Origin of the sequence: Streptomyces sp. NPDC093018, from assembly GCF_040684035.1 — a bacterium.
Lineage (GTDB): Bacteria > Actinomycetota > Actinomycetes > Streptomycetales > Streptomycetaceae > Streptomyces > Streptomyces murinus.
The window spans coordinates 57,672-115,342 of record NZ_JBFBFF010000009.1; the positions used below are offsets into that span (position 1 = coordinate 57,672).

The window sequence follows — 57,671 nt, forward strand, 5'->3', positions numbered from 1 at the left end:
CGGCGTCCTCCAACTGCCGGTGCGCTGGTGAGGGGTGGCCCGGTGACGCGGATCGAGATCGAGATGGACCTCTGCTGCGGCGCGGGAGCCTGCGTCCTCGCCGCCCCGGCCGTCTTCGACCAGAACGACGACGACGGCACGGTGATCGTCCTCGACGCCACTCCCCCGGCCGACCAGCGGGAGGCGGCACAGGAGGCTGCGGCGCGGTGCCCGACGTCGGCGATCAGGGTCGTATGATCACTTGCCGATGACCACGTGACCGATGCCACTTGGTCGATGACCACGTGACCGATGCCCGCGTGGCCGGCGGTTCCGCTCGGTGGCAGCTGTCCCCTCCCCCGCGCCAACGGTGTCTGTCCCCGGCTCGCGCTCTGCCGCAACCGGTCCGGCTCGCAATGGATTTGACGATCCGCGCCCGTTGCCGGTAGTCGTCGATGCGGACAGCACCGAGGCATCGGTTACGGCGTGGGGCGCCGGCTGCCATATGGGGGAGGGCATCATGCATGCTTGGGGCTGGATACTTCTGCTCGCTCTGGTCGCCGCGGCCGCGGTCGGCAGGCAGCTCTACCGGTATCCGGGCGGCTGGAAGTTCGCCTTCGCCTCGGAGTACGGCGCCGCGCGTCGTGATCTCGACCGTGCACGCAGTGCCGTGAGCGGCCTGGAGCGTACCGCGCGCAAGGAGCTGGCCGGTGCGCGCGGTGCTGTCGACACCGCCGCCACCGCCCATCGGCGCCGGGTGCGCGACGCCGAGGAGCACATCGCCCGCCTGAGCGATCCCGGCCGCGGGGTCTACCGCGCCGAACTCGGCACTCTGTCCCTCTACGAACACGTCCTCGCCGTCTCGACCGACGACTTCAGCGGAGATCTGCCCCTGCACGAGATCGCCGTCCGCTCCGACCACACGAGGACGGCCGGCCACCTCTACCTGGTCGGTCCGGACGGACGCCAGCATCTGGTGACCTATGCGACGGCCGACATCGCGGAGGAGCATGTCCGCAAGTTCGTCGTCGACGTCCACAACGCCATCGCCGCGGCCAAGTCGTTCCAACGGGACCGGCCCGCCCGGCTCCGGCAGGCGAAGGCCGATCTGCACCAGGTCACGAACGACACCTCCGAGCAGGAGAACGCCCGGCTGTATCTCGAAGAGGTCACCGCCCGGCAGGACAGCGACCCCCGCATCCCCGCGGCACGCAAGGACCTCGCCGCCGCCCACGACCGCTGGCAGGAACTCACCGGACACCGCCCCTACTGACCGACCGGCACGGACTCCCCGTCCGCCAGTGGCCTGCGACCGCGGACGCGTACATACCCGCGTGGGCGGCAGAGCCAGGCACGGGCCTGGAGCGCGGTCAGCTCCTCGGCCCGCGCCCGGCGTGGACCGGGGAGAGGCGGTATCCGTCCTGGTGGAGGACCACATGCCCGGCGGTGGGCGGCGCGAAATGGGTGCCCAGGACGAGGGTGTCCGTGTCCGCGAGGGAGGCGAGCAGTGTCCGGCGCGAGGCCTCGGACCGCCGTGGGTCGATGTCGACGCAGGCGCCGATGGCGGGATGGGCGAACTGGACGGGGTGGTGGATGCAGTCCCCGGTGATCAGAGCCGTCCGGCCTTGGCTGGTCAGCTCGACGGCCACATGTCCGGGGGTGTGTCCAGGAGTGGGCAGCAGACGCAGGCCAGGGATGATGCCGGCGCCCTCGGCGGGGACGTCGACGAGGTCGAGCAGCCCTGCCTCCTCCACCGGGATGACGGAGTCCCGGAACATCTGCGCGCGTGCCTCCTCCATGTCGTACCCCGCCCAGAACTCCCGCTCGGTGCGTGCGGTCAGGTATCGGGCGTTGGGGAAGGTCGGAACCCAGCGGCCGTCCGTCTTCCGTGTGTTCCAGCCGACGTGGTCGGCGTGCAGGTGAGTGAGGATCACCAGGTCGACCGAGTCCGGGGGGAATCCGGCGGCGGTGAGATCGCGCAGGTAGTCGGTGTCCAGGTCGTGCCAGGCGGGATTGGCCCGTTCCTTGCCGTTGCCGATGCCGGTGTCGACCAGGATGCGCCGGCCGCCGAGGGTGAACGCGAAGCTGTGGCTGTCCAGGCGCAGGATGCCCTCGGCGTCGGCGAAGTGGGGGCGCAGCCAGTCCTGCGCGGCGACGAGGTCCGGGGTGGCGTCGGGCAGCAGCCAGGGTCCGGTCGCGGGCGGCAGGAGGATCTCGTCGATGCGGTGGACGGTGACGTCGCCCAGGGTCCAGGAAGGGCCGGAGGCCGGGGTGGGGATGGGGATGGGGGCGGGCTCAGTACTCATGGTCCTTCTGTCTTCTTGGGACGACTGCGGCACGGCGCGTCGGGGACTAGAAGCCGACTAAAAGCTATGGATTTGCTTTAAGGAACGGTAGCCCCTACGGTGAGCTAACGCAAACGGTTAGCTTTTAGGACTGAGGGGTGCTCTGGGCCACTGCAGCCCGAGGACCCCGGAAACGGAAAACCCATGGCCGACACAGAACTCACCCCGCCCGAAGCGGCCCGCTGGGCCGCCCGTGCCGGGCTTCCGCTGCCCGCCGACCGCCACGCCGCGGTCGCGGCCACCGCCAACCACATCCACTCCGTGGTCGCGCTCCTGCGAGAGCTGGACTTCGGCGAGACCGCGCCCGCCGCCGCCTACCGAGCGGGACAGGAGGCGCACGATGCGACCGTATGAACTGCCCCTGGCCGCGGCCGCCGAAGCGATCCGGGCCCGGCAGCTGTCCCCCGTCGAGCTGGCGGACTCGGTCCTGGAGCGCATCGCGCACAGGGAGCCGCAGCTTCATGCCTACGTCACCGTCGCCGCCGAGGGCGCCCGCAAGGCCGCCCGTGAAGCGGAACGCGACATCGTGGCCGGCCGCCGTCGCGGCCCGTTGCACGGCATCCCCATGGGCGTCAAAGATCTGATCGACGTAGCGGGTACGGCCACGAGCGCCGGTTCCCGGGTCCGCGCCGATCACCGCGCGCGGGGCGACAGCACGGTCGCCGCGCGCCTGGCGGCGGCCGGTGCGGTCCTGCTGGGCAAGACGCAGACGCACGAGTTCGCCTACGGCCTGATCACCCCGGAGACCCACAACGCCTGGGACACCGGGCGGGTCGCCGGTGGCTCCAGCGGCGGTTCCGCCGTCGCCGTCGCCGCGGGCATGGCCACCTTCGCCCTGGGCACCGACACCGGCGGATCCATCAGGGTGCCCTCCGCGCTGAACGGGGTGGTCGGTCTCAAGCCGACCTACGGCCTTCTCCCGCGGCACGGCGTCACGTCCCTGTCCTGGTCGCTGGACCACGTCGGCCCGATCACCCGTACCGTCGAGGACGCGGCCCTGGTCCTGACCGCGCTGGCCGGGCACGACCCCCGGGACCCCGCCTCGCTGCCCGCACCCGCCGTGGACCACCGGCCGGACGCGGGTACGGATCTGACGGGGCTGCGGGTCGGCGTGCCGCGCAACTACTACTTCGACCACGTCGACCCCGAGATCGAAGGTGCGGTCCGGCACGCCGTCGACCAGCTCCAGGCGCTCGGCGCACGCCTCGTAGACGTCGAGATCCCCATGACCCGCTACATCCAGGCCACCCAGTGGGGTCTGATGGTGCCCGAGGCCACCGCCTATCACGAGGCCACCCTGCGCACGGTCCCCGAGCTCTACCAGTCCGATGTCCGCATCCTTCTCGAGGCGGGTGAGCTGATGACCGCCGGGGACTATCTGCGCGCTCAGCGCTCCCGCACCCTCATGCGGCAGGAGTGGGCCCGCGTGTTGCGTGAGGTCGACCTCATCGCCGCCCCCACCGTCCCGATGACCGCCGTCAGAGCCGGTCAGGAGACCGTCACCTGGGCCGACGGCACCGTCGAGAGTGTCTCCGACGCCTACGTACGTCTGTCGTCCCCGGCCAACATCACCGGGGTACCGTCCCTGTCCGTACCGGTCGGCCACGACACGGCGGGGCTGCCGATCGGTATGCAACTGCTCGGGCGGCCACTCGAAGAGAGTGTGCTGCTGCGGGTCGGCCACGCCTACGAGCAGACCCGGCCCGCCCGTGACCTCGCGCGGGTCGCGTGACCGGAGGACGTGGCCGCGCGGGAGTGCGGGCGGGCGTGCGGGCGGGCGTGCGTGCGGGCGTGCGGGCGTGCGGCCCGCTAGAGCAATGATTTCGCTTTAAGCTAGGTGTCATGAGCAGGCAGATGGTTCGCCCCGGGGGACGCAGCGCCCGGGTCCAGGCATCGGTGCATACGGCCGTGCGTGAACTCGCCTCGGAGGTGGGCCGCGACGCCCTGACGGTACCGATGATCGCCCAGCGTGCGGGCGTGACGCCATCGACGGTCTACCGCCGCTGGGGCGATCTCCAGGAGCTGCTGTCCGACGTGGCGGTCGAACGACTGCGGCCCGAGACCACGCCAGGCGACCACGGCACCCTGTCCTGCGACCTCACGGCCTGGGCCGAGCAGTTCCTCGACGAGATGGCCTCCCCCGCCGGCCGCGCCTACATCCGCGACGCCCTCCTCGGCGACCCGGACGGCGGCAACGCGGGCCGGTGCTCCGCCTACGCCGCGGAACAGATCGACGTCGTCCTCACCCGCGCGTCCGAACGCGGGGAGACGGTGCCCGGGGTCGAGACGGTCATCGACCATGTCGTCGCCCCGCTGATGTACCGCATCCTCTTCCGTCCGGACGGACTCGACGCCGCCTACGCGCGTCGGCTCGTGACAGCGGTCCTCGACCCGGCCGGCCGATGACCGCCGGGCGACCGGCGTCGACGCCCCCTAGGCCGACATCGCCCGGATGCCTTTGCTGACGGTGGCCGTCACCGCGGCGACGACGACCAGGGCCGGGAAGACCAGCATGGCCGGACCGGGGCTCCAGCGGGCCAGTAGCGCACCGGCCAGGACGGGGGCGAGGGCGGCGGCCGAGCCGGCGGCGAGCAGGACGCCGCTGACCACGCGGCCCTGTAAGTGGTCGGGGGTGACGGCGGCCTGGTGACCGAAGAGGGTGGCGTTCGCGGTGGGGCCGAGGAAGACGGCGGCGGCCAGCGGCACCGCGGCCAGGACGGAGCCGGACAGCAGTGTGCTGACGGCCATCAGCGCGGCGGTCGCCCAGCACAGCAGCGTGATCAGGACGGGCAGCCGCAGACGCCGCTGGAGCGCTGGGGCGGCGAAGGCCCCGAGGAGGCCGCCGAGCGCGAAGATCGCACCGGCGACACCCACCAGGGCCGGTGCGACGCCCGCCCGGCGCAGGGCGAGGGTCATCGCGAAGATCATGCCGGTGAAGGCCATGTTCAGCGGAGCCGCGATCACCAGCAGCGCGCGCAGGAACGGATGCCCCAGCAAGAAGCGCAGCCCCTCCGCGGTGGACGCGCCGACGGGCGCGGCCACCTCTTTGCGGGGCTGCTGCAGCGGCCGCCTGATCCAGCACACGGCCGCCAGGGACACCACGAAACTCAGCGCGTTGCCGAGGAAGGGCAGGAACCGGCCGAGCCCGAACAGCAGGCCGCCCAGCGGTGGTCCGGCCAGCGACACGCCGTAGGTCCGTGCCTCGTTGCGGGCGACGGCGGAGGCGAGCTGGTCCGGGCGGACCAGGCTGCGTATCGAGGCGTGCTCGACGGTGCTGAAGACGGCGGTGGCGGCGGCTCCGGCGACCACCACCGCGAGGATCACCGGCAGTTGGGCGGCACCCGTCAGGACCGCCCAGCCGAGCAGGGCGTACACGGCGATCCGCAGCGCGTCGCAGACGATCATCAGCCGGCGCCGGTCGAACCGGTCGGCGAGGACACCGGCCGGCAGCCGGCACACCAGGGTGGTGACGAGCCCGGCCGTGCCGACGACCCCGGCCCGCGTCGGGGACCCGGTCTGCTGCAGCACCAGCAGCGGCAGGGCCAGATCCACCATGGCGCCGCCCAGGTCGGACAGGGACTGCCCGGTCCACAGCAGGTTGAAGTCGCGGTTGCGCCACAGACCCGGCGGCGGGCCGGTGTCCGCGGCCCCGGCGGCCTCCTCGGCGAGCGGCGGCCGGCTCATCCGGCTTCCCCGGCACTCGCCGCCCCGGCCAGTCCCTCACCGCCCGGCGCCCCGGCCAAACCCTCACCGCCCGGCACTCCGGCCAAACCCTCGCCGCGCGCCGCCCCGGCCAAGCCCTCGCCGCGCGCCGCCCCAGTCAGGCCCTCGCTCCTCACCACCCCGGCCAAACCCTGGCCGGTCGCCGCCCCGGCCAGGTCCTCGCCATCCGCCACCCCAGCCGAGACCGCGACCCCCGGCACGCCAGTCAGGCCCTCACCGCCCGGCGCCCCAGCCAAACTCCGGCCGGTCGCCACCCCAGCCAAACCCTCCCCCCTCGCCACCCCAGCCAAGTCCTCGCCACCCGCCACCCCAGCCAAGTCCTCGCCACCCGCCACCCCAGCCAAGTCCTCGCCACCCGCCACCCCAGCCAAGTCCTCGCCATCCGCCACCCCAGCCGAGACCGCGGCCCCCGGCACTCCGGTCAGGCCCTCACCGCCCGGTGCTGCGGCGGGCGCTGGGGCGGCCGGTGGGTCGGTGGCGGGCGTCGGGGTCTGCGCGGTGGCCTCGGCGGCCGTACGCGACGCCCCTTCCGGCCCGCCCGCCGCCGTGGGGATGACCAGCAGCTTCGTCACCGAGCCGTCGTCGCCGACGACATCGCGCAGATGGCGGAAGCCCAGGCGGCGGCACATGGCCAGGCTGGCGGTGTTCTCGGCGCCGACCATGCCGTACGCCTCGGTGAGGCCAAGGTTTTCGGCGGCGTGCCGGAGCAGGCCGCGGACCGCCTCGCCGCCCAGTCCCTGCCCCCAGTAGCCGGGGGCGAGGGCGGTGACGAGTTCATGGCCCTCGACGTTGCCGGTCGGCTTCACCTCGGCGTGGCCGATGTAGCGGCCCGCCAGCCACAGGCCCCAGACGTCGAACCGCCCCTGGGGGTAGATGTCGGTGAGGATGGCGCGGAACACCTCGCGGATCTGCGGTTCGGGCACGAGGTCCTGGCCCATCCAGCGGCACACCTCCTCGTCGCGCAGCAACTCGACGAAGACGTCCTCGTGTTCTGGCCGATAGGGGAGGAACTGCAGGCGTTCGGTGCGCAGTTCGGGGGTCATGACGGGCTCCTCGGGAGTGTTGCGGTGGGGTGAGGGCCGAGGGCGGTGGGGCGCCGGTGCGGCGGTTCCGTGCGTGGGGGGGGGAGTGTGGGGTGCGGTGCGCCGCCGGGCCGACACACGGGCGGCCCGGCGGGTGGTGCGGGTACGGCAGGTCAGGCGCCCGTGTTCGCCATGCGCTCGCGCAGGCTCTTGGGCCGCATGTCGGTCCACACCTCGTCGACATAGGCGGAGCACTCGGCCTCGGTGCCCTCCTTGCCGACGGGCTGCCAGCCGGCGGGCACCTCGATGTCGACGGGCCAGAGGGAGTACTGCTCCTCGTCGTTGCGCAGCACCTGGTAGCGGGTGTTCTCGTCCATGTCGTTCTCCTTGGGGTTCGGTTCGGGTGGGAAGGCCGGAAGCGGTGTGCGGGTGGGGGCGCGGGGTGCGCGCGGCCCGCGCCGGGCGGTGCGCCGGGGCGGTGCCTCGTGGGGGAACGCCGTCATCGGCCTCCCCTGGCGTGCCGGGCGAGTTGGCGCAGGGCCTCGGCGAAGTCCTCCGCGACCCGGCGCACGCTCGCCGTGTCGTGGACGGCGGGCCGGTGGTGCCAGGTGAAGGCGAGCCGGCCGTGCTGGACGGCACCCACCACCTCCACCAGGTGCGAGCCGGGGTCCCGGGGGTCGTGGTCCTGCCCGAACGAGCCGTGTTCGGCGCGGACCAGGCCGCCGTCACCGGTCTCGGGGCGGGCGTCCCACTGGCCGAGGTAGTTGAACACCACCTGGCTGTGGGCGTGTTCGCCGAGGCGTTCGCGGACCTCGGGCGTCCCGAAGGTGCGCAGCGCGCCGAAGCCGATCCCGTTGCCGGGCACCGCGCGCAGCTGGCGTCGTACGGACTTCACCAGGGACCGCCAGTCGCGGTCGGGGCCGAGGTCGCCGGGTTCGGACACCTGGAGGGCGACCGGGTAGACGGTGGTGAACCAGCCGACGGTGCGGGACAGGTCGACGCCGTCGAGCAGGTCCTCGCGGCCGTGCCCCTCCAGGTCGAGGCGGACGCGGTCGTGTCCGGTCCAGCGGGCCAGCGCGAGGGCGAGGGCGGCGAGCAGCACGTCGTTGACGCGGGTGCGGTAGGCGGTGGGCGCGGAGCGGAGCAGGGCGGTGGTGTCCTCCTCGTCGAGTGCCACGCTCACGGTGGCGGCCGGGCCCGCGTCGGCCGCGGGTGCGGGGTCGGCTGCGGGTGCGGAGCGTACGGCCTCTTCCCAGTGGGGCAGTTCGTGGTCGAGGCCGCCCTCGGCGACGTACCCGGACAGCCGGGTGGACCAGTCCCGGAAGCTGGTGCCGCGCTCCCCCAGGGTGATGGGGTCGCCCGCGTGGGCCTGCCGGTAGGCGGTCTCCAGGTCGTCGCGCAGGACGCGCCAGGAGACGGCGTCCACCACGAGGTGGTGGGCGACCAGCAGCAGGAACACGGGGCGGTCCGGGTCGCCGGTGAACAGGGCCGCGCGCAGCTGCGGGCCGTGGGCCAGATCGAAGCCGGCGTGCAGTTCGTCGGCGGTCTTCGCCATGGCCGCGTCGGCGTCCTCGGCGGACAGTCCGCTCAGGTCGTGCCGGACGAGGATGTCCTGCCCGGGGGCGGGTGGCGGGTTGAACTGCCGCCAGCCGCCGTGTTCGTCCCGGGTGAATCGCATGCGCAGGGCATCGTGGTGGTCGAGCAGGGCGTCGAGCGCGGCGCCCAGTGCCTTCGGGTCGGGGAGGCCGTCGAGTTCGAGGAGCGCCGACTGGTTGAAGTGGTGGTGGGCCGCGCGGGGCTTGGTGAGGAACCACTCCTGGATCGGGGTGAGCGGCACCTCGCCGGTGACCGGTCCGTCGTCGGACGGCCGGGGCGCGGTGCGGACCACGGCGGCGAGTTCGGCGACGGTCTGGTGGGTGAACAGATCGCGGGTGGCGACGTGCAGTCCGTCGCGGCGCAGCCGGGAGACGACCTGCATGCTGAGGATGGAGTCGCCGCCGAGCGCGAAGAAGTTGTCGTCGGCGCCGACCTCCTCGATGCCGAGGACGTCGGCCCAGATGCGGGCGACCCGGCGTTCGGTGTCGGTGCGGGGCGCGGTGCGCGGTCCGTCGGCCTGCGCGGGCCCGGGGGCGGGCAGGGCGTGCCGGTCGGTCTTGCCGTTCGGGGTGAGCGGCAGCCGGTCGAGCGGGACGAACGCCGACGGCACCATGTGCGGCGGCAGCAGCCCGGCGAGGTGCAGCCGCAGCTCGCTGACGGACAGCGCGGCACCGGAGTGCTCGGGGGTGGAGTGCTCGGGGGTGGAGTGCTCGGGGGTGGACGCTGGTGTCGGTACGACGTAGGCGACGAGCCGGTCCGGCGCGCCGGGCGTCTCCCCCGGGCGTACGACCACCACGGCGTCCCGCACCAGGGCGCTGGTGCGCAGCGCGCTCTCGATCTCGCCGGGCTCGATGCGGAACCCGCGCAGCTTGACCTGGTCGTCGGCGCGTCCGGCGAACCTGAGCCGCCCGTCGGCGGTCCAGCGGACCAGGTCCCCGGTGCGGTACATCCGCTCCCCCGGGCCGCCGAACGGATCGGCCACGAACCGCTGGGCGGTGAGTCCCGGCCGCCCCAGGTAGCCGCGGGCGAGGCCGGGCCCGGCGATGTACAGCTCGCCGGTCACGCCGGGCGGTACGGGGCGCAGGGCGGCGTCGAGCACCTGGACGCGGGTGCCGGCGGCGGGGCGGCCGATGGGCGGCGCGCCGGTGCCGGGGGCGAGCGGTCCGGTCCAGGTGGCGACGACGGTCGCCTCGGTGGGCCCGTACGAGTTGATCATGCGGCGGCCCGGGGCCCAGGCGGCGACGAGGTCGGCGGGGCAGGCTTCCGCGCCGACGATGAGGGTGCGCAGATGGGGCAGGGCGGCGGCGGTCTCCGGCGGTACGGTGGCGAGGGCGGCCGGTGGGATCAGCGTGTGGCTGACGCGTCGTACGGCGAGCACCTCGGCCAGCCGCTCCCCGACCAGCGGTCCTTCCTCGCCGGTCACCAGCGCGGCCCCGCTGAGCAGGGACACGCACAGCTCCAGTACGGAGGCGTCGAAGCTGGGCGAGGCGAACTGGAGCACCCGGTCGCCGGGTCCCGCCTCGTAGCGTTCGGCGGCCGCGGCGGCGAAGGAGGCCAGGCCCCGGTGGGTGACGACGACGCCCTTGGGGGTGCCGGTGGAGCCGGAGGTGTAGATGACGTAGGCGGGGTGGGCGGGGGTCAGGGGGCGGGCGCGGTCGGCGTCCGTGGGTGCCGACTCCGGTCCTTCGGCCGCCCATATCCCGGCGGGGTCGTCGAGGACCAGGTGGGCGCCCGCGTCCCGGATCATGAACTCCCTTCGCTGCGCGGGGTAGTTCGGGTCCACGGGCAGGAAGGCGCCGCCGGCCTTGGCGACGGCGAGCTGGGCCACGACGGTCGCCGCCGAGCGGGGCAGCGCCAGGGCCACCACGCGCTCCGGTCCGACACCGTCCCGGATCAGCCGGTGGGCCAGCCGGTTGGCCGTCCGGTCCACCTCGGCGTAGCTCAGTTCGCGGTCGCCGTCCACCAGCGCGACCGCGTCCGGGGTGCGGGCCGCCTGCTGTTCGAACAGGTCCGGCAGGGTGCGCTCGGGCACCGGCGGGAAGTCGCCCCGGCCCTGGTCGAGCAGCGCCTTCAGCTCGCCGTCGGAGGACAGCGGCAGGGCGCCCAGTGGGCGGTCCGGGTCGGTGGCGACGGCGTGCAGCAGGGTGCCGAGCTGGCCGGCCATCCGCTCGGCCGTGGCCGGGTCGAACAGGTCGGTGTTGTAGGTGAGCAGGCCGTGCAGCTCCCCGGTGCCGGTCTCGGCGAACTCCAGGGTGAGGTCGAACGCGGCCTGGTCCGAGTCGGGTTCGACGTCGGTGACGTCCAGTCCCGGCAGATCGAGGCCGGCGGCCGGGGTGTTCTGGAGGACGACCATGACCTGGAAGAGCGGGCTGCGGCTGGTGTCCCGGATGGGCTGCACCTCGTCGACGACCCGTTCGAAGGGCACGTCCTGGTGGGCGAAGGCGTCCAGGACGGTCCCCCGTACGGCGGTGAGGAACCCGGAGAACGGCGCTCCCGCCTCGGCCCGGGAGCGCAGCACCAGGGTGTTCACGAAGAACCCGACGAGGGGCTGGGTCTCGGGCCGGTCACGGCCGGAGGTGACGGTGCCGACGGCGATGTCCTCGGCACCGGAGAGCCGGGCAAGGTACGCCTGGGCGGCGGCGACGAGCGTGGTGAACAGGGTGGTCCCGTGGTCGCGGGCGAGCCGGGTCAGACCGCGTACGGTCCGGGCGGGCACCACCAGCCGGGCGGTGGCGCCCGCGCTGGTGCGCACCGGCGGCCGGGGCCGGTCGGTGGGCAGCTCCAGGGGGGCGGTGTCGGCCAGGTGCTCCTTCCAGTACGCGAGGTGCTCGTCGGTGCCGGAGTCCCCGGTGGTGCGCTGCCAGTGCGCGTAGTCGGCGTACTGCACCGGCAGCGGCGGCAACGGCGCCTGTGCGACGCCGAGTTCGGCCCGGTAGAAGTGGGCGAGGTCGCCGAGCAGGACGGAGGTGGACCAGCCGTCGGTGACGATGTGGTGCAGGGCGAGGGTGAGCACCTGGTCGTCGTCGGCGAGCCGGACCAGGCCGGCCCGCAGCAGCGGGCCCTCGCGCAGGTCGAACGGCCGGGCGCGTTCGGCGGCGAGCAGACGGCGCAGCCCGGGTTCCCGCTCGGCCGGGGCGAGCCCGGTCAGGTCGTGCACGGGCAGCGGGACCTCTTGCGGCGGGTGCACGCGCTGGATGCCGTGCCCGTCGACGCTGTCGAAGGTGGTGCGCAGCGACTCGTGCCGGGCGATCACGGCGGTGAGGGCCGCGCGGAGCGCGCCGGTGTCCGGGGTGCCGTGCAGCCGCAGGGCGAGCGCGGTGACGTACTCGGCGCCCGCGGGTTCGAACTCGTGCAGGAACCACAGGCGTTGCTGGGCGTGGGACATCGGTGCGACGGCGTCCCGGGCGACCGGGACGATGGCCGGGCGGCCGGAGCCCTGCCGGTCGCCGAGCAGCCGGGCCAGCGCCGCCGGGGTGGGGTGGGTGAACACCGCGCGGGGTGTGACGTCGGTGTCGAAGACCTCCGCGAGGCGGGAGGCGAGCCGGATGCTGAGGATCGAGTCGCCGCCCAGCTGGAAGAAGTCGTCCTCGACGCCGGGCGGTTCGCTGCCCAGCACCTCGCCGAAGACGTCCGCGGTGCGCCGTTCGGCCTCGGTGCGGGGCGCCACCCGTGCGCGCCCGGGCTGGGTGTCGGGCGCGGGCAGGGCGGCCCGGTCGACCTTGCCGTTGCGGCTCAGCGGGAGGGCGGCGAGCGGGACGAAGGCGGCGGGCACGAGGTAGTCGGGCAGGGTGCGGGCGGCGAAGGCCCGCAGTTCCTCGATGTCGTCGGCGGCCGGTCCGACGACGTACGCCACGAGCCGCTTGGCGCCCGGCCGGTCCTCGCGCGCCAGCACGGTGATGTCGGTGATGTCCGGGTGGGCGGCGAGCGCGGTCTCGGCCTCGCCGGGCTCCACCCGGAAGCCGCGGATCTTGACCTGGTCGTCGGCGCGGCCGAGGAACTCGACGGTGCCGTCCGGCCGCCTGCGGGCCAGGTCGCCGGTGCGGTACATCCGCTCGCCGGGCGCCCCGAACGGATCGGCGAGGAAGCGGGCGGCGGTGTCGCCGGGGCGGCCGAGGTAGCCGCGGGCCACGCCTTCCCCGGCGAGGTACAGCTCGCCCGCGCAGCCAGGCGGCACGGGCCGCAGCCGGGCGTCGAGGACGTGCACGCGCATGTCGTCGAGCGGGCGGCCGATGGGCAGGGTGTCGGGCACCGTCCGCGGGTCAGTCAGCGCGAAGGACGTCGCGAAGGTCGTCGTCTCGGTGGGGCCGTAGCCGTCCACGACGGTCAGGCCGGGGCAGGCGGTGAGGACCCGGCGCACGGCCGGGGCGGGCACCACGTCACCGCCGGTCCACACCTGCCGCAGACCGCGGAAGCAGTCGGGGGCGTCCTGGGCGAGCAGCCGGAACAGTCCGGCGGTCAGCCACAGCGCGGTCAGCCCGCCGCCGTCGGCGTACCGGCGCAGCAGGGCGGCGTCCACGCTTCCGTCCGGTGCCACGATCACGCGGCCGCCGTTGAGGAGCGGTGCCCACACCTCGAAGGTGGCGGCGTCGAAGGCCACCGGCGAGTGCAGCAGCACCCGGTCGCACACGCCGTCCGCGAACCGGCCGTCGGTGGCCAGCGCGGCGACGTCCCGGTGCCGTACCGCGACCGCCTTGGGCAGGCCGGTGGAGCCGGAGGTGAACATCACGTAGGCCAGCCGGTCGGGGTCGGCGGCCGGGAGGTGCGGTGCGGGGCTGCCGGTCCGGGCGGCGGTCACGTCGGCGGCGGTGAGCCGGACCGTCGCGCCGGCCCCGGCGAGCAGGGCGCGGCGGCGTTCCTCGGGGGCCCGGGTGTCGACGGGCAGGTAGGCGCCGCCGGCCATGAGCACCGCGAGCTGGGCGACGACGAGTTCGGCGGAGCGGTCCAGGAGCAGCGCCACCCGGTCCTCGGCCGCGAGCCCGTCGGACAGCAGCCGTCCGGCCAGCGCGGCGGCCCGGTCGTGCAGCTCTCCGAAGGTCAGCTCCCGGTCGCCGTCCTGGACCGCGATCGCGTCGGGGGTGCGGTGGGCCTGTTCGGCGAACAGGTCGACCGGGCTGCGCGGGGCGGCCCGCCGGGCGGTGGTGTTCCAGGCGGCGAGCAGTGCGCGGTCCGCCGGGACGAGCAGGTCGAGCCCGTCCAGGTCGGTGTCGAAGCCGTCGGCGAGGGCGGTCAGCAGCGCGGCCAGGCGGTCCGCGGCGCGCTCGGCGGTGGCGGCGTCGAACAGGGCGGGGTCGTAGGCGAGGTCGAAGCCGAGCCGTCCGGCGAGGTGGGCGCGCAGGCACCAGGGGAAGGTGGTGGCGTCGTCGGCGCGCACCTCCTCGACCCGCACACCGGTACGGGCCGTGGCCGACTCGTCCACCGGGTAGTTCTCGAAGACCACCATGCTGTCGAACAGGGGCTCGCCGGGCGGGACTTCGCTCATGGCCTGGATGCGGGGCAGGGCGAGGAAGTCGAAGCGGCGGGCGTCGCTCTGCCGTTCCTGGAGGCCGCGCAGCCACGGCAGGACCGGCCCGGCGGGAATCCGGACGCGGGTCGGCACGGTGTTGATGAACATGCCGATCATGCCTTCGACGCCGGGCAGTTCGGCCGGGCGGCCGGAGACGGTGGTGCCGAACACCACGTCGTCCTGGCCGCTGGAGCGGGCCAGCAGCAGGGCCCAGGCGCCCTCCAGGACGGTGTTGACGGTGAGTCCGGCGCGTGCGGCGCTCTCCCGCAGCCTGCGCGAGACGTCCGCGTCCAGCTCATGGTGGACGGCGGCGGCCGACCGGGCGCGGTGGGCCTCGGCAGGCGTGCGGTCGTACGGCAGCGGGGTGCGGGCGGTGAAGCCGGACAGTGTCTCGGACCAGTGCCGTTCGGCGGCCGTCTCGTCCTGGGCGGCGAGCCAGTGCAGGAAGTCCGCGAACGGCCGTCGTGCGGGGGGCGCCGGGTCCGGGCCGCCGGTGAGGGCGGCGTAGCGTTCGCACACCTCGGTGAGCAGCTGCCCGGTGCTCCAGCCGTCGAGGACGATGTGGTGGGTGGACCACACCAGAAGGACCTCGTCGCCGGGCAGGGCCGCGAGGGTGAGCCGGGTGAGCGGTGCGGTGGTGAGGTCCATGCCGGCCGCGCGGTCCTCGGCGAGCAGCCGCTCGGTGGCCGCCGCGCGCTGTGCGGGGGTCAGGGCGCGCCAGTCGAGCCGGGTGACGGGCAGTTCGACGCGCCGGTGGACCAGCTGCACCGGGTGGGGCAGGCCGTGCCAGTGCACGGAGCCGCGCAGGGCCGGGGTGCGGTCCGTGATCTGCTGCCAGGCGGTGGCGAAGGCCCCCGGGTCGGCCACCCCGCCCAGTCGTACGGCCGTACGGTCGAAGTAGGCGTGCTCGGTGTCCACGAGGCCGTGGAAGAGCATGCCGGACTGGAGCGGGGTGAGCGGCAGGACGTCCTCGATGCCGCGGCCTGTGCCGACGAGCCGGTCCAGCTGGTCCTGGGCGAGTCCGGCGAGCGGGAAGTCACAGGGCGTGCGGCCGCCCGCGGTGGGCAGGGCGCAGTGGGCCACGATGTCCCGCAGGGCGGCGAGGGTCTCCTCGGCGAGGCGGCGGACGGTGTCCTCGTCGTGGACGGCCGCCGGGTAGGTCCAGCCCAGCTCCAGGCGACCGTCCTGGACGACGCCGGTGATGTCCAGCACGTAGGGGCGGGGTTCGTCCGGGTCGGTGTCCCGGCCTGCCGGGGGCAGGGAGCCGCGGACCAGGCCGTCGCTGTCGGCGTTGCCGGTGTCCCACTGGCCGTGGTAGTTGAAGCCGATCTGCGGGGCCGGGGCGCCGGTCAGCGGGCTGCCGGGGACGAGGTGGCGCAACGCGCCGTGGCTGAGGCCGTGCAGCGGCACCGCGCGCAGCTGCTCCTTGACCGAGCGCAGGGTGTCGTGCCATCCGGCGTCCGGGTCGGCGGTGAGGGCGAGCGGGTACTCGGCGGTGAACCAGCCGACGGTCCGCGACAGGTCGACGTCCTCGAACAGGTCCTCCCGGCCGTGTCCCTCCACGCCCAGCAGGACGGTGTCGCGCCCGCACCAGCGGGCCAGGGTGCGGCCGAGGGCGCTGAGCAGGACGTCGTTGACCTGGGTGCGGTAGGTGTCCGGGACCTTGCGCAGCAGGGCGTCGGTGGTCGCGGCGTCCAGGGTGACCGTGAGGGTGGCGGCGCTGCCGTGGGTGTTGGGTCCCGGGCGGCCCGGGGGCAGTGCGGCGGGGGCGTCGGCGGTGCGTGTCCAGTACGGCAGGTCGGTGTCCAGGGCGCCGGAGCGGGTGTGGTCCGCGAGCCGGGTGGCCCAGTGGGTGAACGACGTGCCGGTGGCGGGGAGTTCGACGGGCTGACCGGCCGCCGCCGCCCGGTGGGCGGTCTCCAGGTCGGTGAGCAGGATGCGCCAGGAGACGCCGTCGATCACCAGGTGGTGTGCGGTGATGACGAGTTGGGGTGCCTGTGCCGGGCCCCGGTCGAAGAACAGTGCGCGCACGACGCGGCCTTCGGTGGGGTCGAGTGCGGATTGTGCCTCGTCGGTGCGCCGTTGGAGCTCGGCCTCCAGCTCGGCGTCGGGCGTCCCGGCCATGTCGTGGTGGCTGAAGACGCCGTCGGGTGCCTGGGGCAGGGCCTCCTGGTACCAGCCGTCGGCATTGCGGCGGAACCGGGTGCGCAGCGCCGCGTGGTGGCGCACCAGGGCGTCGACGGCCTCGCGCACGGTCGACTCACCGGTTCCTGGGGCGAGTTCGAGGCGCTGGGTCATGGTGAAGCGGAGCGGGTGGCCCGGGTCGCGGCCGTCCAGGTACCAGTGCTGGATCGGGGTGAGCGGTGCCTCGCCGGTCTGTTCGGCGACGCTGGCGCGGGGCGCCGACTCCTCGGTGCGCAGGGCGAGTTCGGCGACGGTCTGGTGGCGGAAGACGTCCTTGGTGGTGAGGGCGAGTCCGGCCTGCCGGGCGCGGGCGACGATCTGGATGCTGAGGATGGAGTCGCCGCCGAGCGCGAAGAAGTTGTCGCGGGCACCGACCCGTTCGACGCCGAGCACCTGCGCCCAGATCGCGGCCAGGCCTTCCTCCGTGCCGGGCCGGGGGGCGACGTAGGGGGTGGTGCCCTCGGGCTGTGCGGGCGGGGCGGGCAGGGCGCGCCGGTCGGTCTTGCCGCTGGTGGTGCGCGGGATGCGGGCCAGCGGGACGAACGCGGTGGGCACCATGTGGTCGGGCAGGGTACGGCGCAGCGCGAGGCGCAGATCGTCGGCGGACGGGACGCGCTCGCCTGCCGGCACCACGTAGCCGACGAGCATCAGGCGCCCGGCGTGTTCGCGTGCGGTGACGGCGGCGTCGGTGACGTCCGGGTGGCCGAGGAGTGCGGCCTCCACCTCGCCGGGCTCGATGCGGAACCCGCGGATCTTGACCTGCTCGTCCACCCGGCCGAGGAACTCCAGCAGCCCCTCCCGGTCCCAGCGGGCCCGGTCCCCGGTGCGGTACATCCGCTCGCCCGGCGCCCCGAACGGGTCGGCGACGAAGCGGGCGGCGGTGAGGCCGGGCCGGTTCAGGTAGCCGCGGGCCACCTGGGCGCCGGAGAGGTACAGCTCGCCGGGCACCCCGGGCGGCACCGGGCGCAGGGCGCCGTCGAGCACGTAGGCGCGCAGGTTGCCGCCGGGGCGGCCGATGACGGGCCGGTCGGGGCGGTCGGCGACACGGCCGTAGACGGCGTCGACGGTGCACTCGGTGGGCCCGTACATGTTGTACACGGCGATCCCCGACGCATGCTCCACCCGCGCGAGTTCACGCCAGTCGGCCGGGGTGACGGCCTCGCCGCCGACGAGCAGCAGGCCCGGGTGGTGGCGGCCGGGGGCCAGCAGCCCGGCGGCGGTCAGCTCCCGCAGGAAGGACGGGGTGACGTTCACCAGGTCGAGGCGGCGGTCGGCGACCTGGGCGCAGAACGCCTCGGGGTCCAGGCGTACGTCCTCGTCGATCAGGTGCACCTCGTGGCCGAGGACGAGCAGCAGCGGCCCTTCCCAGGAGGTGTCGAAGGAGAAGGAGGCGCTGAGCGCGGCCCGCAGCCGTCGGCCGTCGGCGGTGTGCGGGGCGAGCAGGCCCCGCTCGTGGTCGTGGCACAGGTTGACGAGCTGCCGGTGTTCGACGGCGACGCCCTTGGGCCGGCCGGTGGAGCCGGAGGTGTAGACGAGGTAGGCGGTGTGTCCGGGCAGCAGCGGCCGGACGCGGTCGGCGTCGGTCGGGTCGTGGGCGGGCAGCCGGTCCCAGGGCACCTCGGCGAGGTCGGCGAGCAGGGTCTGCGGGCGGGCGTCGGAGAGCAGGAAGTCGGCTCGCTCCTGCGGGAGTTCGGGGTCGAGGCTGAGCAGGGTGGCGCCCGCCTTGGCGACCGCGAGCAGCGCGATCACCTGCTCGGAGGTGCGCGGGAGGCGTACGGCGACGACGTCCTCGGGGCCGGCGCCCTGCGCGATGAGGTGGTGGGCGAGCCGGTTGGCGCGCTCGTTGAGCGTGGCGAAGTCGAGCGTGGTGTCGCGGGCGACCAGGGCGGTGAGGTGCGGGGTGCGGGCGGCGCGGGCCTCGAACAGGGCGGGGAAGGTGGTGTCCGGCGCGGGCAGCCGGGCGCCCTCGCCGTGGCGGAGCACCTGCCGCCGTTCGGCGTCGGTCATCAGCGGCAGCGCGCCGACCGCCCGCTCCGGGGCCTCGGTCGCGGCGTCCAGCAGGACGTGCAGCCGTCCGGCCAGGCGCTGGACGGTGTCGCGGTCGAAGAGCCCGGTGTTGTACTCCAGATGGCCGGTCAGGCCGCCGTCGGTCTCGACGAAGTCGAAGGCCAGGTCGAAGGTGGCGGTGCGGACCGGCGGGGTGACCGGCTCCGCGGTCAGGCCGGGCAGCCGGGGCGGCTCGGAGTCCAGGTTGTGCAGGGCGACCATGACCTGGAACAGCGGGGTGCGGCTGGTGTCCCGCTCGGGCTGGACGGCGTCCACCACCCGCTCGAAGGGCACCTCCTGGTGGGCGAACGCGTCCAGGACGGTTCCGCGGACCTCGGACAGCAGCTCGCGGAAGGGCAGTTCGGGACGGATCCGGGAGCGCAGCACCAGGGTGTTGACGAACATGCCGACCACGTCGTGCAGTTCGGGCCGGTCGCGTCCCGCGGTCACGGTGCCGACGGTGATGTCCTCCTGTCCGGCCCAGCGCGCCAGCAGGATCTGGCAGGCCGTCACCAGCGTCATGTAGAGGGTGGCGTCGGCCTCCCGGCCGCGTTCGCGCAGCCGCTCGGTCAGGGCGGCCGGGAGGGTGAAGGTCACCAGGTCGCCGTCGCGGCCGCGGACCGCGGGGCGCGGCCGGTCGGTGGGCAGTTCCAGCGGGGTGACACCGTCCAAGGCGGCGCGCCAGTGGGCGAGTTCGGTCTCGGCCCGGTCGGCGCGGGCCCGCTGCCAGGCGGCGTGGTCGGCGTAGCGGACGGGCAGCGCGGGGAGTTCGGGGCGACGGTCCGCGAGGGCCGCAGCGTACAGCTCGCTCAGGTCCCGGCCGAGCACGCCCATGGACCAGCCGTCGGTGACGATGTGGTGCACGGCCAGGACGAGAACGTGGTCGTGGTCGTCGGCGGCGAGGCGGGCCAGCCGGGCGCGCAGCAGCGGTCCGGTGGTCAGGTCGAAGGGGGTGGCGGCCGCCTGCTCCAGGAAGCCGTCCAGGTCCGTGGCGTCCGGGAGTTCGGTCACCGGCAGGTCGACGGGGTGCGCCGGGTGGACGATCTGCCGTGCCTGCCCGTCGTGTTCGGCGAACGTGGTGCGCAGGGACTCGTGCCGGGCGACCAGGCCGTCCAGGGCGGCGCCGAGGGCGCCGGTGTCGAGCGGGCCGCGCAGCCGCAGCGCGGACAGAGTGGTGTACTCGGTGCTGCCGGGCTCGAACCGGTCGAGGAACCACAGGCGTTGCTGCGCGTACGACAGGGGTGCCGGGGCGTCCGCGGGGAGGGCCGGGATTGCGTCGGCGGTGTGCGCGGGCCCCGCCGGTTCACCGAGCGCGATCGCGAGGGCGGACAGCGTGGGGTGAGTGAACAGCAGCCGGGGTGAGACGTCGGTGCCGAAGGCGGCGCGCAGCCGGGAGGTGACCCGCACGGCGAGGATGGAGTCGCCGCCGAGCGCGAAGAAGTCGTCGTCGGCGCCGACCTCGTCGGTGTCCAGGACGTCCGTCCAGGCGGCGGCGACCAGCCGTTCGGCGTGGGTGCGCAGGGAGGTACGCGCGCGGTCCGCGGCGAAACCGTCCGGGCCGGGGGCGGGCAGGGCGCGCCGGTCGAGCTTGCCGTTCACGGTGAGCGGCAGCGCGGCCATCGGCACATAGGCCGCGGGCACCATGTGCGCGGGCAGCAACCCCTCAAGGTGGGCCCGCAGTTCGACGGCGGGCGGCGGTGGCGTGATGCGGTCGCCGGTGCCGGTGCCGACGACGTGGGCGACCAGGCGGCGGGTCCCGGCGGCGTCCTCGTACACGCCGACGGCGGCGGCGCCGACGCCCGGGTGGGTGTGCAGGGCGGCCTCGATCTCGCCGGGTTCGATGCGGTAGCCGCGGATCTTCACCTGCTGGTCGGCGCGGCCCAGGTATTCGAGGGAGCCGTCGGCACGCCTGCGGGCGCGATCCCCGGTGCGGTACATGCGGGTGCCGGGCCGTCCGAACGGGTCGGCGAGGAACCGGGTCGCGGTGAGGCCGGGCCGGTTCAGATAGCCGCGCGCCAGGCCCTCACCGGCGACGAACAGCTCGCCGACGGCGCCGGGGGGCACGGGCCGCAGCAGTTCGTCCAGCACATGGACCCGCAGGTCCGGGATGCCGGTGCCGATGGGGCTCGCGGCACCGGTGCGGGCCGTGAAGCGGTCCAGCGGGGCGTAGGTGACGTGCACGGTGGTCTCGGTGATGCCGTACATGTTCACCAGGCGCGGCGCGGTGTCCGGGTGGCGCAGATACCAGTCGGCGAGCCGGTCCACGTCCAGCGCCTCCCCGCCGAAGATCACCGTACGCAGGGCCAACCGGGCACTGACGTCCGGGAGTTCGGCGTCCGCCCGGACCAGCGGGTAGAACGCGGAGGGGGTCTGGTTGAGGACGGTGACCCGTTCGTCGGCGAGCAGCCGCAGGAAGTCCTCCGGGGAGCGTGCGGTGTCCTCGGGGACGATCACCAGCCGGCCGCCGTGCAGCAGCGGGCCCCACAGCTCCCAGACGGAGAAGTCGAAGGCGTAGGAGTGGAACAGCGTCCACACGTCGTCGGCGCCGAAGCCGAACCAGTGCCGGGTGCGGGTGAACAGGCGGACCACGTTGGTGTGCGGGACGACCACGCCCTTGGGCAGGCCGGTGGAGCCGGAGGTGTAGATGGCGTAGGCGGGGCCCTCGGGCAGCGCGCGGCGGGCCGGTCCCGCGGCCGGACGGCGGGCCAGGTCGGCGCGGACCTCGGGGTCGTCCAGGAGCAGCAGCGGTACGACAGGGTCGGCCTCGGCCCCGCTGGTGGTGACCAGGGCCACCGGGGCGGCGTCGGCGAGCAGGTGCCGTATCCGCTCGGCGGGCAGCCGGGGGTCGATGGGCAGATACGCGGCGCCGGTCTTCAGCACGGCGAGGACGGCCACGACGAGATCGGTGGAGCGGGGCAGCGCCAGGGCCACGAACGTCTCGGGTCCGGCGCCGAGTTCGGCGAGCCGGTGCGCGAGCTGTCCGGAGCGGGCGTCGAGGGTGGCGTAGTCGAGCCGGTCGGCGCCGCAGCTGACGGCCTCGGCGCCGGGGGTGCGGGCGGCCTGGGCGGTGAAGAGGCCGTCCAGGGTGTCGGCGGGCCGGCCCTCCTCGGTGCCGTTCCACTGCGCCGGGAGGCGCCGCCGTTCCTCGGCGGTGATCCAGGCGAGGTCGCGCACCGGCCGCTCCGGGTCGTCGGCCAGCTCGGTGAGCAGCAGGCACAGCCGGTCGGCGAGGTCCCGTACGGTCGCGGGTTCGAACAGCTGGGGGTCGTAGGCGAGGTCGAAGCCGAACCGGTCGCCCTGGAAGGCGCGCAGTACGAGCGCGTAGTTGGTGGCGTCGCGGGCGGAGACGTCCGCCAGGCGTATCCCGGTTTCGGCCGAACGGGCCTCGTCGAAGGGGTAGTTCTCGAAGGCCACCATGCTGTCGAACAGCGGGCTCCCGGACGGCACGTCGCTCAGCGCGGTCAGCTCGGCGAGGGACACCGCCGCGAACCGCCGTGCGTCGGCCTGTGCTTCCTGGAGTTCCCTGAGCCAGGCGGTGGCGGTACGGCGGCCGTCCACGCGGACCCGGGTGGGCAGGGTGTTGATGAACATGCCGACCATCGACTCGACGCCGGGCAGGTCGTCGGGGCGCCCGGAGACGGTGGTGCCGAACAGCACGTCCGGTTCGGCGCCGTAGCGGGACAGCAGCAGCGCCCAGGCGCCCTGCACCACGGTGCCGAGGGTGAGCCCGGCGGCGCGGGCGGCGCGGGCCAAGCGCGCGGAGACCTCGTCGGACAGGGCGGCCGTGTGCAGGCTCGCGGAGCGGGTCTCGTGCCCCGGGCGCCGGACCCGGTCGGCGGGCAGCGGGGTGGGCGTGGCGAACCCGGCGAGGACGTCCCGCCAGTGCGCGCGGGCCGCCGCGCCGTCCTGCCCGGCCAGCCAGCGCACATAGTCGCCGAACGGCCGGCGGGCCGTGGGCCGGGGCGCGGTGCCGGTGGTCAGCGCCGTGTATTCGGCGAACACCTCGGTGAGGACCTGGGCCAGGCTCCAGCCGTCCAGGATGAGGTGGTGGGAGGTCCACAGCAGGTGCAGCCGGTCCCCGGGCAGCCGGACGAGGGTGAGCCGCATCAGCGGGGCTGCGGTGAGGTCCAGTCCGCGCGCGAGGTCGTCGGCGCGCAGCCGGTCCCAGCGCGTGTCCCGCTCCGCCGGGTCCAGTTCCCGCCAGTCCATGTGCTCGACGGGCACGGTGACCTGGCGGTGCACGACCTGGAGCGGGACCGGCACGCCTTCCCACACCACGGAGGTGCGCAGGGCGGGGGTGCGGTCGGTGATGTGCTGCCAGGCCAGGGCGAGCGCATCGGGGTCGGTGACGCCTTCGAGGAGCAGCGCGGCCTGGTCGACGTACACGTCGTCGGGTCCGCCGACCAGCCGGTGGAAGAGCATGCCTTCCTGGAGCGGGGTGAGCGGCAGCAGGTCCTCGGTGTCGCGGCCGTCGCCGGCGACGCGGTCCACCGCGGCCTGGTCGAGGCGGGCCAGCGGGAAGTCGGAGGGGGTACGGCCGCCCGCGCCGGGGCGCGCGCAGTGCTCGGTGAGGGCGCCGAGCGCCCGCACCATGCCGTCGGCCAACCGCCGTACGGTGTCGGCCCGGTGCACCTGGTCGCTGTAGTGCCAGGTGATCTCCAGCTCGCCGTCGGCGACCAGGGCGGACACATCGAGGAGGTGGTCGAGCGGCTCGCCGGGGCCGGTGTCCCGTCCGGGTACGTCGGCGACGGGTGCGAAGTCGCCGCCGCCGGGCGCCTCCCACTGGCCGTGATAGGTGAAGCACACCTGGGGCAGCGTGAGTTCACCGAGGGCGCGGGCCTCCGGGCGGGGCGAGCCGAGGTGGGCCAGCGCCTGGTAGCTCAGGCCGCGTCGGGGTACCGCCCGCAGCCGCTCCTTGACGGCCTTGAGGGTGCTCCCCCAGTCGTCCGGTGCGGCCGGGGTCAGGGTGACCGGGTACTGGGTGGTGAACCAGCCGACCGTGCGGGACAGGTCGGTACCCTCGGCCAGGTCCTCCTCCCGGCCGTGGCCCTCCAGCGCGACGGTCACGCGGTCGGTGCCCGTCCAGTCGGCCAAGACCCGGCCGAGCGCGCTCAGCAGGACGTCGTTGACCTGGGTGCGGTACGCCGTCGGCACGCGCCGCAGCAGCGCCTCGGTGGTGGCGCGGTCCACCCGGGTGCGGACGGTGCGCACGGATCCGGCGAGCGGGGTGCCGGGCAGGTCGACGGGGAGCGGGGTGCGGGGCTGGGCCACCTCCCGCGTCCAGTAGGGCAGGTCGTCGTCCAGGTCGCCGGCCCGTACCAGGTCGGACAGGTCGCGCGCCCAGTCGGCGAACGCGGTGTGCTCGGGCTCGGGCCGGAACTCCTCCCCTGCCGCCGCCTGCCGGTAGGCCTCCGCCAGGCCGGTGAGCAGCACCCGCCAGGAGACGCTGTCGACCGCCAGGTGGTGTGCGGTGAGGAAGAGTTGCGGGCGCTCACCGCCGGTGAGCAGGGCCGCGCGCAGCAGTGTCCCGGTGGCCGGGTCGAGGGCCGCGCGGGCCGCCTCGGCGGCCTCGGCGGGCGGGGTCCCGGGGGCGTGGCGGGTCAGCGGCGGGCCGTCCGGGGCGGCGCCGGGGTGCTGGAGCCAGGTGTCGCCGGAGCGGACGAAGCGGGTGCGCAGGGCCGGGTGCCTGGCCACCAGGGCGGTCAGCGCCTGTTCCAGGGCCCGTTCGTCGAGGTCGTGCGGCAGGTCGAGCAGCATCGACATGCTGAAGTGCCGCAGCGGGCCGTGCGTGGTGAAGAACCACTCCTGGACCGGGGTGAGCGGGGCGGGCCCCTCCTGCTTCGGACGGCGGGGTGCCGGCACGGCGGCGGTGCGCAGGCTCGCGGCGGCGGCCAGGTCGGCGACGGTCTGGTGCCGGAAGACGTCCTGCGAGCCGATCCGCAGCCCGGCGGCGCGGGCCCGGGAGACGGCCTGGATGCTCAGGATCGAGTCGCCGCCCAGCTCGAAGAAGTTGTCCGTGACGCCGACCCGGTCCACCCCGAGCACCTCGGCCCAGACGGCCGCCAGGGTCTCCTCCTCAGGGGTGCGGGGGGCGACGAACTCCCGTTCCGCCTCCGGGGTTTGTGGGACGGGCAGGGCGCGGCGGTCCAGCTTGCCGCTGGTGGTCAGCGGCAGTGCGTCCAGGGCGGTGAATGAGGACGGCACCCAGGCGTCGGGCAGCACGCGGCGCAGGGCGGCCCGCAGTTCGGCGGAAGCGGGCCGGGGCGCGCCGGGCGCGGGCACGACGTAGGCCGCGAGGCGGGTGTGGCCGTGGGCGTCGGGTACGGCGACGACCGCGGCGGCGGTGATGCCGTCCAGCGCGAGCAGCGCGGCCTCGATCTCGCCGGGCTCGATGCGGTGGCCGCGCACCTTGACCTGGTCGTCGGCGCGCCCGAGGTAGTCGAGTCGGCCGTCGGCGGTCCAGCGGGCCAGGTCGCCGGTGCGGTACATGCGGGTCCCGGCCGGGCCGTACGGGTCGGGCAGGAACCGGGTGGCGGTCAGACCGGGGCGGCCGGTGTAGCCGCGGGCCAGCTGGCCGCCCGCGAGGTACAGCTCGCCGCCGACCCCGGGCGGCACCGGCTGGAGCCGGTCGTCCAGCACATAGGCGCGCACACCGGGCAGCGGGCGGCCCACCAGCGGGCGGTCCCCGCCGTCGATGCGGCAGGACAGCGCGTCCACGGTGCACTCGGTGGGGCCGTAGAAGTTGTGGGCGGTCACGTCCGGGTGGGCGGCCAGCTCCCGCCAGAGCGCGGGTCCGACCGCCTCGCCGCCGAGCATCAGGACCCGGGGGTGGTGCCGGGGGTCGGTGAGCAGCCCGGCGGGCAGCAGCTGGCGCAGATAGGAGGGGGTGACGTCGAGGAAGTCGACGCGGTGCTCGACGACGTACTCGACCAGGGCGGCCGGGTCCATCCGGGTCACCTCGTCGACCAGGTGCAGCGGGTGGCCGTCGGCCAGCAGCAGCACGCCCTCCAGGGAGGTGTCGAAGGAGAACGAGGCGGTGAGCGCGATGCGCAGCGGGCCGCCGCCCGCCTCGGCGACGAAGCCCGCCCGGTGCGCGGCGAGCAGGTGCGCCGCCGAGCGGTGGGACACGGCGACGCCCTTGGGGCGGCCGGTGGAGCCGGAGGTGTGGATGACGTATGCGGTGTGCTCCGCGTCCAGCGGGGCGCGCCGGTCGGCGTCGGTCGGGTCGGTGTCCGGGGCGGTCACGGGTACGGCGCGCAGGGCGTCCTCGTCCAGCACCAGGGCCGGACGGGCGTCGTCCAGCAGGTACCGGACGCGTTCCGCGGGCAGGGCCGTGTCGAGCGGGAGGTAGCCGGCGCCGGACTTCCAGACTGCGAGGATCGCGGTGATCATGTCGGCGGTGCGCGGCAGCCGCAGCGCGACCAGCTGCTCCGGCCCCGCGCCGCGGGCGATGAGGTGGTGGGCGAGCCGGTTGGCGCGGGCGTTGAGGGTGCCGTAGTCCAGCCGTTCGCCGCCCGCGACGAGGGCGAGGGCGTCCGGGGTGCGGGCGGCACGGCGCTCGAACAGCTCCGTGTGCAGGGCGTCGGGCTCGGAATGGTGCGTGCCGGGGTCGCCGAAGGCGAGGACCTGGCGTGTCTCCGCCTCGGACAGCAGCGGCAGGGTGCCCAGCGGGCGGTCCGGGGCGTCGGCGGCGCCCTCCAGCAGGCGCAGCAGCTGTCCCGCCAGCCGTTCGGCCGTGGCCGCGTCGAACAGGTCGGCGCGGTACTCCAGCAGCCCGGTCAGGCGCTCGCCGTCCGGCACGAACTCCACGCTCAGGTCGAAGGTGGCCGCCTGCCGGGGCACCTCGACCTGGCTGGTGGCGAGGCCGTGCGGGGCGGTCGCGGCGGGCGGGTCGGGGTGCAGCAGCACGAGCACGTCGAACAGCGGGTTGCGGCCGGCCTCGCGGGGTGCGCCGACCGCCTCCACGACCCGTTCGAACGGCGTGTCGCCGTGCGCGAAGGCGTCGTTGACGGTGTCGGCGGTCCGCGCCAGCAGCTCGCGGAAGGAGCCGGACCGGTCCACCGCGGTGCGCAGCACGACGGTGTTCACGAAGAAGCCGACGGTGCGTTCCAGCTCGGTGCGGGAGCGGCCGGGGGTCAGGGAGCCGACGGTGATGTCGTCCTGTCCCGACCAGCGGGCCAGCAGGGCCTGTGTCGCCGCGACCAGGGCGGTGTGCAGGGTGCTGTGCTGCTCCCGCGCGAGGGTGCGCAGCCGGGTGGTGAGCCCGGCAGGGACGGTGAAGCTGTGGACGGCTCCGGTGCCCGCCTCCTCGCCGCGGCGCGGCCGGTCCAGGGGCAGCTCCGGTGCCACCGCGCCGGTCAACCGCTCCTTCCAGTGCGCGAGTTGGCGATCGAGCGGGGCGCCGGAGAGCTGTTCGCGCTGCCACACCGCGAAGTCCGGGTACTGCGTGGCCACCGGCGGCAGTTGTGGCGCGGCACCCCGGGCGAGGGCGTCGTAGGCGGTGCACAGCTCGTCCAGGACGACGCCCATGGACCAGCCGTCGGTAATGATGTGATGGGCCGTCAGCAGCAGGACGTGCGAGACGGCGGACTCGCGCAGCAGCAGGGCGCGCAGCAGCGGACCGTGCCGCAGGTCGAAGGGGCGGGCGTACTCCGCTCTCAGGTCCGCGTCCAGGTCGGTGGTGTCGCGGACCGGCAGCGGCACCGGGCCCGCCGGGTCGACGCGCTGCGCCGGGCGGCCGTCGGTCTCCTCGAAGGTGGTGCGCAGGGCCTCGTGCCGGGCCACGACGGCGGCCAGGGCACCGCCCAGCGCCTCCTGGTCCAGCGGGCCGGTGAAGCGGACCGCGACCGCGCTGTTGTAGCGGGGGTCGCCGGGGCGCAGCCGGTCCAGGAACCACAGGCGCTGCTGGGCGAAGGACAGCGGCAGCGGGCGGTCCCGGTCGGCGCGCGGGATGCCCTGCCGGGCGGCCGGGGCGGTGCCGCCGGCGCGGCCGGCGAGCCGTCGGCGCAGCGCCTCGCGCATCTGCTCGGGCAGTGCCTCGGCACGGTCCCGCCGGGAGGGCCGGGCGGGGCCGGAGGGGTTCGAAGGGGTCGAAGACGTCATGGTCGTCGGTTCCTCACCGTTCGTGGTCGTTGCCGCCGAGCGCGGCGTCTTCGTCGTCGGGGCCGGTGCCTTGACCGTCGGGGCCGTCGGGGCCGGTGCCGTGGTCGTCCTCGGCGTCGCCGTACGCGGCGTCCTCGAATTCGCTCAGGATCTGCTCCTCCACCAGGAGCGCCAGGGCGGCGACGGTGCGGGAGACCAGGACGTCGCGGGGGGTCAGTGTGATGGCGAACGCGTCGTTGGCGCGGGAGGCGATGAGCAGGGCGCGCATGGAGTCGCCGCCGAGCAGGTAGTAGTCGTCCTCGGCGCCGACGGACGTCCCCAGGGTCTCCTCCCAGATGTCCGCCAGTGCCTCCTCGGTGGGGGTGCGCGGTGCCACGTACTCGGGCCGGTCCCGCTCCTCGGCCGGTGCCGGTGCGGGCAGGGCCGCCCGGTCGGTCTTGCCGTTCTCGGTGAGCGGGAAGCGGTCGAGCGCCACGAACGCCGACGGGATCATGTGGCCCGGCAGGAACCGGGCGGCCAGGGACCGCAGTTCGGTCGCGGCGGGGGGTTCGGCGCCGGGGGCGGTGAGCAGGTGGGCGACCAGGCGCGGCAGTCCGGGTTCGTCCTCGCGTACGGTCACCACCGCGTCCAGCACGTCCGGGTGGCGTACGAGGGTCGCCTCGACCTCGCCCGCCTCGATGCGGTGGCCGCGCAACGTGAGCTGGTGGTCGGTGCGCCCCAGGTAGTGCAGTTCGCCCCCGCTGTCGCGGCGCACCAGGTCGCCGGTGCGGTACATGCGGGTGCCGGGCGGCCCGAACGGATCGGCGCGGAACCGGGCGGCGGTCAGTCCCGGGCGGCCGAGGTAGCCGCGGGCCAACGCCGGTCCGGACAGCCAGAGTTCACCCGGGACCCCGGCGGGGACCGGCCGCAGCCGAGTGTCGAGGACGTAGGCGCCGGTGGCGGGCAGCGGGCGGCCGATGGGCGGTGCGCCGCCGTCCGCCGTCAGCGGCGCCGACCAGGTGGCGACGACGGTGCCCTCGGTGGGGCCGTAGGAGTTGACCATGCGGTGGTGCGGCGCCCAGCGGGCCACCAGGTCGGCCCCGCACGCCTCGGCGCCGACGATCAGCGTCTTCAGGTCCGGCAGGGTGCCGGGGGTGCCGGGGGCCAGGGTGGCGAGCGCGGCCGGGGGCAGCAGGGTGTGGGTGATGCGCTCGGCCCGCAGGACGTCGGCCAGTTCGGCGCCGAGCAGCGGTCCGGGCCGGGGGACGACGAGCCGGGCGCCGTGCGGCAGGGACATGCACAGCTCCAGCACGGAGGCGTCGAAGCTGGGCGTGGCGAAGGCCAGCACCCGGTCGCCCTCGGCCACTTGATAGTGGGCGGCCTCGGCGGCGGAGAACGCGGCGAGCCCGCGGTGGGTGACGACGACGCCCTTGGGGGTGCCGGTGGAGCCGGAGGTGTAGATGACGTAGGCCGGGTCGTCCAGGTCCAGCGGGCGCCTGCGGTCGGCGTCGCCTGGCCGGTGTCCGGGGACCTCGTCCGGCGGTGCGGCGAGCAGTCCGGCGATCTCCTTGGCGTCGAGGGTCAGGGTGGGGGCCGCGTCGCGCAGCATCAGCGCGATCCGCTCCTCGGGGTAGGTGGGGTCCACGGGCAGGAACGCGGCGCCCGCCTTGGCCACCGCCAGCTGGGCAAGGACCATGTCCACGGAGCGGGGCAGCAGCAGCGCGACGATGTCGCCGGGTCCGGCGCCCCGGGCGATGAGCCGGTGTGCCAGCCGGTCGGCCCGCGCCGCCGCCTCGGCGAAGGTGAGCAGGGAGCCGGGCGCGGCGAGCGCGGGTGCGTCCGGCCACCGGTCGACAGCCGCCTCCACGAGGGCGGGCAGGGTGACGGCGGGCACCTCGCCCGAGGCCGGGCGGGACGGTCCCCGCAGCAGCCGCTCGCGCTGTGCGGGCGGCAGCACATCGAGGTCGTCGAGGCGGGCGGTGCCGTCCGTACCGGCCAAGGTGTGCAGGGTGTGCAGCAGTTGGGCGGCGAGGGCATCGGCGGTGTCCGCGTCGAAGCACCTGGGGTCGTAGCCGAGTTCGACGGCGAGCCGGTCGCCGGGCGAGACCACCACGGTGAGCGGGTAGTTGGTGGCCTCCCGGGCGTCCAGGTCACGCAGGGCGAGCCCGTGGGCGCCGGCGGTCGCGTCGCCCACCGGGTAGTTCTCGAACACCACCAGGCTCTCGAACATGCCGGTACCGGGCGGCATTTCGGTGAGGGTGTGCAGCGCGTTGAGGGGCAGGTGGTCGTGGCGCCGGTCCTCCGCCCGCGCCTCCTGCACCGCGCGCAGCCAGCCGGCCGCGGGCGCGCCGCCGTCGACAGTGATCCGGGCGGGCAGCGTGGTGATGAACAGGCCGGTGATGGTGTCGGCGCCGGGCAGGTCGGCGGGCCGTCCGGAGACGGTGGTGCCGAAGCACACCTCCGGCTCGCCGCTCCACCGGGCCAGCAGCAGCGCCCAGGCGCCCTGCACCAGGGTGTTCAGGGTGAGCCGGTGCCGCCGGGCGAAGTCCTGGAGCCCCCGGGTCTCCTCGGTGCCGAGCCGCTGCGACAGCCAGGTGCCCGAGCGTGCCGTGGTGCCGGGGGCGGGCCTGCGGTCGTACGGCAGCGGGGTCGGTGTGCGCAGCCCGGACAGGGCCTCGCGCCAGTGGTCCTCGGCGGGTCCGGTGCCGCGGGCGGCCAGCCAGGCGGCGTAGTCACCGAACGGGCGGCGCTCGGGCAGCCGGGGCCGCTCGCCCCGGGCCAGTGCCTCGTGGGCGGCCAGCACGTCGGCCAGGACGTGGAAGACGCTCCAGCCGTCCAGCAGGACGTGGTGGAAGGTCCAGACGACTCGTACCGCGTCCGGTCCGAGCCGGATCAGGGCGAGCCGCAGCAGCGGGGCGTGTTCCAGGGCGAGGCCCCGGGCCCGTTCGTCGGCGAGCAGCCGCTCCAGCTCCGCCGCCCGCCGGTCCGCGGGCAGCGCGCTCCAGTCGTGCTCGGTGACGGGCAGGACCGCGTCCCGGTGGACGATCTGGAGCGGTACGGGCACGCCGTGCAGGGCGACGGAGGTGCGCAGCACGGGGGTGCGGTCGACGACGTGCTGCCAGGCGGCCGCCAGCGTGCCCGGGTCGCGGGCGCCGTCCGCCACGAAGGTGATCTGCTCGACGTACAAGCCGTGTTCGGCCTCGTCCAGGCCGTGCATCACCATGCCGGTCTGGGTGGGCGTGAGCGGGTACACGTCCCCGACGTCCGCCCCGGTGCTGACGAGCCGGTCGACAGTGGTCTGGTCCAGTGGCGCGAGCGGGAAGTCCGACGGGGTGCGGCCGCCGGTGCCGGGTTCGGCGCAGTGCCGGACGATCACGCGGAGTTCGCCGACCAGTTCGGCCGCGAGTCGGGCGACGGTCTCCGGCCGGTGCACCTCGCGGGAGTACGACCAGGTGAACTCCAGCCGGTCGCCGGTGACCCGGCCGAGGACGTCCAGCAGGTAGGGGCGCTCCGCCGCGCGGTCCATGCCGCCGGTGAGGCCGTCGCCGTGCGGTGCGCCCAGCAGGCCGCCCGGCGCGGGGGTCCGGTCCTGCCGGCCGAGGTAGTTGAAGCACACCTGCGGCAGTCCGGGCAGTGCGGCGCCCGCCGTGGGGTGCAGATGGCGCAGCGCGCCGTAGCCGAGGCCGCCGTTCGGTACGGCCCGCAGGTTCTCCTTGACGGACTTGAGCACGGTGCCGGTGTCCGCGTCCCGGGGCACGTCCAGGGCGACCGGGTACACGGTGGTGAACCAGCCGGTGGTGCGGGCGAGGTCGGTGTCGGTGAAGAGTTCCTCGCGGCCGTGGCCCTCCAGGGTGACCGCCACCCGGTCCCGGCCGGTCCAGCGGGCCAGGACCCGGCCCAGCGCGGTGAGCAGGACGTCGTTGACGCGGGTGCGGTACGCGTCCGGCACGTCCTGGAGCAGGCGGCGGGTCTCCTCGGCGTCGAGTCCGGCGGTCAGGCTCTCCTCGTCGGCGACGGTGTTCGCGCCGCCGGTGCGGTCGGCCGGGAGAGCGGTCCCGGTGTCGGTGCCCCGCCAGTGGGCGAGTTCGGCGTCGAAGCCGCCCGCCTCGGTGTGCGCGGCGAGCCGCCCGGCCCACGCCCTGAACGAGGTGCTCTTGGCGCCGAGTTCGGGCCGCGCCCCCTCGCGCAGGGCTCGGTAGGCGCTCTCCAGGTCCTCCAGGATCAGCCGCCAGGACACGGCGTCCACGACGAGGTGGTGGGCGGCGAGCAGCAGTACCGGCCGTCCGGCGTCGCCCGTGCGGCACAAGGCGGCGCGCAGCAGCGGTCCGTGGGCCAGGTCGAACCCGGCGCCGAGGGCGGCGGCCACCTCGCGTGGCTCCGCGTCCCGGTGCATCTCCAGGTGCACGGCGGTGTCGCCGGGCGCGGTGCCGTACTGCCGCCACCGGCCGTCACCAAGCGCCTCGAAGCGGTGCCGCAGCGCGTCGTGGTGCTCCAGTACGGCGGCCAGGGCGGTGCGCAGCACCGACTCGTCGGGGTCCTCGGTCAGTTCGAAGGAGACCGTCTGGCTGAAGTGCGCGGGGTCCCCGGTGAGCGTGTCGAGCAGCCAGTGCTGTACGGGGGTGAGCGGGGTCTCGCCGGTCACCGGGCCCTGTTCGGCTCCGGCGGACGCGGCACTGGACGGCAACTTCTCGGCCGCGGCCGCGAGTTCGGCGAGGGTCTGGTGGGTGAACAGGTGCCGGGGGTTCAGGGCGAGTCCGGCGCGGCGGGCGGCGGAGACGATCTGGATGCCGAGGATGGAGTCGCCGCCGAGCATGAAGTAGTTGTCGTCCGCGCCCACTTCGGGCACGCCCAGCACCTCGGACCAGATGGCCGCGAGGGTGTGCTCCGCCTCGGTGTGCGGCGGGCGGCCCGCTCCGGTACCGGCGGCCGGTGCGGCCCACTCGGGGGTGGGCAGGGCCCGCCGGTCGAGCTTGCCGGTGGCGCCGAGCGGCAGCCGCTCCAGCGGCAGGACGAGGGCGGGGACCAGATGGTCGGGGAGGCTGCCCGCGAGGAAGGCGCGCAGTTCGGCGGGGTCCGGCAGACCGGTCGCGCGGGGCACCGCGTAGCCGATGAGGCGGCGGTGGCCGTCCTGCTCCACCACCCGGGCCGCCGCGCCCGCCACGGCCGGGTGGCGGGCCAACGCGGCCTCCACCTCGCCGAGTTCGATACGGAAGCCGCGCACCTTCACCTGGTCGTCGCCGCGCCCGAGGTAGACCAGCTCGCCGTCGGCCGTCCAGCGGACCCGGTCGCCGGTGCGGTACATACGGCTGCCGGCGGGCCCGAACGGGTCGGGCAGGAAGCGGGTCGCGGTCAGGCCGGGGCGGCGCAGATAGCCGCGGGCCACGCCGGTTCCGGCGAGGAAGAGCTCGCCGGGCGCGCCGACGGGCACCGGGCGCATCCGCTCGTCCAGCACATAGGCGCGGGCACCGCCGAGCGGTCGGCCGATCGGCGGGTCGCGATCGGGGTCGGCCGGGTCGCAGGTGAAGGCGGTGGCGTAGACGGTGGCCTCGGTGGGCCCGTAGATGTTGCGCACCTCGCTGCCGGGAACGGCGTCGCGGACCCGGCGCACGGTCCGGGCGGGCAGCCCCTCCCCCGCGAGGACCACGGTGTCGGCAGTGACCTGTACGGCGTCCTCGGCGAGCAGCCGGTCCAGGGCGGAGGGCACCGCGCTGAGCAGCCCGGCCCGCCAGGGCCCGGGGCGTTCGGCGAGGGCCAGCAGGTCGCGGACGATCTCGACGCAGCCGCCGGAGAGCAGCGGGGAGAAGATCTCGAAGACCGACACGTCGAAGTTGAGCGAGGTGGAGGCGATGACATGGGCGAGGCCCCGGCCGGTGAACTCGGCCGCCGCCCAGTCGGTCAGGGCGAGGACGGAGGCGTGGCTGACGACGACGCCCTTGGGGCGGCCGGTCGAGCCGGAGGTATGGATCACATAGGCGGGGTGGCCGGGCAGCAGGGCGCTGCGGCGTTCGGCGTCGCCGACCGGGGTGTCCGGCAGCCGGGGGCCCGGTTCCTCGTCCAGCAGGATGCGGGTGCACGGTCCCTCGGGCAGTCGCCCGGCGGTCGCGGCGGCCGTGATCACGGCGTCGGGCCGTACGTCCTCGAAGAGGAACGCGACGCGCTCGGCCGGGTACTGGGGGTCGACCGGCAGGTATCCGGCGCCGCTCTTGAGCACCGCGAGGAGCGCCACGATCAGGTCGGCGGTGCGGGGCAGGCACAGGGCGACGAAGCGCTCGGGGCCGGCGCCTGCGGCGATGAGCCGCCGGGCCAACCGGTTGGCGCGGGCGTCGAGTTCGGCGTAGGTGAGGCACTGGTCGGCGTGGCGGACGGCGATGGCGTCCGGGGTGCGCTCGGCCTGCCGTCGGAACGCCTCCGGCAGGGTGCCGTGCGGCAGTTCGGCCACGGGTCCGCCCAGGCGGTCCACCAGTGCCCGCGCGTCGGCCGCGTCGAGCAGGGGCAGTTCGGCGAGGGTGCGGCCGGGGTCGTCGGCCATGCCGGTCAGCAGGGTGCGCAGGCTCTCGCCGAGCGCCCGTACCGTCGTGGCGTCGAAGGCGTCCGGGTCGTAGTCCAGGTTCACGGCGAGTGCATCACCGGGCGCGACGACCACGCTGAGCGCGTAGTTGGTCGGTTCCAGGTCCCGTTCCTGTTCCATGGACAGGCCGTGCCGGGCCAGCGCGTGCTCGTCGAAGGGGTAGTTCTCGAAGACCACGATGGAGTCGAACAGGCCGGTGCCGCCGGGCACTTCGCTCCAGGACTGCAACTGGGCGAGCGAGACGAAGTCATGGCGGCGGGCCTCGGACTGGGTGGCCTGGAGTTCGCGCAGCCAGTCCAGCAGCGGGCGCTCCTGATCGACGCGGGCCCGGGTGGGCAGGGTGTTGATGAACAGGCCCACCATCGAGGTGACGCCGGGCAGTTCGGCGGGCCGCCCGGAGACGGTGGTGCCGAACACCACGTCGGTGCCGCCGCCGTAGCGGGACAGCAGCAGCGCCCAGGCGCCCTGGATGATGGTGTTCAGGGTGAGTCCGGAACGCTGGGCGGTCTCGCGCAGCCGTGCCGAGACGTCCGGGGCGAGGGTCGTCCGCACCGTGTCGCAGGAGGAGGCGCGGTGGGCCTCGGCGGGCCGCCGGTCCCGGGGCAGTTCGGTGGGGGCCTGGAACCCGGCGAGGGCGGCCCGCCAGTGCCGTTCGGCACGTGCGGTGTCCTGTGCGGCGAGCCAGCGCAGGTACTCGGCGAACGGCCTGCGCTCGGCCGGTCGCGGACGGCGCCCGGAGGTGAGTGCGGCGTACCGCTCGCAGACCTCGTCGAAGACCTGGGCGGCGCTCCAGCCGTCGAGCAGGACGTGGTGGAACGTCCACACCAGGCGGACCCGGTCGGGCGCGAGCCGGATCAGGGTCAGCCGCATCAGCGGCGCACTGCCCAGGTCGATGCCCTGCTCCCGGTCCGCGGCGAGCAGTCGTTCCAGGTCGCCCGCGCGGTCGTCGCCGGCCCGGCCGGACCAGTCGTGGTGGCTGACGGGTACGGCGGCGCGGTGCCGGACGACCTGGAGCGGCTCCGGGGTCTCCTCCCACACCAGGTGGGTGCGCAGCACCGGGTTGGCGTCCGCGGTGTGCTGCCATGCCTCGGCGAGCGCGTGCGGGTCGGTGACCCCGTTCAGCACCAGCTGCACCTGGTTGACGTAGGTGCGCCCGGCCGGGTCGAGCAGGCTGTGGAAGAGCATCCCGGCCTGCATCGGGGTGAGCGGGTAGATGTCCGCGACGTCCCGGCCGGTACCGGCGACGCGGTCGACGGCTCCCTGGTCCAGGCGGGCCAGCGGGAAGTCCGAAGGAGTACGGCCGCCCGCCTCGGGGCGGGCGCAGTGCGCGACGATGTCGCCCAGCGCCCGCAGCACGCCCTCGGCGAGCGCGGTGACGGTGTCCTCGTGGTGCCGTCCGGCGCTGTAGTACCAGGTGATCTCCAGCCGGTCGTCCTCGACCCTGGCCACCACGTCAAGGAGGTGCGGGCGCTGAGTGCCGGTGGCCTCGGCGCCGCCCAGGCCGCCGGGCACCGCCCCGACGAGGGTGCCGCCGGCCCCGGACCAGTCGAAGCGGCCCAGGTAGTTGAAGCTGATGGCGGGCTCGGGTGCGCCGGTGAGCCGGGCGTCGCGGACGAGGTGGCGCAGCACGCCGTAGCCGAGGCCGCGGTCGGGTACGGCGCGCAGCTGCTCCTTGACGGTCTTCAGGGCGGTGCCCCAGTCGCCGGGCGGGACGGTCAGGGCGACCGGGAAGAGCGAGGTGAACCAGCCGACGGTGCGGGACAGGTCGATGTCCTCGAACAGCTGGTCCTCGCGGCCGTGGCCCTCCAGGCCGATGGCGACGGTGCCGTGCCCGCTCCAGTCGGTGAGGACCCGGCCGAGCGCGGTGAGCAGGACGTCGTCGACGCGGGTGCGGTAGACACCGGGGACGCGGCGCAGCAGGGCGTCGGTGCGGTCGCGGTCCAGCCGGACGGTGACCTCGCGGACGTCTGCCATGGTGTTGCCGCCGGTGCCGTCCACGGGCAGTGGGTCGGCGCAGTGCCGGGCGGCCCGCTCCCAGTGGTCGAGCCGGGCGGCGAAGGCGTCTGCGTGTTCGCGCAGCCTGCGGACCCACGCGTGTGCGGAGGTGGTGCGGGCGGGCAGTCGTACGGGCTCTGCGGCCAGGGCCTGCCGGTAGGCGGTCTCCAGGTCCTCCAGCAGGATGCGCCAGGAGACGCCGTCGACCACCAGGTGGTGGGCGACAAGCAGCAGCCGGGCGGGCCGGGTGCCGTCGGCGGTGAACAGGCGGGCGGTGAACAGCGGTCCCGTCGCCAGCCGCATTCCGGCGTGGGCCGCCGCCGTGACGAGCTCCTCGGCGCGCGGGTCGTGGACCTGGAGCAGGTCGGGCGCCGGGGCGTCGGCGGCGGGGACGTCCTGCCGCCAGGCGCCGTCGGCGTCAGCATCGGCATCGGCATCGGCATCGGCGGTGAACCGGGCGCGCAGGGCGTCGTGTCGGTTCCACAGGGCGGTGAGGGCGTGGCGCAGCGCGTCCTCGTCCACCGGTCCGGCCGCCTCGATGACGACGGACTGGTCGAAGAGGTCGGCGTGCTCCGGGCGTGGGTCGAGGAACCAGTGCTGGATCGGGGTGAGGTCCGCCGCCCCGCTGACCGGTGCGGTGCCGGTGACGGCGGGCGCGGCGGAGCCGTCCGCGGCGGCCAGTTCGGCCACCGTGGGGTGCCGGAAGAGGTCGCGCGGGGTGAGCGTGAGCCCCGCCGCCCGGGCGCGGGAGACGACCTGGATGCTGAGGATCGAGTCGCCGCCCAGCATGAAGAAGTTGTCGTCGACGCCGACCCGTTCCACGCCCAGCAGCTCCGCCCAGATCCCGGCGAGCAGCCGCTCGGTGTCGGTGCTCGGCGCGCGATGGGCCGACTCGGCGCCGGCCCCCCAGTCGGGGGCGGGCAGCCGTCGCCGGTCGACCTTGCCGTTGACGGTCAGCGGCAGCTCGGACACGGTGACGAACGCGGCGGGCAGCATGTAGTCGGGCAGACCGTCCGCGAGGTGGGCGCGCAGTGCGGCGGCGGCCGGGACCTCGGCGCCGGGCGCCGGGACGAGGTGGGCGGCCAGGCGTTTGCGTCCGGCGTCCTGGTAGAGGGAGACGACGGCCTCGGCGACGGCGGGGTGGGCGGTGAGCCGGGCCTCGATCTCGGCGGGTTCGACGCGGAAGCCGCGGATCTTGATCTGGTCGTCCGCGCGGCCCACGAAGTGCAGTTCGCCGTCGGCGCTCCAGCGCACGATGTCACCGGTGCGGTACATCCGTTCCCCGGCCGGTCCGAAGGGGTCGGCGAGATAGCGGGCGGCGGTCGCGCCGGGCCGGCCCGCGTAGCCCCGGGCCAGTCCGGCGCCCGCGATGTACAGCTCACCGGGGATGCCGGGCGGCTGCGGCTGGAGGGCGGCGTCCAGGACGTACACACGGGTGTCGTCCAGCGGGCGGCCGATGGGGAGCACGGCGGGCAGCGGGTCGCCGGTGCGGAAGGCGCGGCGGGTGGCGAAGGTGGTCGTCTCGGTGGGGCCGTAGCCGTCCATGACGGTCAGGCCGGGGCAGGCGTCCAGCACCCGGCGCACCACCGCGCCCGGCACCGCCTCGCCGCCGGTCCACACCTCGCGCGCGCCGCGCAGGCAGCCGGGGTCCTCCTGGGCGAGGAGCCGGAACAGTCCCGCGGTCAGCCACAGGCAGCTCACCCGCTGTTCCGTGACGGCTCTGCGGACCTGGGCGGTGTCCAGTTCGGTGGGCGGGGCGAGCACGGCGGTGCCGCCGCGCAGCAGCGGTACCCACAGCTCGTAGGTGGCGGCGTCGAAGGCGTGCGGCGAGTGCACGAGGACCCGGTCGTGCCCGGCGAAGGCGCGGTCCAGGGCGAGGGCGGCGACGTCCCGCTGGCGGACCGCGACGCCCTTGGGGGTGCCGGTGGAGCCCGAGGTGAACATCAGGTACTGCGCGTTGTCGGGGTGCACGGGCGGCAGGGGGCGGGCGGGTACGGGGCCGTCCGCGCCGGGCGTGTCGTCGGCGCGCAGCACGCCGTCGCCCGGCAGCACCGCACGGGCCGTCTCCGCCCGGGCGGCGTCGGTGAGCAGCAGGTCGGCGCCGGCCTCGGCCAGCATCCGGCGCAGCCGTTCGGCGGGCGCCCTGCCGTCCAGCGGCACGTACACCCCGCCGGTGCGGACGAGGGCCAGCTGGGCGACGACCAGGGCCACGGAGCGGTCCATCAGCACGCCGACCGGGCGTTCCGGCGCCACCCCGAGGCCGGTGAGCCGGGACGCCAACCGGGCTGCGCGGGCGTCGAGTTCGGTGTAGGTGAGGTGTTCGTCGACCGCTTCCAGGGCCAGGGCGTCGGGGGTGCGGCGCACCTGCGCGGCGAAGAGCTCCGCGACGGTGGTGGGGGGCCGGCCGGTGGCGGTGTCGTTCCAGGCGCGCAGCACCTGTTCGCGGCGGTCCGGGGCGAGCAGCGGGAGCCGGGCGGGCGGGCGCCGGGTGCCGTCGGGCATCCCCGTGAGCAGCACGGTGAGGTATTCGGCCAGCCGCTCGGCGGTCCCCGCGTCGAACAGGTCGGGGTCGTACCCGAGGCGCAGGGTCAGCTCCTGGCCGGGGTAAGCGGTCAGGCTCAGCGGGTAGTTGGTGGTCTCGATGCCCTCCAGGCCGCTCAGGCGCAGTCCGTGGGCGGCGGCGAGGTCGTCGTCCACCGGGTAGTTCTCGAAGACGACGATGCTGTCGAACAGGCCGACGCGTTCCGGCAGTTCGGTGAGGGCGCGCAGCCGGGTGAGCGGCAGGTGGTCGAACCGCCGGTCCTCGCTCTGGTCGTGCTGGAGGGCGCGCAGCCAGTCGAGGAGGGTCCCGTGCTCGGGGACGGCGGCCCGGGTCGGCAGGGTGGTGATGAACAGGCCGGTCATGGCGTCGGCGCCGGGCAGCTCGGGCGGGCGGCCGGAGACGGTGGTGCCGAACACCACCTCGTCCCGGCCTGACTGGCGGGCCAGCAGCAGCGCCCAGGCGCCCTGCACCAGGGTGTTGAGGGTCAGCCCGGAGGTCCGTGCCAGCTCCTCCAGCGCCCGGCTCGCCGCCTCGGGCAGGGTGGCCCGTACGGCGTGGGTGGACTCGGCGCGGTGGCTCTCGCGCGGTTCGCGGTCGTACGGCAGCGGGGTGGCCTCGGTCAGCCCGGCCAGCCGGTGCCGCCAGTGCCGTTCGGCCTCCGCGGTGTCACGGGCGCGCAGCCATCCGACGTAGTCCCGGTACGGCGGGCGGTCCTGGAGGGCGTCGGGACCGGTGCCGCCGGTGAGGGCGAAGACGTCCGAGAGGACCTGGAACAGGCTCCAGCCGTCGAGGAGCAGATGGTGGAAGGACCACACCACACGCACCGCGGTGTCGGAGACCCGGGCGAGGAGCAGGCGCTGGAGCGGGGCCCGTCCGAGGTCGATGCCCTCGGCGCGGTCGCGGTCCAGGACGTCGTCGAGGCGGGTGCGCCGCTCCCCCTCCGTCAGGTCCCGCCAGTCCAGGTGGGTGACCGGTACGGCCGCGTGCCGCCGGACCACGAGCAGCGGCTCGGGGACGTCCTGCCAGACGACCCGGCCGCGCAGCACCTCGGCGCGGTCGGTCACCCGCTGCCAGGCGGCGGCGAGGGCCCCCGGCTCGTCCACACCGTCCAGGACGAAGGTGAGCTGCTGGAAGTAGACGCCCCGGTCGTCCTGGGACAGGCCGTGGAAGAGCATGCCCGCCTGGGTCGGGGTGAGCGGCAGGACGTCCGCGACGGCGGCCGGGTCCGTGCCGGTGAGGCGGTCCACGGCGTCCTGGTCGAGCCGGGCCAGCGGGAAGTCGGACGGGGTGCGCCCGGCGGCGCCGGGCCGGGCGGCGAACCGGGCCAGGTCCGCGAGCGCGTCGGCGAAGCGTCCGGCCAGTTCCCCTACCGTGTCCTCGGTGTGCAGCCGGTCCGAGTAGAACCAGGTGAACTCCAGCTGGTCGTGGACCAGTTGGCCGACGACCTCCAGGGCGTGCGGGCGCTCGGCCGCCGGGTCGGCGTCCAGTTCCAGCGGCCGTACGGTGCCCCGGTACAGCCCGTCGGGCGCGGCCGAAGTCCCCATCCGGCCCAGGTAGTTGAAGCTGAACTGCGCCTCCGGGGTACCCGGATCGCCGCCGGGTCCGGCCAGGTGGCGCAGCGCGTCATGGCCCAGGCCGTGCCGGGGTATCGCGCGCAACTGCTCCTTGACGCGCTTCAGTACGGCGTCCCAGTCGTCGTTGCCGGGGACGGCGAGGGCGACCGGGTACCTGGTGGTGAACCAGCCGACGGTGCGGCTGATGTCCAGCTCGGGGAAGAGTTCCTCGCGGCCGTGTCCTTCGACGTCGACCACCACCCGGTCCCGGCCGCTCCAGTCGCACAGGGCACGGCCGAGGGCGCTGAGCAGGACGTCGTTGATCTGGGTGCGGTAGGTGTCGGGCAGGGTGTGCAGCAGGACCGAGGTGTCCTCGGGGGCAAGGCGCAGGGTGAACGCGCGCTGCGAGGCGTAGGTGCCGGCGCCGTGCTCCGGTCCGGCCGGTACCGCCGGTTCGGTGTCCGGGACCGCCCGCGCCCAGTAGTCCCGCTCGTCCTCGAAGCCGCCGTCCGCCGCGTGCGCGGCCAGCCGCCCGGCCCACTGGCGCAGCGGCGAGGACTTCGCGGGCAGGGCCGCCGCGCCGTCGGCGCCGGTGCGGCGGGCCCGGTAGGCGCGGTCGAGGTCCTCAAGGAGCACCCGCCAGGACACGCCGTCGACCACCAGGTGGTGGATCGCGAGGTGCAGCACGGCGGGCCTGCCGGATCCGCTGTCGTGCAGCACGGCGCGCAGCAGCGGTCCCCGGGCGAGGTCGAAGGGCCCGAAGTGCGGGGTGTCCGTGTCCGGTCCGGTGTGCCGGGCCAGCCGGATGCGGGGCATCCGCTCGTCGATGAACCAGACGGCCTCGCGGCCCTGCCCGCCGGTGTCGGCGAACCGGGAGCGCAGGGCGTCGTGGTGCCCGGCGAGGTCGTTCAGCGCGTCCTCCAGCGCGGCCGCGTCCAGGTCGTCGGGCATCTGGACGGACAGCGCCTGGGAGAAGTGTCCGGCGTCCCGCACCCCGGCGCCGAACAGCCAGTGCTGGATGGGCGTCAGCGGGGCCGTGCCGGTGGCCTCCTCCGGTGCCGGGGCTGCCTCGTGGAGCCGTCCTGCGGCGTCGGCGCAGCGGGCCAGGGCGGCGACCGTCTGGTGCTGGTAGACATCCCGTGAGGTCAGCGCGAGGCCGTCCTGCCGGGCGCGGGCCACGACCTGGATGCTGAGGATCGAGTCGCCGCCGAGTTCGAAGAAGTTGTCGTCGACGCCGATGCGTTCCGTGCGCAGCACCTCCGCCCAGATCGCGGCGAGCGCGCGCTCGGTGGGGGTGCGGGGCGCGACATGCCGTACGGCGCGCACGGCGGGGCCCGGGTCGGGGAGCCGGCCGCGGTCGACCTTGCCGTTCGGGCTGAGCGGCAGGCTCGCCAGGAGGACGACCGTCGCCGGGACCATGTAGTCGGGCAGGGTACGGCCGAGTTCCCGGCGCACGGCCTCCGGTTCCACCGGCTGACCGGCGGCCGGGACGACATAGCCGACCAGGCGCCGGTGGTCCTCGCCCTCACCGGTGACGGCGGTGGCGGCGGCCTCGGCCACGCCCGCGCAGCCGCGCAACGCCTCCTCCACCTCGCCCAGTTCGATGCGGAAGCCGCGCACCTTGACCTGCTGGTCGATCCGGCCCACGTACTCCAGGCAGCCGTCGGCGGCGCGGCGCACCAGGTCGCCGGTGCGGTACATGCGCTCCCCCGGCGCGCCGAACGGGTCGGCGACGAACCGGGCCGCGGTCAGCGCGGGACGGCGCAGGTAGCCGCGGGCCAGACCGGCACCGCCGAGATACAACTCACCGGTGACGCCGACCGGCTGGGGCCGCAGCCGGCCGTCCAGGACGTAGGCCCGGGTGAGCGCGACCGGTTCGCCGATGGGCGGGGCCTGGTCGGGCAGCCGGTCACCGGCGAACCAGGCGGTGGCGTAAACGGTGGCCTCGGTGGGGCCGTAGATGTTGGCGATGCGGGCCGCGGGCATGGCGGCCCGCAGATCGTGCACGGTCTGCGCGGGCAGCGCCTCACCGGCCAGGACGACGGTGTCCGCGGCCAGCGGCGCCGTACCGCCCGCGACCAGGCGGGAGACGACGGAGGGCACCCCGCTGAGCAGCCCGGCGCGCCGGGGTCCCGAACCGTCGGCGAGGGCCGGGAGATCGGCGACCACCTCGACCGTGCCGCCGGCCGTCAGGGGGCACAGCAGCTCGAAGACCGAGACGTCGAAGTTGAGGGAGGTGGAGGCGATCACATGGCCGAGCCCGGCGGCCTTGAACCGCTCGCCCGCCCACGCGGCCAGGGCGGCGACGCCCCGATGGGTCACCACCACGCCCTTGGGGCGGCCGGTGGAACCCGAGGTGTAGATGACGTAGGCGGGATGGTCCGGCAGCAGCGGCCGGAGCCGGTCGGCATCGGTGAGATCCCTGTCGGCCCGCGCCGCGTCGTCGAGTTCCGTACCGGCCCGCGCCGCGTCGTCGCCCCACACCGCTTCGTCGCACTCGTCCAGCAGCAGCGGCGCGCAGTCGTCGGGCAGGGCGGCGGCGGTCTCGCGGGTGGCGAGGACCAGGGTGGGCCGGGCGTCGCCGAGCATCAGCCGGATCCGCTCGATGGGATAGCCGGGGTCGACGGGGAGGTAGGCGGCGCCCGAGGTGAGCACGGCCCACAGCACGGGCACGAGATCGGCGGAGCGCGGCAGGCAGAGCGCGACCAGGGTCTCGGGTCCCGCGCCACGCGCGACGAGCAGCCGGGCCAGCCGGTTGGCGCGCCGGGCGACCTCGGCGTAGTCGAGCCGGGTGGTGCCGTGGACGACGGCGGTACGGTCCGGGGTGCGGGCCGCCTGCGCGTGGAACAGCTCGGGCAGCGTGCCGTGTCCGGTGCTCGCGGAGCGGTGGGCGGGCGGGTTCCAGGTGTCCACCAGCGTGCGCTGTTCCTCGGCCGAGAGCATGGGCAGCTCGGCCAGCGGGCGGCCGGGGCCGTCGGCCATGCCTTCCAGCAGGCGGTGCAGATGCGCGGTCAGACGGGCCGCGGTCGCCGCCTCGAACAGGTCGGTGTTGAACTCGGCGGTCAGCACACAGCCGCCGTCCGCGTCCGGCGTGAACTCCAGGACCAGGTCGAAGCGCGCGGCCGGGCGGGGCAACGGGTGCTCCGCGAGGCGCAGTTCACCGGCGCGCGGCGGGACGGGGAGGGCGGTCTGCTGTACGACGAGCACCTGCACCAGCGGGGTGCGGCTGGGGTCGCGGGGCGGGGCCAGTTCCTCCACGACCCGGTCGAACGGCACCCCGTCGTGGGCGAAGGCGTCCAGCACCGTCGTCCGCATGCTCTCCACGAACCGGTCGACGGTCGCCCGTTCGTCCACCTCGCCGCGCAGCACCACCGTGTTGGCGAAGAAGCCCGCCACGTCCTCCAGGTCGCGTCGGCCGCGTCCGGTGGTCACGGTGCCGAACGCGATGTCCCGCTGGCCCGAGTAGCGGGCGAACAGCAGCGCGGCGGCGCCCGCGAACAGGGTGAACACCGTGGTGCCGCGTCCCGTGGCCAGTTGCCGCAGCCGGGTCACCAACTCGGCGGGCAGCGCGTGCCGGTGGGCGGCTCCGGCGGTGGTGCGCACGGCCGGACGCGGCCGGTCGGCGGGCAGCTCCAGGTGCTGGAGTCCGGCCAGGTGCCGCTTCCAGTAGGCGAGATCGGCCGTGTCCGCGCCGGAGCTCCGCTGCCGCCCTTCCCATACCGCGAAGTCCGGGTACTGCACGCCGGGTCGCGGCAGGCCGTCCGGCTCTCCGGTGGTCTCGGCGTGGTAGAGGGCGGCCAGTTCGCGGGTCAGGATGCCCACCGACCAGCCGTCGGTGACGATGTGGTGCTGGGCGAGCAGGAGCAGGTGGTCCTCGTCGGCGAGCCGCACCAGCAGGGCCCGGGTGAGCGGCCCGGCGGCCAGGTCGTGGGGGCGGCCCAGTTCTTCGGTGAGCAGGGCCTCGGCGGCTTCGGCGCGGCGCGCCGGAGGCAGGTCGCGGACGTCGGCCGTGCGCAGCGGCAGGTCCGGCTCCGCCGCGATCCGCTGGCGGGCCTGTCCGTCCGCCGTGGCGAAGGTGGTGCGCAGGGCGGCGTGCCGGGCGGCGAGGCGGTGCAGGGACCGGTGCAGCGCTGCCGGGTCCAGGGCGCCGCGCAGCCGCAGGGAGACACCGGTGTTGTACTCGGTGCCGCCCGCGCTGAGTTCGTCCAGGTACCACAGCCGTCGTTGCGCGCTGGACAGCGGCAGCCCGGCCTCGTGCGGGACCGGGGGTATCGGCTCGGTGGGCACGGCGGCCGAGGGGTCGGCGAGGAGCGGGGCGAGGGCGGCGATCGTCCGCGCCGAGAAGACGTCCCGCACGGTCAGCCGGACACCCAGCTCGTCCCGGATCCGGGACAGGGTGCGGGCGGCGAGGATGGATTCGCCGCCGAGGTCGAAGAAGTCGTCCGTCACGCCGATCTCGGCCACGCCCAGGACGTCCGACCAGATCGCCGCGAGCGCTCGTTCCTCGTCGGTGCGCGGCGCCAGGTGGCCGGCCGCGGCCGTGCGCTCCGGCGCGGGCAGGGCCCGTCGGTCGATCTTGTTCTGCGGGGTGAGCGGCATCCGGTCGAGCACCACGACCGCGGCCGGCACCATATGGGCGGGCAACCGCGCGGCCACGGCGGCCCGCAGGGCCGCGGGGTCCAGGGGGCGTGCCGAACGGGGTAAAGGGGCGGCCGGGTCCGGGGCGCTGGCGGGCAGCTGTCCGGCCGGGGTGACGTAGCCGACGAGGCGCTGGTGCCCCGGCTCGTCCTCGCGTACGACGACCACGGCCTCGCCGACGGCACCGGCCCGGCGCAGGGCGGCCTCGATCTCACCGGGTTCGATCCGGAAGCCGCGGATCTTCACCTGCCGGTCGAGGCGGCCCAGAAACTCCAGTTCCCCGTCGGGAGTTCGGCGCGCCCGGTCCCCGGTGCGGTACAGCCGGGCCCCGGCCGGGCCGAAGGGATCGGGCACGAAGCGGGTGGCGGTCAGGCCGGGGCGACCGAGGTAGCCGCGGGCCACCGCGTCGCCGCCGACGAACAACTCGCCGTCGGTGCCCGGCGGTACGGGCCGCATCGCGGCGTCGAGCACATAGGCCCGGGTGTGCGGCAGGGCGTCGCCGATCGTCGGGGTGCCCCGCCCTGCGGTGAGCGGTCCGGTCCAGGTGGCGACGATGGTCGCCTCGGTCGGACCATAGGAGTTGATCATGCGGCGGCCGGGTGCCCAGAGGTCGACGAGCCCGGCCGGGCAGGCTTCGGCGCCCACGATCAGGGTGCGCAGATGGCGCCCGGTGCCGGTCTCGGGCCCCGGCAGGGTGGCGAGCGCGGCCGGTGGGATGAGGGCGTGGGTGATGCGGTGCTCGTCCAGGACCGCCGCGAGTTCGTCGCCCAGCCAGGGGCCGTGCGGCGGTACGACGAGGGTGGCACCGGACAGCACCGAGATGAACAGCTCCAGGACGGAGGCGTCGAAGCTCGGCGAGGAGAACTGGAGCACGCGGTCACCGGGACCCACGGCGTACCGCTCGGCCGCGGCGGTGACGAAGCCGCCGATGCCGCGGTGGGTGACCGTCACGCCCTTGGGGGTGCCGGTGGAACCGGAGGTGTAGATGACGTACGCCGCACTGTCGACCCCGGCGACCGACCCGCCGTCGCACTCCCGCGCGAGCTCCGCGCTGTCCCGGGCGTCGGGCGACGCGCCGCCCCGACCGGAGGCATCGAAGGTGACACCGGACGCGGAGTCATCGGCACGCGCCCCGGCGACCGGCTCCCCGCCCCGCTCCCCCACGGGCTCCGCACCATCGCGAGCGCCGGCCGACACGCCGACCCGACCAGGGACGTCGAAAGCGACGGCGGACGCGGAGTCATCGGCACACGCCCCAGCGACCGGCTCCCCGCCCCGCTCCCCCACAGGCTCCGCACCATCGCGGGCCTCGGACAAGGCTCCGACCCGACCGGAGGCATCGGGGGTGACACCGGACACGGAAGCGTCGCCGCACACCCTGGCGACCCGTCCCCCGTCCCCCTCCCCCGCGGGCTCCGCGGCGCCGCGGCCGTCGAGCACCTCGCCCACCCGGCCCACGTCGTCGAGGGTGACGGCGGGTGCCGCGTCGGCGAGCATCAGGGCCCGGCGCTCGGCGGGATAGCCGGGGTCCACGGGCAGGAAGGCGGCACCAGCCCAGGAGACGGCCAGTTCGGCGGCGATGAGTTCCATGGAGCGCGGCAGGACCAGCGCGACCACCCGGTCGGGCCCGGCGCCCCGGCGTACCAGATGTGCGGCCAACCGGTCGGCCCGATCGGCCAGTTGACGGTAGGTCCAGGTCCGCCGGCCGTCCGTGAGGGCCGGTGCGTCCGGGGTGCGGGCCACCCAGGCGGCGAACAGCGCGCCGAGCATCGGGTGCGCCCCGGTCGTGCTGCTCTCCGCCACGCCGGTGGGGCCGGAGCGCGGCAGGGCGGGCGCCGATGCGGGCTTGTCGTGCGGGTCCGTCATGGGTGTAGTCCTTTGGAGAGCGGGACGATGCGGCACGGGCCATGAGGGCGACCCGGGCCCACCTCGGGGGCGGCGCGCTGGAACGGGGGGCACACCGGGTGTGCGCAGTGATGCGGGACGAACGGGGCTGCCGGTACCGGTCGGGGTGACCGGCACCGGGGTGTGACGGACGGTGGGGTGACCGGCGCGGTGACGATTCCCGCGCCCTCGATGTCCTCCGGTCGGCCGGACGACGGCCGCGCCGACACGCCGGGTGGTACGGCGGCATCCGGCCCGGACACGCGCCGCCGGGCGAAGCGCACGTACCGGGTACGGGCACCCCACTGGAGGCGGGACCGGATTCCGAGGCGGGGGCGGGTGCGACGGGCCCTGTGCCGGACATCCGTCGTACCCCGGAAGGAACCGGAACCAGAACCGGGACTGGGCTGAGACTTGGACCGGAACCGGAACCTGACATCGGCACCTGGGCCGAGGCCGGGATCCGAGGCCGGCCCGACGGGTCAGGATCGCAGACCGGCGCGGGCCGCCCGGGATCCGGAGCCGAGACCGACCCGCGGTCCTACCTGCCCCGCCCTGTCCCCTCGTTCAGCCGTCATCGGTGCGGCGCGCCGTGCGGCCGGATATCTGTATTCGGTCGATGCTCCCGGTGACCGGGTCGCGGTGGAAGCGGCCGCCGGGCTCCAGGCTCCCGGTGGCCGGATCGCGCAGGTCGCACGACAGGTCGGCGTAGCAGACCAGCGGGAGCGCCAGGTCACCGTCCACGGACAGGGCGGGCTCGCCGTCCGGCCCGGCCGTGACGCGGTAGGTCGTGGTGCCGTTGCGGTACGTGCCCACGCAGTCGGTCAGGGCGGCGCGGCGCCCCCCGTCCACGGGGTGTCCGCCGGCGGGCACCCGGATGCCGGTCAGCCGGGCGAGTTCCCCGGTAAGATCGCGCCACAGCGCGGTCGCGCCGCCCGCGTTGCCCGCGAAGGCGACCACCACCCCGCTCTCCGGGTCGATGCGCAGATGGCAGGACGTGCCCTGGGCGTTGCCGTCATGGCCATACCAGGCGCGCTCGCCCCGCTGGTACAGGGCGAGCCCCGGGCTCCAGCCGTCGGCCAGGGTGCCGGGCCGCGCGGCGGGTTCGGGGCGGCGCATGTCCTTGGCGACGGCGGGCGGCAGCAGGTCGGAGCGGCCGATCAGCGCGTTGCCGAACGCGGCCAGGTCCGCGGCGCTGGCGAGCAGCGCCCCGGCCGGTGCCTCCAGCGGTGCCAGGTTCTGCCGGGCCGCGAGCGCCTGTCCGGTGGCGGTGTTGACCGCGTGCCCCGCGGCCACGGGGCGGGCGGGCACCGCGTCGCCGATGAACGCCGGTACGACACCGAGCGGTTCGAGCAGCAGAGACCGTACCGCCTCGGCCCAGGGCATTCCGGTGACGGTCTCCACCAGCCGTCCGGCCGCGACGTAACCGGCGTTGGAGTAGGAGAAGTCGGTGCCCGGCGGGAAGAGCAGGTCACGGGCGGTGCACACGGACGCGAGGTAGCGGGCGGCGGTGGTCGCGGCGGCAGTGTCGGAGTCCGGCCCGGTGGGCAGCCCGCCGGTGTGGCTGAGCAGCTGGCGGATCGTCACTTCGGGGACGGAGCGCAGCTCCTGGAGGTGTTCGGCGGCGGGCTCGTCGAGGTCCACGTCACCGTCGTCGGCCAGGAGCATGACCAGGGCCGCGGTGAAGGGTTTGGTGAGCGAGCCCAGGGGGACGGCCGTCTCCCCCGTGAGGAGGGTGCCGGCGGAGACGTCGGCCGTGCCGGTGTGTATGGATATGAGGTCCGTGCCGGTGTCGAGGACCAGTTGCGCACCGGGCACCCGGTGGGTGCGGGCCAGCGCGTCGAGGCGGTCCCGCAGTTCCCGGCGTAACAGCGAGGGTGTCCGGGAAGCGGGCGGAGCGGCGGGGATGGTGTACGGCATGAGAAGGGGACTCCCGTTGGATGGGTCTCATGTGCGGGTGTTACGGACCGGCCCGGGTGTGAGCGGTACGGGGGCCGACCGGTGCGCTTCGTGCGCCGGGTCCTACGCTCTGCCGACCTCGACGGGCAGCTGCCGGACGCCGATGAGCACGGCGGGGTTCTGATAGGTGATGTCCTCGTGGGACGGGATCACCAGGGTGCGGAATCGTTCATGCAACATGTTCAGGGCGATCCGCGCCTCCAGGCGGGCCAGCGGCGCGCCGAAACAGAAGTGGATGCCGTGCCCGAAGGTCAGATGGGGATTGGGCGAGCGGGTCACGTCGAAGACGTCGGGCGCGTCGAAGCGGGCGGGGTCCCGGTTGGCGGCGCCCAGATGTGCCATCAGCAGGGTGTCGGCGGGGATCTCGTGTCCGCCGAGGACGACGGGCCTGGTCACCCGGCGGCCCAGTTCGGGGAAGGGGGGCAGCCAGCGCAGCACCTCCTCGACGGCGGCCGGGATGCGCGGCGGCTCGGCGCGCAGCGCCGCGTCCGTCTCGGGGTACCGGTCGAAGGTGACGACGGCGTTGCCCAGCAGCGCGGTGGTGGTGATGTGCCCGGCGACCAGCAGCAGCGCCACGAAGCCGACCATCTCCTGGTCCCGCAGGCGCACGCCGTCCACCTCGGCGGCGATGAGTCTGCTGGTCAGGTCGTCGCCGGGGGCGGCGCGGCGGGCGCGTATGTAGTCCAGCATGTAGCTGTTCATCTCGCGCACGGTGGGGGCGATGGCCTCCAGCGCCCGTTCCAGATCGGCCATGTCCGGCGCCTCGCCGAGCTGGTCGCCGCCGAACAGCACGCTCGCCCACTCCTGGAAGAGCCGGTGTTCCTCGGCGGGGATGCCGAGCAGTTCGGCGATCACGATGATCGGCAGCGGATAGGCCAGCGCGTCGACCAGGTCGAACCGGTCCCGGTCGGCGACCTCGTCCAGCAGCCGGGCGCAGACGGCCTCGATACGGGGTTCGAGTCCCTGGACGACCCGGGGGGTGAACGCCTGGCTGACCAGGGTGCGGAGCTTGCGGTGCTCCGGGGGGTCCATGCCGACGAAGTTGCCCTGGGTGAAGGTCTCGAAGTCGGACTGGGTGGGACTGAGGGCGGAGAGGTCCGAGGAGTACGTCGCCGGGTCGGCGAGCACGGCGGCGACGTTCTCGTGGTCGAGCACCTGCCAGACGCCCTGCGCCTCGTCGTGCCGTACCGGCCCGGCCTCGCGTAGAGCCCGCCAGCGGTCGGGTAACTCCTCCAGGAGGAGTTGGCCGCCCGTCGGTTGCCTGCTGATCACCTTGTCTCCTTGCTTGCGCGTGCGGGCACAGAGGAGCCACACACACGGGGAACGGCGCGAACCGGCACGGGCCGGCCAGCGGAAGAACTCGGGCACCGCCGCGCGACCGTCCGGACGGGAGCGGCGGGTGGCCCGTGTGGCGTGCTGATGACGTGCCATGGAGCGGCGGGACGGTCAGCTGCCGTCGGTCCGCTGCCGGGATGGACCGGAAACCGTCAACACGTACGGCGCAGGACGCGGCGGCTGCGCGGCCGGCCGCGGCCTCGCGGCAAGCCCGGTCGTACGGCGTACCAACCCGACATAGCCCATCCCCCTTGGCGAAACCTCCCGCGCGGTGACGGCGCGGGACCCTCCCGGTTCGTATACGGACAACGGGGCCGAGGGCCCCGACTCCTCGGAACGCGATGTGACGATACGCAATCGTGGAGCATGCCGCCCCACGAATGGCATGATGCGCACCCCGCCACACCTTCGTTTCGATGGATCCCGGCCACAGTCTTCACGGTGAGTCACACGTAAGCAACCCCCTGAAGTTGAACGGAGAGTACTGTGCCGGTGTTTTTGCGTCACCGTGGAGCAATCTCCGACGGGCCGTGCGCGCGTATGGGATCGCGGCCGGATCGTCGCCCCCGCGGGTGCCCCGGCGCCCCACCCGCAAACCGGCCCCGCGAAAAAATCTCCGCCCGATCCGGAACCGGAAGGGCGCGCGCGGCGGCGCGGTCTCGGCCGGGCGCCGCGCGACACACTCCGGCCCGATGGCCGAACCCGGCCCTGAGCTGGGGTGATTATCCGACAACAGAGTTCCCTCGCGCGCCACTTCGGAGGGCGGTCGCGCTACACCGGCGGCACCTCCCACCGCCATCCGACCCGCCACCGCACCCCGCTCGCCCCTGCCGCACCACTTGACAGTCTCCGGACGGGGGAAGCAAAGATTCCGGCCGGAGCACACGATTTCAGCCAACCTGGCGCGTCGGGGGCGCATTTGGCGAACCCGCTCACCACTCGCGCTCCCCCAACGCGACCGAGCGCGCGCCGTACGGCGTCCGACCCGACGCGCCGGTCGGGCCGGGGACGCGGCGGGTGCCGGTACCCGCGCCTCTCCGCGTGGGCACCGGCACCCCGAGACGGCTCTCGCACAGCCGCCTTGTCCGGAGCGGGGCTGTCAGGACGTGAGGTACGCCTCCACCTCGCTGAACTGCCCGGCCGGCCACCCCGTGTTGGCGCTGACCGACAGCCGCAGGTAACGCAGGTTCGTGCCGCTCGGCAGGGACACCGTGGTGGTGTTGCCGGTGGCCGGGTCGAAGCGGTAGCCCTGGGAGCCGACCACGGTGGAGTACGTGGAGCCGTCGGTGCTGCCGAGCACGGTGACGGTCTGGGTGCGGGCGCCCCACGCCGAGGACGGCGGCAGCTTCAGCACCAGTCGGCGCACCGCGTACGACGAGCCGAGGTCGACCGTCAGGGACTGCGGGAAGGCGTTGTTGGCCGACTCCCAGTACGAGTCGGCGTCACCGTCGACCGCCTTGCCGGGCGTGTAGACGTCCTGGGAGCCGGTCGCGGTGGCGGGCCGGCCCTTGGCGAGGTTGCGGCCGGGATCGGGTGCCGGGTTGCCCTGGCCGGGCTGGGGCCAGCTGGAGCAGTCCGCCCAGGTGCTGGACCAGCCGGAGTTGCCGCCGCCGTCGGTGAGCGTGAAGGAGCCGGAGTTCGCCGGGTACGGGCAGTTGTACACTCCGGCCGAGCCGACACCGCTGGCGGTGACGTCCTTGAACGTGGCCGCTCCCTGCGCCTCCCCCTGCACCACGACCGTGCCGGTGTTCCGCACCGTCGCGCCGGTCACATTGACGTTCCGCACCGGATAGCCCTGCCCGCCGCCGGAGACGAACTCGAAGGCGCTGTACGGGCTGTCGGTGATCGTCGTATCGGTGATGTTCACGGTGGCGTTGATGGCGCTGTCGTAGGAGTCGACGCGCAACGCGCCCATCGGATGGCTCCAGTTGGGGTTCATCGCACCGGTGCGCACCAGCGTGTTGCCGTCGACCGTGATGGTGCCGGACAGCGGCGAGAACGGGTCCAGGAACTTCTGGTTGGAGATGGCGATGCCGCTGCCCAGGGAGTTGGTGTCGGAGACCAGGTTGCCGCGCACCGTGATGTCGGTACCGCCGTAGATGGCGATGCCGTTGGCGAGGTTGGGCTGCGAAATGGTGTTGTTCTCGAAGCTGGAGTCGGTGTCCGGGCCGTACAGCGACCACATCGCCAGGGAGTCGTCGCCCTGGTTGCGCAGGAAGTTGTTGCTGACGCGGACCCCCTTGGCGGTGCCGTTGAGGTTGATGCCGTCGGCGGTGGTGTCGAGGATGCGGTTGTTCTCCACGACCAGGTTGTCGTTGGTGCCGGTCAGCCACAGGCCGCACTTCAGGTGCTGGATCCACATGCCGGAGACGGACGAGCCCGGCCCGAGGGAGCCGTTGACGAAGTTGTCGGGGCTGGAGTCGACGCGTTCGGTGACCTCGCCGATCACCGCGAAGTCCTTGATGTGGACGTTCCCCGCGGAGCTGGACTGGTCGATGAAGCGGGAGGTGTGCACGACCGAGTACCAGCCGCCCGCCCCCTGAAGGGTCACGTTCTGTACGCCGCTGAGGGAGGAGGTGAGCTTGTAGTCGCCCGGCGGGATCCACACGGTCCCGCCCTGGGCGGCGGCGATGGCATCCCGGAAGGCCTGTGTGGAGTCGCCGTTGCCGCTGGGGTCGGCGCCTTTGGAGACGACGGACACCGAACCGGACGGCTGCGCGGCGGCCGCCGCGACCTGCTCGAAGTCGGCCACGTCCACGGTGACCTGAGTGCCGGTCGCCACGAACGCGACCTTGTCACCGGCCTGGAGGTTCTGCCCCAGCAGCAGCCGGGCGTCGTCGAAGAAGTGATGCGTCCTGCTGCCGGCGATCCAGCCGGTGTCGACGTAGGAGTACTTGGACGTCACCGGGAGGGTCCTGGCCAGCTTGGTGCCGTTGACGTACACGTCGAGCGAGCCGGACTGGCCGTCCGGGACGCTGTAGGAGACGTTCACGGCGTTGGCCGCACGCGGCACGGTGAACTCCACCCGCTGACCGGAGGCCAGCTGGACGGCCTGCCGCCCTGACGCCTCAGAGGCGAGCGTGCCCTGGGTGTAGTCCGGCCCGATCTTCGTGCCGGTGGTGGTGGCCGACTCGGCTTCGACCGAGGTGAAGGGCAGGGTGGCCCCGGGGGCCGCGTGCGCGGCGGGCGCCGCGACGGCGACGAGCATGCCGGCGGCGAGGGCCACGACCGCCCCTATGGCCGGCATGCGCCTGACATGACTGACGGTGCTGGTGTGCATGAGCTGTTCCCTTCGTGGTGGGGGTGCGCGGGACAGCGGTGCGCCGCGGCTCAGGCGTGCAGCCAGACCGCGGTGTCCTGCGGCAGCCGGCCCGATTCGTCCAAGGGGCCGCTGCTGAGCAGGAGTTCGGAGTGCGCGGGCAGGTCGGCGGGGGTGGCAGAGAAGTTGACCGCGCAGATCGCGCCGCCCGCGCGGGCGAAGGCGAGCACGCCGTCGGGGGCGGGCAGCCAGCTGAGGGGGCCGGTGCCGAGGCGGGGCCGCAGGGCGATGGCCCTGCGGTAGAGGGTGAGCATGGAGTCGCGGTCGCGCTCCTGGAGGTCGGCCGCGTACGACGGCCAGTCCTCCGGCTGCGGCAGCCACGGCTCGCCCCGGGAGCCGAAGCCCGCATGCGGCATACCGGCGGTCCATGGCAGCGGCACCCGGCAGCCGTCGCGGCCGGGGTCGGCGCCGCCCGAGCGGTGGTACATCGGGTCCTGGATGCGCTCGACCGGGATCTCCGCCTCCGGCAGCCCCAGCTCCTCCCCCTGGTACAGGTACACCGACCCGGGCAGCGCGAGGGAGAGCAGGGCGGCGGCCCGCGCCCTGCGGGTGCCGAGCGCCGGATCGGTCGGGGTGCCGAAGGCCTTGGTGGCGAAGTCGAAGGCGGTGTCCTCGCGGCCGTAGCGGGTGACCGTGCGGGTGACGTCGTGGTTGCACAGCACCCAGGTGGCGGGAGCGCCGACCGGGGCGTGTTCGGCGAGCGTGGTGTCGATGGCGGCGCGCAGCCGTCCGGGGTGCCAAGGGCAGGACAGGAAAGAGAAGTTGAAGGCGGTGTGGAGTTCGTCGGGGCGCAGATAGCGGGCGAAGCGCTCGGCGTCGGGGAGCCAGACCTCGCCGACGAAGACACCGCCGTAGGCGTCGGCGACGGCACGCCAGGAGCGGTAGACGTCGTGGAGTTCGTCGCGGTCCACGAACGGGTGCGGCTGCGGGTGCGTGGCGAGGTCCGGGAGGTCCGGGTCCTTGGCGAGCAGGGCCGCGGAGTCGATGCGGACACCGGCGACCCCCCGGTCGAACCAGAAGCGCAGGATGTCCTCGTGCTCCTGGCGGACCACCGGATGGGCCCAGTTGAGGTCGGGCTGCTCGGGGGTGAACAGATGCAGGTACCAGTCGCCGTCGGGCAGCCGGGTCCACACCGGTTCGGTGGTGCCGGCGAACTGCGACGGCCAGTCGTTGGGCGGGAGTTCACCGTGGGCGCCGCGCCCTGGCCGGAAGTGGAACAGGTCCCGTTCGGGGCTGCCGGGGCCGGCGGCGAGGGCGGCCCGGAACCAGGGGTGCTGGTCGGAGACGTGGTTGGGGACGATGTCGATGACGGTGCGGATGCCCAGTGAGCGGGCCTCGTCGATGAGTTTCTCCGCCTCGGCGAGGGTGCCGAACGCCGGGTCGATGGCGCGGTAGTCGGCGACGTCGTAGCCGCCGTCCTTCATCGGTGACCGGTACCAGGGGTTGAACCACAGTGCGTCCACGCCGAGTTCGGCCAGGTAGGGCAGCCGGGAGCGGACGCCCGCGAGGTCCCCGGTGCCGTCGCCGTCGCCGTCGGCGAAGCTGCGGACGTAGACCTGGTAGATGACGGCGTCGCGCCACCAGTCGTGGCTGCCGGAGGCATGGGTGGGCTGTCCCACTGGGCTTTGCCTTTCTGTGGACGGGCGGTCGGCGGACGGGCGGTCGGCGTCAGCCCTTGGTGCTGCCCGCGCTGATCCCGGCGATGATGTGCCGCTGGAAGACGAGGAACAGCACCACCATGGGGATGCCGGCGATCACCATCGCGGCGAGCAGCACGGTGAGTTGGATGTTCTGCGAGAGCTGGACCAGGGCCACGCTGATCGGCTGCTTGTCGGTGTCGGAGAAGACCATCAGCGGCCACAGGAAGTCCTGCCAGACGGCGACCAGCGCGAAGATGGACACGACGCCGAGGACCGGCCGGGACATGGGCAGTACGACGGACCACAGGGTGCGCAGCTTGCCGGCGCCGTCGATCTCGGCGGCCTCCAGCACATCGCGGGGCAACTGGTCGAAGAACCGCTTGAGCAGATAGAGGTTGAAGGCGTTGGCGACCGCCGGGAGCCAGATGGCGAGGGGGTCGTTGAGCAGGCTGGTGTGCAGCAGCGGCAGATCGGCGACGGTGAGGTACTTGGGCACGACGAGCGCCTGGGCCGGCACCATGAGGGTGGCGAGGATGCCGCCGAGGATCACCTTGCCGAAGGCGGGCCGCAGCTTGGACAGGGCGTAGGCGGCGGCCGTGCAGAACACCAGCTGGAGGGCCCAGGCACCGGCCGCCTGGACGACGGTGTTCCACAGGTGCTGCGGGAGCTGCATCAGGTCCCAGGCGTCGGTGTAGGCGCCGGTGTGCCAGTGCTGGGGCACCAGCGTCGGTGGGGTCCGGGCCACCTCGTCGGGGGACTTCATCGCGCCGGTGACCATCCAGTACACCGGGAAGAGGAACGCGAGCGCGAAGAGGACGACGACGGCGGTGAACACCGTCCAGTAGATCGCCTTGCCGCGTGGGCGGGCGAGGGTGGCCGGGGAGATCAGGGTGCGGGTGGCGGTCATGCGGTGTCCCCCTCGTTCCGGGTGAGCCGCAGATAGACGGCGGAGAAGGCGCCGAGCAGCAGCAGGAGCATGACGCTGAGGGCGCAGGCGCCGCCGAAGTCGTTGTAGAGGAAGGCGTATTTGTAGATGAGGTAGAGCACGGTGACGGTGGCGCTCTCGGGGCCGCCGCCGGTGATGACGAACGGTTCGGTGAACACCTGCATGGTGGCGATGATCTGAAGGAGCATCAGCATCATGATCACGAAGCGGGTCTGCGGGACCGTGACATGGCGGATGCGCTGGAGGAGGTTCGCGCCGTCGAGTTCGGCGGCCTCGTACAGCTCGCCGGGGATGGACTGGAGGGCGGCCAGATAGACGAGGACGGTGCCGCCCATATTGGCCCAGGTCGCCACGATCACCAGGGAGACGAGCGCGGTGTCGGTGCCGTTGGACCAGTTCGAGGTCGGCAGGTGGACGAAGCGCAGCGCCTCGTTGGCGAGTCCGGCCCCGGGGTCGTAGAACCACTTCCACAGCAGGGCGCTGACCACCGGCGGGATCATCACCGGCAGGTAGACCACGACTCTGAAGAAGGCCTTGGCGTGCCGCAGTTCATTGAGGACGAGGGCCAGCAGGAAGGGGACGGCGAAGCCGATGAGCAGGGCGAGCAGCGTGAAGCAGAGGGTGTTGCGCCAGGCGGCGGCGAAGTCCGGGTCGTGCCAGACGCGGGTGAAGTTGGCGGTGCCGACCCACTGGGGCGGGGAGCCGGGGGTGTACTTCTGGAAGGCGATCACGACGGCGCGGATCGCCGGGTACCAGGAGAACAGGACGAAGCAGAGCAGGCCGCCGAGGAGGAAGGCGTAGGCGCGCAGCTGGTCGATCAGGCGGCGCCGGCCCCGGTCCCCTGCCGGGGCCGGCGCCGGTACCGGGGGGACGGCGGCCGCCGTCCGCTGCCGCTCGGCCGTCTTCGTCATGGCGGTCAGCTCCGGGCCAGAATGCTGTCGATCTTCCCGGACGCGTCCTTCAGAAGTCCGTCGATGTCGGCGTCCTTCTTGGTGAGGACGGCGGAGACGGTGCCGTCGAGGACGGAGTAGATCTGCTGTGCGTCCGGCGGCTCGATCTTCATCCGGAGCTTGGCGTTGCCGTCGAGGAAGCTCTGGTAGTTCTGCACCGGGACGTTGGCGTTGGCCTTCTTGATCTTCTGGTCCTCGGCGTCGGCGGCGCCGGTGAACAGGCGCGGCTCGGGCAGGCCGACGGGGGCGTTGTTCCGCTTCGCGCGGGCGTAGTCGCCGAGGAAGCCCTTGCCCGGGGTCAGATACATGTGTTCGAGCCACTTGAGGCCGGCGCGGATCTGGGCGGGCGAGTCGTGCTTGTTGAACATGTAGCCGTCGCCGCCGATCAGGGTGCCCTGTCCGCCGGGCATGGGGCCGATGGCGATGTCGTCGTAGCTGGCGCCCTTCTCCTTGACGAGGATCGGGATGTTGTCGGGGGCGGCGAGGTACATGCCGAGCTTGCCCGCGCCCATCATCTGCTGCGCGTCGTTGATGACGAGGAGCTGCTTGCTGCCCATGGAGTCGTCGTTCCAGCGCATGTCGTGCAGGTTCTCCAGGACGGCGTGGCCCGCGGGGGTGTCGACGGTCGCCTTCTTGCCGTCGGCGCTGACGACGTCGCCGCCCTGGGAGTACATCTCGGCGGTGAAGTGCCAGCCGCCCTGGTTCTGGGCGCTGTAGTCGGCGTATCCGACGGTGCCGTTGCCGAGGGCGGCGATCTTCTTGGCGTCGGCGCGGACCTCGTCCCAGGTCGTGGGCGGCTGGTCGGGGTCGAGACCGGCCTTCTTGAACAGGGCGCGGTTGTAGATCAGCCCCATGCTGTATCC

General features: G+C 74.3%; 19 protein-coding genes (2 of these 19 cut by a window edge). 6 read left to right on the forward strand and 13 right to left on the reverse strand.

Annotated elements, in window-relative coordinates; translation table 11 throughout:
• The 3 genes from AB0N90_RS20990 to AB0N90_RS21000 all read left to right on the forward strand — a co-directional run.
• Positions 1–31, forward strand: the final stretch of a protein-coding gene (locus AB0N90_RS20990; protein ID WP_365198629.1) for a cytochrome P450. It extends 1,070 nt beyond the left edge of the window; the window shows 31 of its 1,101 coding nt (coding positions 1,071–1,101); its start codon lies beyond the left edge, outside the window; it ends in the stop codon at positions 29–31.
• An 11-nt stretch (positions 32–42) separates the two neighbouring features.
• The gene (locus AB0N90_RS20995; RefSeq protein ID WP_346342419.1) at positions 43–237 is read left to right on the forward strand and encodes a ferredoxin; all 195 of its coding nucleotides are present in this window, start codon (positions 43–45) and stop codon (positions 235–237) included.
• 262 nt (positions 238–499) lie between these two features.
• Positions 500–1,252 carry a hypothetical protein gene (locus tag AB0N90_RS21000; protein ID WP_365198631.1) on the forward strand — a complete coding sequence of 251 codons (753 nt, stop codon included), beginning with the start codon at positions 500–502 and terminating at the stop codon, positions 1,250–1,252.
• 97 nt (positions 1,253–1,349) lie between these two features.
• On the opposite strand, the gene AB0N90_RS21005 is transcribed toward AB0N90_RS21000, so the two are convergent.
• Complete coding sequence (locus tag AB0N90_RS21005) at positions 1,350–2,285, reverse strand: MBL fold metallo-hydrolase (protein WP_365198632.1); 936 nt, start codon at positions 2,283–2,285, stop codon at positions 1,350–1,352.
• A 183-nt stretch (positions 2,286–2,468) separates the two neighbouring features.
• Between AB0N90_RS21005 and AB0N90_RS21010 the strand changes: the two genes are divergently transcribed.
• From AB0N90_RS21010 to AB0N90_RS21020, 3 genes are all read left to right on the forward strand, one after another.
• A complete protein-coding gene (locus tag AB0N90_RS21010) occupies positions 2,469–2,678 on the forward strand; it encodes a hypothetical protein (protein ID WP_365198634.1) in 210 nt (69 codons plus the stop codon).
• Entirely contained in the window at positions 2,665–4,056 is a 1,392-nt protein-coding gene (locus AB0N90_RS21015) for an amidase (RefSeq protein WP_365198637.1), read from the forward strand. Before AB0N90_RS21010 ends, AB0N90_RS21015 begins: the two co-directional genes overlap by 14 nt.
• 110 nt (positions 4,057–4,166) lie before the next feature.
• Positions 4,167–4,730 carry a TetR/AcrR family transcriptional regulator gene (locus AB0N90_RS21020; RefSeq protein ID WP_365198640.1) on the forward strand — a complete coding sequence of 188 codons (564 nt, stop codon included), beginning with the start codon at positions 4,167–4,169 and terminating at the stop codon, positions 4,728–4,730.
• Positions 4,731–4,757: 27 nt separating this feature from the next.
• On the opposite strand, the gene AB0N90_RS21025 is transcribed toward AB0N90_RS21020, so the two are convergent.
• From AB0N90_RS21025 to AB0N90_RS21080, 12 genes are all read right to left on the reverse strand, one after another.
• Complete coding sequence (locus AB0N90_RS21025; protein ID WP_365198642.1) at positions 4,758–6,008, reverse strand: MFS transporter; 1,251 nt, start codon at positions 6,006–6,008, stop codon at positions 4,758–4,760.
• Entirely contained in the window at positions 6,005–7,090 is a 1,086-nt protein-coding gene (locus AB0N90_RS21030) for a GNAT family N-acetyltransferase (RefSeq protein ID WP_365198645.1), read from the reverse strand. The genes AB0N90_RS21025 and AB0N90_RS21030 overlap by 4 nt, the downstream gene beginning before the upstream one ends.
• 152 nt (positions 7,091–7,242) lie before the next feature.
• Positions 7,243–7,446, reverse strand: a complete 204-nt coding sequence (locus AB0N90_RS21035; RefSeq protein WP_365198648.1) for an MbtH family NRPS accessory protein — start codon at positions 7,444–7,446, stop codon at positions 7,243–7,245.
• 122 nt (positions 7,447–7,568) lie between these two features.
• Positions 7,569–27,500, reverse strand: a complete 19,932-nt coding sequence (locus AB0N90_RS21040) for a non-ribosomal peptide synthase/polyketide synthase (RefSeq protein ID WP_365198650.1) — start codon at positions 27,498–27,500, stop codon at positions 7,569–7,571.
• 13 nt (positions 27,501–27,513) lie between these two features.
• Positions 27,514–46,641, reverse strand: a complete 19,128-nt coding sequence (locus AB0N90_RS21045; RefSeq protein ID WP_365198653.1) for a non-ribosomal peptide synthase/polyketide synthase — start codon at positions 46,639–46,641, stop codon at positions 27,514–27,516.
• A gap of 585 nt (positions 46,642–47,226) precedes the next feature.
• Entirely contained in the window at positions 47,227–48,579 is a 1,353-nt protein-coding gene (locus AB0N90_RS21050) for a serine hydrolase domain-containing protein (protein ID WP_365198655.1), read from the reverse strand.
• A 102-nt stretch (positions 48,580–48,681) separates the two neighbouring features.
• Positions 48,682–49,890: a cytochrome P450 gene (locus AB0N90_RS21055; protein ID WP_365198657.1), complete on the reverse strand. Its 1,209-nt coding sequence runs from the start codon at positions 49,888–49,890 to the stop codon at positions 48,682–48,684.
• Positions 49,891–51,052: 1,162 nt separating this feature from the next.
• On the reverse strand, positions 51,053–53,233 hold the full coding sequence (locus AB0N90_RS21060) for a discoidin domain-containing protein (RefSeq protein WP_365198659.1): 2,181 nt from the start codon (positions 53,231–53,233) through the stop codon (positions 51,053–51,055).
• Positions 53,234–53,283: 50 nt separating this feature from the next.
• Positions 53,284–54,891 carry a glycoside hydrolase family 13 protein gene (locus AB0N90_RS21065; protein WP_365198661.1) on the reverse strand — a complete coding sequence of 536 codons (1,608 nt, stop codon included), beginning with the start codon at positions 54,889–54,891 and terminating at the stop codon, positions 53,284–53,286.
• A 49-nt stretch (positions 54,892–54,940) separates the two neighbouring features.
• Complete coding sequence (locus AB0N90_RS21070) at positions 54,941–55,819, reverse strand: carbohydrate ABC transporter permease (protein WP_365198663.1); 879 nt, start codon at positions 55,817–55,819, stop codon at positions 54,941–54,943.
• Positions 55,816–56,769, reverse strand: coding sequence for a sugar ABC transporter permease (locus AB0N90_RS21075; protein ID WP_365198665.1), 954 nt, complete (start codon positions 56,767–56,769; stop codon positions 55,816–55,818). The genes AB0N90_RS21070 and AB0N90_RS21075 overlap by 4 nt, the downstream gene beginning before the upstream one ends.
• Positions 56,770–56,774: 5 nt before the next feature.
• Positions 56,775–57,671: the 3' portion of an extracellular solute-binding protein gene (locus AB0N90_RS21080; protein ID WP_365198667.1), read on the reverse strand. It continues 456 nt past the right edge of the window; the window shows 897 of its 1,353 coding nt (coding positions 457–1,353); its start codon lies off the right edge, out of view; it ends in the stop codon at positions 56,775–56,777.

Coding starts and splice junctions, on each gene's coding strand:
- AB0N90_RS21000 (WP_365198631.1), top strand. CDS start 500: ATGCATGCTTGGGGCTGGATACTTCTGCTCGCTCTGGTCGCCGCGGCC.
- AB0N90_RS21005 (WP_365198632.1), bottom strand. CDS start 2,285: ATGAGTACTGAGCCCGCCCCCATCCCCATCCCCACCCCGGCCTCCGGC.
- AB0N90_RS21010 (WP_365198634.1), top strand. CDS start 2,469: ATGGCCGACACAGAACTCACCCCGCCCGAAGCGGCCCGCTGGGCCGCC.
- AB0N90_RS21015 (WP_365198637.1), top strand. CDS start 2,665: ATGCGACCGTATGAACTGCCCCTGGCCGCGGCCGCCGAAGCGATCCGG.
- AB0N90_RS21020 (WP_365198640.1), top strand. CDS start 4,167: ATGAGCAGGCAGATGGTTCGCCCCGGGGGACGCAGCGCCCGGGTCCAG.
- AB0N90_RS21025 (WP_365198642.1), bottom strand. CDS start 6,008: ATGAGCCGGCCGCCGCTCGCCGAGGAGGCCGCCGGGGCCGCGGACACC.
- AB0N90_RS21030 (WP_365198645.1), bottom strand. CDS start 7,090: ATGACCCCCGAACTGCGCACCGAACGCCTGCAGTTCCTCCCCTATCGG.
- AB0N90_RS21035 (WP_365198648.1), bottom strand. CDS start 7,446: ATGGACGAGAACACCCGCTACCAGGTGCTGCGCAACGACGAGGAGCAG.
- AB0N90_RS21040 (WP_365198650.1), bottom strand. CDS start 27,500: ATGACGTCTTCGACCCCTTCGAACCCCTCCGGCCCCGCCCGGCCCTCC.
- AB0N90_RS21045 (WP_365198653.1), bottom strand. CDS start 46,641: ATGACGGACCCGCACGACAAGCCCGCATCGGCGCCCGCCCTGCCGCGC.
- AB0N90_RS21050 (WP_365198655.1), bottom strand. CDS start 48,579: ATGCCGTACACCATCCCCGCCGCTCCGCCCGCTTCCCGGACACCCTCG.
- AB0N90_RS21060 (WP_365198659.1), bottom strand. CDS start 53,233: ATGCACACCAGCACCGTCAGTCATGTCAGGCGCATGCCGGCCATAGGG.
- AB0N90_RS21070 (WP_365198663.1), bottom strand. CDS start 55,819: ATGACCGCCACCCGCACCCTGATCTCCCCGGCCACCCTCGCCCGCCCA.
- AB0N90_RS21075 (WP_365198665.1), bottom strand. CDS start 56,769: ATGACGAAGACGGCCGAGCGGCAGCGGACGGCGGCCGCCGTCCCCCCG.